The following is a 45,421-nucleotide window of genomic DNA, read 5'->3' as shown; positions in this document are numbered from 1 at the left end:
ATGCGCCCTCCGCGCCGTCACGATCTTGTGGGCCCGCGCCACACTGCCACCGCCCCCCACCACTCCCTTGGCCCAGCCATTTCACACCGGCAGCAGCCGCACTCGGCTCAGCGCTCCGGCATCCCGGGAACTGGCAGCCCGGCAGGACGGCATCCGCAGCTCAACAACCGCAGAAGCCGTCTTGCGGAGAGGCATCAGGCAAGGCCGGCGTATATCACCGTCCGCCCCGGTTGCAGTGAACGGGCGACCCGATGAGCCAACTCCTCGCCCCTGCTTTCCAACTCGATGCGCTGAGCGGCATGACCTTCTTCGTCGCGCTCCGCCACGTACCAATTCAACTCGGCATCGAAGTCGATGGCCCAGGCATACAGGTCGTCCACCAGATCGTCGGGCAGACCGAGGGCAGCCGCGGGGTCGTCCGGCATGAAGTCACCGAACCCCTCCGCGCGGAAAGGCCCCCAGTGGAACTCGGCCATCATGGTTATGTGAAGGGGATGCGGTGGCGTGCCGTGCGACTCCAGGGTCCAGTGCAGGCGTGAGCACCCCCAGCACACGAACTTCGCCGTGCCGTGCCGCGCGTCCCAGTAGCGCACGACCCACTTCGGCCCCAGGTGCCGCGCCACGGACTGGGCAAGTCCGAGGCCGGTCTTGACGTGTTTGCGCAGTGCGGCTTTGGCGGTGGAACCTTCCGGCAGACGGACGGCATTCCAAGAGGCGAGGTCGCGTGCCAGGCCCTCCGAGAAGCCCAGGGCCGGATCACCCATCGGCACACCGATCGTGAAGTCATCCGGAGCATCCGCGTAGAAGTCCGCGGTCGAAGTGAACAGGGGTGAGTCATCTCCCCGTGCCTGCACCAGAAGATGACGAGGTTCCTCTTGCTCACTCATGCCGGATTCGCCCCAATTATGAAACCGTTGTCGCCCACCGAGATGGCGACTCGATGGACCCTGCCATTGAATACGGTCTCATAGATCGGCCGGCCTCCACCCTGCGTACCGACAACCTTTCCTTAGCTCAGCGCTTTCGCGAGCAGCTTCGGAATGCCTTCCGATGCCACCCCCTTCCCGATGAATTTACCTGGGCGCCGGAAAATCATGTGAATGAGTTCGTCGCGGCGCCCCTGGTTACGGTTCCGGCTACCAGACCTACCGCGCGCTGTTCTCCTGACGGCCGGACTGATGGGGCGCTTTGCTATGAATTTCGTCGGTGCAGGAGCGCGACTCTTCGGCATAACCGCCCCTGCTCGACGTCCGGACCGGCGAAGAACCGGTCCGCTCCGACCCCACCCACTCCGAGCCGCCCACGGGCATCATGATGGCCAGATTCATCCGCCACTCCGCCGGCGAACGGGAAATCACCGCCACGGCCGAACTCGTCGACTCCCGCACCGTCCGCGGCACGGTCAAACCGGGCGGCGCGGCACTCTGACAACCTGACCTCCACCTGGGGTGACCCCGCGCAGGCGGGTACCGCCCCCGGCCCGTCTCCTCCGCCTCTCGTCGCACCCCCCGCACAGCCCGACATCGGCCCCGCCGCCACTGGCCGTATGCACGGTGCCGATGACAGTCACGTTCCGTACGGAACCGCAGTCCGCGCACCCGATCACAAGGCGCCCTCCACCGCGATGACAGCCGCCCGCAGGGTCACCGGGCTCGTGACCAACGCCCCAGCGTCCGGCCGTACCCGCCACCACAACCGCTCATTACGCATCTCCAACCCCGGCACATACAGGGCAGTGCCCACCCCCGCATCCCCCCACAACGGCAACCACACCCCACCAGCCGTCCCGGCGGGCACCAACCAGCACATCCCGACCGTGCACCGGTGGTCCTCGATGACCGCCCCGGACCTTCCACCCAGTCGCCTCAACACCTGCTCCCCCACCGGCCGCCCCAGCCACACCACGTCCACCCCGAGCGCGGCCACATCACGCACCACACGCAGTCCCGCTCCACGGGGAATCCAGTCGGGGAGGGAAGCAGAGGCACTGCTCTTCGTGGGAATCGTCATGCTGCCAAGAACACCGCAGCCACCGCTCCAGTACGAGGCAACGCAGGAGGCAATGCCTGAGGACATTTGCCAGGACATCCGCGTCCTGGCGGCCCCTCCGCGCCCTTACTCTGAGCCGAGACGCAACACGCGGAGGTACGCCATGCCAGGCCCGCCGGGAAACCCGCTTCTTGTCAGGGCCCGTATCAGGGCGGGCCTGCACACCCAGGACGAGTTCGTCATTGCTTTCCAGGACAAGGCGTTCGAGCTGGGCCTCGATGCGACAGTGACGGTGCGCCAAGTACGGCGGTGGGAGTCCCACACCCCAGGATGGCCCCACCCCACGACACGGACCGTACTCACAGCTCTCTTCGGAAGCCCGCCTGAAGCTCTCGGCTTCCGGCGCCGCGTACGGCCTCTGCCTATGGAGGCGAACGGCATTTTCGCGCCTCCCCAGGACGAAGGGGAGATGCGGCGGCGGACTTTCGTGTCCCGCTCTCTTGCCGTGGTCGGCTCGGCAGCGATCCCCACCGGCCCCGACGATGTGCTTTACGTCCTCGGCTCCGACCCGCTGGACGGCATCCGGGACGTCCTCACCGGCACGGTGAACGCGCAGGAGCCGGGCAACGTCGAGTCGCTGCGCCGGGACATCGCAGAAGCCAAGCGGCTCGTTCAGGCATGTGGCTACGCGCGGCTCACGCGGCAGTTGCCCGCTCTGCTGGCCCGGTTCGAGTGTTCCGGAACCGCGCTGCCCGAGCAGCAGGCCATGGACCTGCTCGCGGTCCATGTTTACCACGTGGCAGCAACCCTGCTCCTCAAGTACGACGACGCGGCATCGGCCTGGATCGCGGCCGAAAAGGCGGCGACAGCCGCCCGGCGGACCGAGGCCCCGGCGGCGATCGCTTCGGCATACCGGATTTTGACCCACGCCGTCGCCGCCGTCGGCCACCGAAGGCAGGCGGTGCGCGTGGCGGTAACAGGTGTCGACCGTCTCAGCGGGCGGGTGTCCAGGTCGGAACCCGACAACGTCGCGGTTTTCGGCGCGCTGCTGCTGCGCGGAGCGTGGGCTGCCGCGCTGGGCGAGGACCGGGATGCGGCAGCGGAGTTGCTCGACGAAGCCGCACGTACCTCCGCGTTGCTGCAAGAGGCGACAAACCGTCAGTGGACCGCGTTCGGAGCGAACAACGTAGCGCTGCACCGGCTGTCCATCGCCCTCGCGCTCGGCGACGCCGGGCACGCCCTGCAAGCGGCACGGACCGTGATCCCCGCACAGCTCGCGGTGGCCGAGAGACGAGCAACGTACTGGTCGGACGTAGCGCGCGCTTTGCACGTCTGCGGCCGTACGGAATCGGCGGCTCGCGCGCTGCTGGCCGCAGAGCATGCCGCGCCGGAGGAGGTACGGTCTCGTTCTGTGACGCGGGAACTGATCGGAGAACTGCTGCAACGTGACCGCGCCGGACGCGCTCCCTGGCTCCGCGCGCTGGCGAACCGGGCGCAGGTACCCGTATGAGCACGCCACGGGTGCTCTACATCATCGTCTGCGCCGCCGGCCCCGCCTCCCAGGTCATCCGGCTGATCGAAGCCGCCGTCACCGAAGGCTGGGACGTGTGCGTCATCGCCACGCCCGCGGCCGAGGCCGGCGCGTTCATCGACGTGCCCGGGGTGGAGGCCGCTTCCGGGCGGGCTGTGCGGAGTGACTGGCGCCGGTCCGGTGAGGAGAAGCGCAATCCACCGGCGGATGCGGTGATCGTGGCGCCCATGACGATGAACTCCGTGAACAAGTGGGCGGCGGGCATCGCCGACACGTACGCGCTCGGTCTGCTCACCGAGGCGGTGGGGCTCGGGCTGCCGGTGGTCGCGCTGCCGTTCTGGTCGACGGCGCTGGACGCGCACCCGGCCACCCGGCGGTCGGTGCGGGTACTGCGCGAGCTGGGGGTGCGGGTGCTGTACGGGCCGGGCGCCTGGGAGCCGCATGCGCCCGGCACCGGTGGTGAGCAGTTGGACGGCTATCCGTGGCGGCTGGCGCTGGAGACGGTGGGCGCGTTGGCCGGCCCGCATCCGTGAGCAGCTTCCCGCCGGTCGGCTCACGCCCCGACGAGGGCCGACAGCTCGGCCAAGCCGTCGATGTGCCAGTCGGCCAGGGCGGCTTCCGGGGTGCCGGCCCACAGGTGTCCGTACGCGCCACGGCGTATGTGTGCCGTCCGCAGGCCCGCGGCGTGTGCGGGCTCGATGTCGTCGGCCGGGTGATCGCCTACGTACAGGATGCGCTCGGGGGCGGTGCCGGCGAGGGCGATGACCTTCCCGAAGAACTCGGGCCGGGGCTTGGCAACCCCCCAGTCGCCCGATGTCGCGACGGCGTCGGCGGGCAGCTCCAGGCCACGCAGCAGCGCACCGGCCCGGACGGTCTGGTTCCCCGCGACGAGGACCCGGACCCCGGCCTCACGCAGTGCGGACAACGCGGGCCGCACATCCGGATACAGGTCGGCCTCGTCGATGCGCTCGCCCCGCCCGGCCGCTTCCCGCGCCCGGTACTCGGCACCGATGCCGATGCCGGGCCGCAGCAGGCGGATGGCGTCCGCGTTGTCTCGGCCCTGGGCGACCACCGCCCCGACGAGGGCGGACAGGGTGTGCCGCGGTACGTCGAGCCAGTCCGCCCAGTCGCGCCAGTACCGCTCGTCGCTGACGAGGGTCTCTCCTATGTCGAACACGACTGCTTCGATCACGGCCATTCCCCAAGAGTTCGCGACTGCCTACGCCGCTCCCCGACCCGATCGGGCCACCCCCACCACCCGAGCCAGCCGCTCATACGACTCCAGCAACCCCGTCCGGTCGTACGTGCTGGTCGTCACCAGGAATTCGTCGGCGGCGGTGGAGGTGAGCAGGGCGTCGAGTTCGGCGGCGACCTCTGTTTCTGTGCCGTGGATGTGGCCGGTGAGGGCGGAATCGTAGTAGGCGCGGGCCTTCGGAGGCATGGACGGTTCGCGGGCGGTGATCGTTTCGGCTGGTTCCAGGGGCGGGAAGACGCCGTGGGTGCGGGAGTAGGCCATCGACCAGGCTTCGGGGAGCAGCAGGTCGCGGGCCGCCTCGCGGGTTTCGGCCACGGCGACCGTGCCGGAGACGATGACGTACGGGTGGGGCCAGAGCGGGGAGGGCTCGAAGGCGGCGCGGTAGCGGTCGATGGCGGCCCGCATCGCTTCGCGGCCGCGCAGGTCGCCGATGACCAGGGCCAGGCCCGCGCGGGCGGCGATGTCCGCGCCCGCGCCGGTGGCCAGGACGAACGCGGGGACGCGCAGGCCTTCCGCCGGGCGGGCGTGCACCTGTGGGTGGGGGCGCGGGCCGTCGGTGAAGTAGGCGGTCAGTTCGGCGAGCTGGGAGGCGAAGGACTCGGCGGCGTCCTTGTCGGTGCCGAGGGCGCGGCGGATGCCGTCGGTGAAGCCGACGGACCGGCCGAGGCCCATGTCGATACGGCCGGGGAAGAGGGATTCCAGCACCCCGAACTGTTCGGCGACGACCAGCGGGCGGTGGTTGGGCAGCATGACGCCGCCCGTGCCGACCCGGATGCGGGAGGTCGCGGCGGCGACCGCGGCGGCGAGCACGGTCGGTGCCGAACCGGCGACGCCCGGCACGCTGTGGTGCTCGGAGACCCAGAAGCGGTGGTAGCCGAGCGCTTCGGCGTGCTGCGCCAGGGCCACCGTGTCGCGGAGCGCCTCGGCTTCCGGGTGGCCCTGGCGGGTGCGGGAGCGGTCGAGGAGGGAGAAGGGGGTGGTCCGGAGGCGGCCGGTCGGGTCGCCGGAGTCGCGGGACGAGCCCCCGGCCCCGGCCGCCCGCTCCTCGGCTGTTTGTGTCGTCGTACTGCGCCGCGTGCTCACACCTGGTGCAACGTGCGCGCTCCGGTGGGGATTCCTGGCGGGGCGCGCCGGCCACGTACGTACCCGGCGAGTACGCCCGGCCGTACCCGCCGAGCACGCCCCGCCCCATACGTCCTACGACCGCGCGGCGGTCACCGCTGCCGCCGCCACGGCCCCCTGATCGCCAGCATGATCCCCGGTTCCTGGATGTTGGCGAACAGGGTGTGGCCGTCGGGCGAGAAGACCGGGCCGGTGAACTCGCTGTACGCGGGGGCGCCGGCGGTGCCGATGTTGAGATCGTTGCGGGCGATGGGGTACGTACGGCCGTCGTCCGTGGCGCCGAAGAGGTGCTGGACGCCCTCCCCGTCCTCGGCGATGATCAGCCCGCCGTACGGGGAGACGGTGATGTTGTCGGGGCCGTCGAAGGCGCCGTCCTCGCCGGGGGCGGGGTTGACGCCGAGCAGCACCTTGAGGGTCAGGGTGCGGCGGCGCGGGTCGTAGAACCAGACCTGGCCGTCGTGGCGGACCGGGCTCTCCTCGCGGGCGAAGGAGGAGACGAGGTAGGCGCCGCCATCGGCCCACCACATGCCTTCGAGCTTGCGGGCGCGGGTGATCTCCCCGTCGGGGAACTGTTTGCGTACGGGGGTGGTGCGGGCGTCGCGGTCGGGGACCTCCGCCCAGTCGACGCCGTAGACCGTGCCGGTCCTCGTCGCGCGGGAGAGGTCGTCGACGAACCGGCCGCCGGAGTCGTAGCAGCGGGGCGCGGCCAGCACGCCCGCGTCGTCGGCGAGGCCGCGCAGCCGTCCGCGGCCGTGCTCGAAGCCGTGCGGCGGGGTCCAGCGGTAGAAGAGGCCGTTGGGGCGGTCGGCGTCCTCGGTGAGGTAGAGGTGGCCGCGCTTGGGGTCGACGACGACGGCTTCGTGGGCGTAGCGGCCCAGCGCCTTGATGGGGCGGGGGGCGCGGGCGGCGCGGGGGCCGTGCGGGTCGTGCGGGGCCTGGGGGTCGACTTCGAAGACGTAGCCGTGGTCCTTGGTCATGCCGTTCTGGCCGGCCTTGTCCTCGGTCTCCTCGCAGGTCAGCCAGGTGCCCCAGGGGGTGCGCCCGCCCGCGCAGTTGGTGGAGGTGCCGGCGATGCCGACGCGTTCGCCGACGGGCGTGCCGTCCCGGGAGACCTCGACGACGGTGCAGCCGCCGGCCGCCGCCGGGTCGTAGACCAGGCCCTCGGCGAGCGGTACGGGGTGCGGCCACTTGGCGCGCGGCCCCTTCAGCTCGTGGTTGTTGACGAGCAGGGTGGTGCCGCGCGGGCCCTCGAAGGCGGCGGTGCCGTCGTGGTTGGAGGGGGTGGATTCGCCGCTCTCCAGCTTGGTGACGCCGGTCCGGGTGATGATCCGGTACGTGAATCCGGCGGGCAGGGCGAGGATGCCCGCCGGGTCCGGGAGGAGCGGCCCGTATCCGGGGGCGCGCCGTCGTGTGCCGGCGGCCGGGGCGGCCACGTCCGTTTCCGGGACCTCCTGTCCGATGGCGCCGGGCGCGGTGGCCAGGACGCCTACGCTGCCGGTCAGTGCGACGCCTGCACCGGCGGCGGAGCGCTTGGCGAAGTCTCTGCGGGTGAGCGGCATGTCATCTCCTGGACGGCGGGTTCGGTGTGCCCTGTCCCAGAGCGGGTCCGCGAAGTCCCGCCTGCCCTGCGGGCGGACGACGGGACTTCGTGGACACGCCCCTGCGCCGCACACCTTCGCGCGCCGCGGCGAACACCGGTTGAACCCCGCACAACGCCGCGATGTCGGGAAGCGTTTCCCTACGGCCCGGAAAACCATGGCAAACAAGGTCATCTGTGGCATTTGCTCAGTAAGCGCAAGATTTATCGCGTACCTCCTTGACCGCCGACCGGCACGGCAATAGACAGTCCCTACCTGCATCACCCGTAGGGAGAGCGGAGCGCCCGCAGCCGCACGGAGCCGCCCGGGGAGCGGTCCGTGCCGGGTTCCCGCCCTCCCCTGAGAGCCCGCCGCCGTGCCGGCCCGGGCTCGTGAAGCGAACGCGGTCCCGCCCAGGGCCGTGTCCGCCCGTGCGCAGGAGCACTCCCGCTCGTACGGCACGGGCGCTCGGCCGAGAGCCGCGCGGGACGCCCACCGGGGAAGAGGTGGTCTGGTGTGAACCAGCCCGAGATGATGCGCGGACCCACCGGCGGTCAGGTCAGCGACACCTCCCGCCAACAGGCACTTTCCGACTTCATGCACCCGCAGAACCCGACCGCGAACGTCGTCGGCTTCGGTCACGGTGTGAAGTGGGTCAACGGCGAGCCCACGGGCGAGGAAGCCGTCCTGGTCTTCGTCACGCAGAAGGTCCCGGAGTCGATGCTCCCCGAACGGGACGTGATTCCGCGGGAGATGGACGACGGTACCCCGACCGACGTCCTGGCCGTGGGCCACATCTCCGCGCAGGCCCAGCAGCGCGTACCGGGCGGTCAGGGCCGGTCCATGGCGCAGGAACAGGGCCTGGGGACCAACGGCGGCCGGATGAGCGCGCTCGCCCAGCCGCTGCTCGAAGAGCTGAGCCAGCTCGGCAGCGCCCTGGAGCCGCAGCTCCTCAAGCGCCGGATGCGCCCCTGCCCGGCCGGCTTCTCGGTCGGCAACGTGCAGGTCACCGCCGGCACGCTGGGCAGCGTGGTGTACGACTTCCTGCCCGGCGCCCAGACCAACCCGCCGGCGCCCGGCCTCGGCGTACCGGGCAAGTTCTACATCCTGAGCAACAACCACGTCCTGGCGGACTCCAACCGGGCGCCGCTGGGCAGCTCCGTCCTGCAGCCGGGCAAGTTCGACGGCGGTACGGACCCCGCGGACCGGATCGGCACGCTGGACCGTTTCATCTCGATCCAGTTCGCCCCGCAGATCCCCCTGACGCAGCACAACAACGTGGTGGACGCGGCGCTGGCGAAGGTCGAGTTCGAGGACGCCACCCGGCAGCAGTACTTCAGCGGCGCGCCGCGCGCGTGGCGCCGCAAGTCGTCGGTCGCGGTGGGCGACCTGGTCAAGAAGACCGGCCGGACCACCAACATCAGCTTCGGGCGGATCGTCTCCACCGACGCCACGGTCGACGTCAACTACGGCTCGGCCGGCACGGCGCGCTTCAAGGACCAGATCATGACCACGAACATCTCGGCGGGCGGCGACTCCGGTTCGCTGGTGACCTCGCTGGACAACGTCGCGGTCGGTCTGCTCTTCGCGGGCTCTTCGACGGTGACCATCGTCAACCACATCGAGACCGTCCGCGCGCTGCTGCGCGTCGAGGTCGCCGAGCAGCTGGCCTGACCCACCGAGCCCTAGGGAGAGCCATGACAAGCGCAGCGCAGAAGAAGAAGGGGCCGGGCCACGAGCACCAGTTCGTCAACGCCCAGGGTTCCGAGGTCAAGACCCGGGACGAGGCGTTCGCCGTACAGCGCGACGTCTCCGCCGAGGCCCTCCAGGTCACCCAGAAGATGGCGCTCCACAACCAGGCGCTCACCTTCGACATGGAGGTCAACTACAACCCGAACACCAACGTCATCACGGGCGGCCGGATCACCACCGGCATCTGCGGCGCGCCGTGGGACATCACCGGCGGCTCGATCGGCACCTCGCTGCGGATCGACGCCAAGCGTCCGGGCAGCGGCGGCAACTGCGCCGCGACGGTCACGATCATCGGCCAGTTCCAGGTCCCGCTGTCCTACCGCGGCACCTACGGCTTCAACGGCCAGTCCACCTCGTTCAACCACACGACACAGCTGGTGTGCTGACCCGGCCGGTGTGCTGACGGCGCACCGCCGCGGAAGACGCCGGCGGGCGGCGGGAGCACCGTGCTGCTCCGGCCGCCCGCCGGTCGTGAGGGTCCCGGTTTCCCGGAGGCGCGTGCGCTCCCGGGGGACCGGGGCAGGCACGCACCTCAGGTCAACAGGGGCGCGTGCGCTCCTCGGGAAGCCGGGGAGCCTGCGCGTGCGCGGGCGCGTCCGCCGCTCAGTCGCCCTGCCGGGACCGTGCCTTGAAGGCGGCCTTACGGGCCTCCTTGGCGGCCTTCTTGTCCGGGTGGAGGCGGCCCATGGCCTCCAGTACGTCGGCGGTCGCCGGGTGGTCCACCCGCCAGGCGGCGTCGAAGAAGCCGTTGTGCTGGCCGACCACGCCCTCGACGAGGCCGCGCAGCTCGGCCGCGCTCTCCTCGTCGGCCTCGGCCGCGCCGAGCTGCGCCGCGATGGTGTCCACGGTCAGCCAGAAGATCATGTCCTGGGTCGGCTCGGGGATGTCGGTGGCGCCGTGCTCGGCCAGCCACACCCGGGCCAGGCCGCCCAGCTGCCCGTCGTCGAGCACCTCGCGCAGCGCGGGCTCGGCCTCCGGTCCGGCCAGCGACAGCGTCTGCTGGCAGGCCAGCCGGCGCAGCGGGCCGTCCTCGTCGTTGCCGCGGGCGGCGGCGAGCAGGTCGCGGGCGGCGTCGACGGGCGTACGGGCCGCGAGCCACTGCTCGGACTCGGCCTGCGCCAGGGGCTCCGGGTAGCCGGGCAGGGCGTCCAGGAGGACGTCGGCGCCCTTGTCGGTGAGGTCGCCGACGGCCGGGGCGTCGACGCCCGCGTCCAGCATCCGGGCGCGTACGGCGTAGACGCCGAGCGGGGTGAGGCGGACCATGCCGTAGCGGGAGACGTCCTCGTCCTCCAGAGGCTCGGCGGTGGGGGTCCCCCCTGGACCGGAGCCTGTCGAAGGCCCTTGGGGGAGGACCGTGGCGCCGTCCTCGTCCAGCTCCTCGATGAGCGCCTCGTCCACCGGCTGGTAGGCGACCAGCCCGATCGGCTCCAGCACCCGGAACTGGTCGTCGAGCCGCATCATCGCCTCGGACACCTCTTCGAGGATGTCGTCGGTCGGCTCGTCCATGTCGTCCGGCACGATCATGGAGGCGGCGAGGGCGGGCAGCGGCACGGCCTGCCCGGGGTCCTCGTTCAGGGCGGTGAGCAGGTAGAGGTTGCCGAGGATGCCGTCCAGCAGCTCGGCCTCCTCCTCCGGGTTCCAGTCGATCGCGTCGAGGTCCAGCTCGCCGCCCTCGGCGATCTGGTCGGCGATGTCGGAGAGGTCGGGGGCCACGGCGTCGGCCAGTACGGTCTCCATGCCGCCGAGCCAGATGTCCAGGATGTCCTGCGGGCTGCCGGAGGTCAGCAGCGCCAGTTCCTCGCCGGGGGTGGCGGTGCCGGCCGCGGCGCCGCCGGGCAGCTCGTCGCCGTCCCCGGAGGTCTCGGCGTCCTCCTCCGCGCTCTCCTCGATCTCCACCAGGCCGGTGTCCACCGCGAGCTGCCAGGCCTCGGCGGTGTATCCGGCGCCGTCCTCGTCGGCGGCCAGGCCGAGGTGCTCGACGGCGGTGGCCAGCTGCTCCTGGAGGAGCTCGCCGCCGACTCCGACGGGAACGCCGGGCTCGGCCCAGCGGGCCAGCTGCGCGGCCCGGGCGAACAGCGGTGCGCTCAGCGCGTCCCGCGCCAGCTCCGCGTCGGAGTGCAGCCGCACCGGCGGCAGGGTGGGGCGGTCTGCGGACATCTCGGGCTCAGCTCCTCGTGCGGACTACGGCTCGTGCGAGGCCCCAGCGTAGACGGAATTCCGTGCATCTCGGGCGGTTCACCTGGGTTTCCGTACCCGTACACCTGGCGAGCCTTGACAACTGCCGTGGCCACACAAGAGATTGACGCGCGTAGAGGCTGCCGGACCGTTTCCGCTCCGCTGCGTTTGTGCCTACTCCGCCGCTTTCCCGTCCTCTCCGCTGGTTCCCGCTCCCTTCTCGTCCCCCCTCGCCCGCCTTCCGGAGGCCCTCCGTGTCCGCGCAGATACCGCCGCACACACCGCCGCACGTCCCGATCCGCACGCCCCGCCGCCGCGCGCCGCGCAGGTCCGCCGCGCTGACCGCGGTGGCCGCCGCCGCGCTGGCCGGCGGGCTGCTCGCCGTGCCGCAGACCGCCTCGGCCGCGGTCACCCGTATCCACGACATCCAGGGCACGACCCGCGTCTCGCCGTTCGCGGGCAAGCAGGTCGCCGACGTCCCCGGCACGGTCACGGCGGTACGCGCCTTCGGCTCGGCCCGCGGCTTCTGGGTGCAGGACCCGCGGCCGGACCGCGACCCGGCCACCAGCGAGGCCGTCTTCGTCTTCACCGGCAAGCAGACGCCGAAGGCCGCCGTCGGCGACTCGGTGCGGGTCTCCGGGACGGTCACCGAGTACTACCCGGGCGGCGAGCGGGCCGGGCTGCAGTCCGTCACCGAGATCACCGACGCCTCCTGGACGGTGGTGTCCTCCGGCAACCCGCTCCCGGCCGCCTTCGAGCTCGACGCCGCGAGCGTGCCGGACCGCTACGCGCCGTCCGCGGGCGGCAAGAGCATCGAGGCGCTGCCGCTGCGCCCGCGCTCGTACGCCCTGGACCGCTTCGAGTCCCTGGAGGGGATGCGGGTCTCGCTCAGCGACGCGTCCGTCGTCGGGCCCACGAACACGCACAACGAGCTGTGGGCGACCGCCGAGCCCCGCCACAACCGCACCGTGCGCGGCGGCGCGCTCTACGGCTCGTACCAGGACCCGAACCCGGGCCGCGTCAAGATCACTTCGCTGCTCCCGTTCGCGCAGCGGCCCTTCCCGGCGGCCGACACCGGCGACCGGCTGACCGGCACCACCGCGGGCCCGCTGGACTACGACAACTTCGGCGGGTACGGGATCGCCGCCACCGAGCTGGGCACGCTCGACGACCGCGGTCCGGCCCGCGAGACCACCCGCAAGCAGTCCGCGGACGAGCTGGCCGTGGCCACGTACAACGTCGAGAACCTCTCCCCCAGGACGCCGCCCGCCAAGTTCGCGCGGCTGGCCGAGGCGCTGGTGAAGAACCTGGCCTCGCCGGACATCGTGGCGCTGGAGGAGGTACAGGACGACAACGGCCCCACGGACGACGGAACCGTCTCCGCGGGCGCGACGCTCAAGCAGCTCACCGAGGCCGTCAAGGCGGCCGGCGGCCCGTCCTACGAGTGGCGGCAGATCGACCCGGCGAACAACCAGGACGGCGGCCAGCCCGGCGGCAACATCCGGACCGCGTTCCTCTACAACCCGGCCCGGGTGACCTTCACGGACGTCTCCGGCGGTGACGCCACCACCCCGGTCAAGGTCACCGGCTCCCAGGGCAGGCCCCGCCTCTCCGCCTCGCCCGGCCGCATCGACCCCGGCAACGCGGCCTGGTCGAACAGCCGCAAGCCGCTGGCCGGCCAGTTCGGCTTCCGGGGCCGCCCGGTCTTCGTCGTCGCCAACCACTTCAACTCCAAGGGCGGCGACCAGGGCCTCGACAGCCGCTTCCAGCCCCCGGCCCGTACGTCGGAGACCCAGCGCGTCCAGCAGGCGAAGGCCGTGCACACCTTCGTCGAGGACGTCCTGGCCGTGGACCCGAAGGCCGACGTGGTGGTGGCGGGCGACCTCAACGACTACCAGTTCTCGCCCGCGCTCAAGACCCTCACCGCCGGCGGCGTCCTCACGGACCTGGTCGACCGGCTGCCGCGCGGCGAGCGCTACGGCTACGTCTACCAGGGCAACTCGCAGGTACTGGACCACATGCTCACCAGCCGCCACCTGCGCCGCGTGGACTACGACATCGTCCACATCAACGCCGAGTACGCGGACCAGTCCAGCGACCACGACCCGCAGGTCCTGCGCCTGAAGCCGTAGCCCTGCCGGCCCGGCACCTTGCCGGCCCGACGCCCTGCTCGGCCCGGCTTGCCAACCGTAGCAATGCTTAAAGGTCGCACCAGCACATCTAAGTAGACCTGAAGACTGCGGCGGGGACAGACTCCGCTCCATGACCTCGACGAGCACCGTCCCGTCCCCGCCGCCCTTCGGCCGCACCGCCGCCGCCATGATCACGCCGTTCCGCGCCGACGGCAGCCCGGACCCCGACGGCGCTCAGCGCCTCGCCGCCCACCTCGTCGACGAGGGCTGTGACGGCCTCGTCCTGAGCGGCACCACCGGCGAGTCCCCGACGACCACCGACGCCGAGAAGGAGGCCCTGATCCGAGCCGTCGTCGAGGCGGTCGGCGACCGGGCGCGGATCACCGCCGGGGTCGGCACCAGCGACACCCGGCACAGCGTCGCACTGGCCCGCGCCGCCGAACGCGCCGGCGCCCACGGCCTGCTCGTCGCCGCCCCCGCCTACTCCTGCCCCGGCCAGGAGGCCGTCGCCCACCACCTGCGTACGGTCGCCGACGCCACCGGCCTGCCGGTCCTGCTCTACGACATCCCCGGCCGCACCGGAACCGGCACCGCGCTGGCCGCCGACACCCTCCTTCGCCTCGCGGAACACCCTCGCGTCCAGGGCGTCAAGGACTGCGCGTACGACCTCATGAAGACCGCGAAGGCGCTGGCCACGACCGGCCTCGCCTACTACGCGGGGTGCGACGAGCAGACCCTCCCCCTGCGCGCCATGGGCGCCGTCGGCTGCGTCAGCACGGTCGCCAACGCCGCGCCCCGGGAGGTACGGGCCGTCCTCGACGCGTACGACGCGGGCGACCCGGCCGGGGCCCGGCGCCGCTACCTCCGCCTCGTCCCGCTCATCGCGGCGATGATGGGAACGGAACACCCCGGCGCGGTCACCGCCAAGGCGCTCCTCAACACGCTCGGGCTGCCCGCCGGGCCGGTCCGCGCGCCGCTGCTGGCAGCGGGCCCCGAGGTCACCAGCGAGCTGGCGACGGCCCTGAAGGCTGCCCAGCGGTAGCTCCGTCCTCCTCCGCCGCTTCCTCGTCCTCCTCTGTGAGATCACGGACGAGCAGCGTCGCGCCGGCCACCGCGCCCGGCATCAGGAACACCGCCACGAACGGCACCAGGAACAGCAGCACCAGCGGGGTGCCGAAGCCGACGGCGAGCCCCTTGCGGCCGCGCAGCATCCGCAGCCGCTCCCGCACGGGGATGCCGCGCCGCTGCATCGCCACCGAGGTCAGCTCCACCGTGAGGAAGAAGCCCGAGACGCAGAAGCCGATCGCGGGCACCACGGTCTGCCCGACCACCGGGAGGAACCCCAGCGCGAAGAAGAGCAGCCCGAAACCGGCGGCACGCACCAGTACATGCACACTGTCCCTGAGCGAGATCCACAGCTCCCGCCACAGCGACAGGCCGAGGTCCGGCGGGCAGCCGCCTTCGCTCTCCTCGACCCGCTCCGACAGCGACTCGTAGAACGGGTCGCCGATCAGCAGCGTGACGGCGGTGAAGGTCAGTACGGACAGCAGCAGCCCGCCCGCGAACAGCAGCGCGACGAACAGCCCGCGCAGCACCCCCTGCCAGGGCGAACCCCAGCCGTCGGCGAAGGGCGTCGCCCAGGCGGCGAGGTCGCCCGCGTAGAAAGCCAGCGCGACCAGCGCCCCCGCGTACAGCACGAGGGCGATGAGCGCGGGAATCATCCCGAACCCCCACCACCGGCCGTGCCCGGCAACCCAGCGCTGCCCCTTCCCCAAGTACCCCGTTCCCGCCACAAGATCGCGCATGGTGGTCACCCTAGCCGCCGCATGGCCGGCGTCCGTCTCCGTGGCGTACGGATACGGTTACGGAGCCTGGCCCCCGCCCGTGAACCGGGCCAGCTGGCGCTGGAGCCAGTCGAGGCGGGCCTGCATCAGCGACGCCTCGGCGGCCAGCTCGGGAACGGTACGGGCCCCGGACGCCGCCCGCTCCGCGACGTCGTCCTCCCCGGCCTCCGGCTCGCCGCCCGCCACGATCCGCAGCGGCCCGCCCCCGCACCGTACGAACTCCGCGAAGCTCACCGCCGTCCAGGGCGCGAACGCCGTACGCCCGCGCCGGGCCGCGCACCCCGCGCAGATGGCCGTCAGCACCCGCCAGCCCGTACGGCCCCACCCCGCGTCCGCGAACGCGCTCGGCATCCGGCCGCACACACACGCGCCGACCCGCGCCACCCGTACCCGCTGCCGCGCGTACCGCATCCCGCGCTCGAAGCGGATGTACGCCCCGAGGACGGTGACCTCCAGCAGCACGGCCCTGCGGTACTGACTGGCACACGCCAGGGCCAGAGCCTGGTCGAAGGTGTGCACGCAGTAGAAACCGCAGTCGCAGCGCAGGGCCGGGCTGCGGTGCCGCCTCCCGTACACACAGCGCGCCTCGTCCACGAACCCGTACGGGAGCGCGCCCCCGAGCGAGACTCCGGCGAACCCGGTCCGGGTGCCGTCGTGGGAGATCACGGGATGCGCGAGCTTGAAGCCCTCGGGCGGCGTCGCGGGCCGCTCCTCGGGCAGCCGCAGCCTCATCGCCCGGCGGGCACCGGGACCTGCTCCGGCTCCGGCACGCCGTCGACCGCCGCCTCCTCCTCGGGAAGCGCGGTCCGCACGGCCGTCTCCGGCACGGCCGCCCTCTCCGGACGCTCCACATCCTCCGCGACACCGACAGCGAGCGCTTTACCCAGCCTCATGACGCCTCCCGGTACGGATCGGTCCGCCGGACTCCTCGGACTCCTCGGGTTTTGTTGAACACCGTCCCGCCATGGTGGCCCAGAAACGCCCCGGTTGGCACCGTCCGATACCGGCCACAGCGCCCGCCGCGCACGACGGCGGCCCGGCGGAAAGGTTCCCGCCGGGCCGCCGTGCGTACCGGGTGCGCCGCTGGTGCCGGGTGCGGCGCCACGGCTCAGTTGTGACTGTGCAGGACCTCGTTCAGGCCGCCCCAGTTGGCCTTGTTGGGGCGGGCCTCGACGGTGCCGGTGGTGGAGTTGCGGCGGAAGAGGATGTTGTCGGCGCCGGACAGCTCGGCGGCCTTGACGATCTGGCCGTCGGGCATGGTGACGCGGGTGCCCGCGGTCACGTACAGGCCCGCCTCGACCACGCACTCGTCGCCCAGCGCGATGCCGATGCCGGACTCCGCGCCGAGCAGGCAGCGCTCGCCGATCGAGATGATCTGCTTGCCGCCGCCGGACAGGGTGCCCATGGTGGAGGCGCCGCCGCCGATGTCCGAACCGTCGCCGATGACGACGCCCGCGGAGATCCGGCCCTCGACCATCGAGGTGCCGAGGGTGCCCGCGTTGAAGTTGACGAAGCCCTCGTGCATGACGGTGGTGCCGGCGGCGAGGTGCGCGCCGAGCCGCACCCGGTCCGCGTCGGCGATCCGTACGCCCGCCGGGGTGACGTAGTCGGTCATCCGCGGGAACTTGTCGACGCTGGTGACCGCCAGGTGCAGGCCCTCGGCGCGGGCGTTCAGGCGCGCGGTCTCCACCTGGTCGACGGGCACCGGGCCCAGCGAGGTCCAGGCGACGTTCGCCAGCAGCCCGAACATGCCCTCCAGGCTCTGCCCGTGCGGCTTGACCAGCCGGTGGCTGAGCAGGTGCAGGCGCAGGTACACGTCGTGCGCGTCCAGCGGCTTGTCGTCCAGCGAGGAGACGACCGTACGGACGGCCACGACCTCGACGCCACGGCGCGGGTCGGGGCCGGTCGCCTTCGGCGCGGCCTCCCCGATCAGCTCGACGGCCCGCTCGTCGGTCAGCCGCTCGGTCCCGGCCGGGCCGGGGTCGGCCACCAGCTCGGGCGCGGGGAACCAGGTGTCGAGGACGGTGCCGTCGGTGGTGACGGTGGCGAGACCGGCGGCAACGGCGCCGGTAGTACGTGAGGTGGCAGCTTCGGTCATGCCGAAAACCTAACCGGAGGGGGGCCGCCGAGGCGAACCGGTCCCGGGGGCCGGGACGGGGAATCAGGCCAGGCCCCCGAGCCCGCCCCCGGACCGGCAGTCGACCGGAAGCGCCGCGGGCCGTCGGCCGCGAAGTCCACCACCCGGCGGACCACCGTACGGGTCACCGGAAGCCACCGGCCCGCCTCAGCCGATCACCCTCGCCACCGCGTCCCGCACCTCCACCCGGTCGAACTCCCGCCCCGTCAGCAGATGTTGCAGCATCAGCCCGTCGATCAGCCCGACCAGCGCCCGCGCGGTCCCCTCGTCACCGGTCCGCCGCGCCAACAGCCCGACCATCGCGTCGAGGCACTCGGCGGCGAGCGGCCGCACCACCTCGTGACGCAGCGCGGCGAGATACAGCTCGTACTCCAGCTCCACCCGCGCCCGGCCCCGCTCTCCGCCCAGCCACTCCTCGACCAGCCGCGTCACCTCGTCCGCGAGCGGGACCGCCGGGTCCACGCCCCGCGCCCACACCTCGATCCCGGCCAGCCACTCCCCGTTGACCTGCCGCAACGCCGCCATCAACAGGTCGTCCAGGGAGGCGAAGTGATACGTGGTGGACCCCAGCGGCACGTCCGCCTCGGCCGCCACCGCCCGGTGGCTGAGCCCGGCGATGCCCCGTTCGCCCACCACGGTGATCGCCGCGTCGATGATCCGCTGCGGCCGGTCCGGGTCGTAACGCCGCGGCATCAGTGCGTCCCGCCCAGATTCAGTACGACGACCCCCGCGATCACCAGCACCACCCCGATGATCCGTACGGCGGTCGCCGCCTCCCCGAGAAAGACCATCCCGATCGCCGCCACCACGGCCGTCCCGGCCCCGGACCAGATCGCGTACGCCGTCCCGACGTCCATCGTCTTCAGCGTCTTCGCGAGCAGCACGAACGCCACGACATACCCCAGCACCGTGCCCAGCGAGGGCCACAGCCTGCTGAAGCCGTCACTGAACTTCATCGAGGTCGTCGCGAGAATCTCGGAGATGATCGCCGCGGCAAGCGTCACGTACACCATACGTACGAGCGTACACAACGTTACGTACGACCGTACGCAACGGCTCCTCGCGCCCGGTCGTACAGGTCGCGGGCGGCCGCGTTCTTCAGATAGGGGCGCAGCAGCGGCAGCACCCGCTTCATTCGCTCGTCGGCGCGTCCGGACTTCACCATGGGATATTCGTCCAGTGCCAGACTCCATGTCCGGCAGGCCGCCTCCAGATGGCCGACATGCAATTGGCGTTCGGCGAGCAAACCACGGCGGTGGACTCGGTCACGCCGGTAAACGCTGAGGCGCTCCCGGTCCGACTGCTTCAGCGCTTCCACCGCTCCGCGGTCGTCGCCCAGCTCGAAGCGGACTTGGCTGACGTGGTAGTGGAGTGACGCGGGGTCGTACGAGCCGAACGCCTTGCCTCGTGATTCGGCGCGGTCCATCGCCACTTCCGCTTCGCTCATGAAGCGAAGAGCGTTTGTCCGATCTCCCGTCTGTGCGGCGGCGTGGGCCTGCTGCCCGGCGAGAAACGCACGCATCCGTGGGCCCGCTTGGGGCGAGGCGGCGGCAGCCGCATCCGCGAGCCTCATTGCCTCGTTTCCATGACCCAAGTCGACCGCCTGCACACTCATACCCCGGAGCGTCGTGCAGTAGGTGAGATGGTCCTTCGCCGCGCCCGCCAGCTCAAGGGCTTTGATGTAGTAACGCTGCGCCAGGCCGTGCGATCCCTCGTCCACGGCCATGTACCCCGTCAGGTAGCAGAGATCGGACGCTGCCGATCGCATGGCATTTCTCACCGCCTCTGTGCCGTCCGCGTCGAGCGCCGGCACGACGATGCTCGTGAGGAACGATGCCGCCATAGGGCGTGCGTACCGGCCGCCGAATTCGTCATCGAGTTCGGACAGACGGTCAGTCATAGCAGTGACCATCTGCACGTCGTTCATACCGACATGTGCGGTCTTCCCGGACCGTACGTCTTCGGCCCTGGCGACAACCTCAGGCCAGCCGGGGATGGTCAGAGCGACAGAGAACAGACCGGCCCCGAGCACGCCACGCCGCGTCGGGTCGGTGTCCATCCTCCCCAGCTCGATCAGGCCTTCCACCGTACCCACCGGCTCGGACGCATGAGCGATGGGAGTGGGAAAACCCGCCTCGCCATGGGTGATCGGGCGGTTCAGATGACGGGAGAACGCCTCGATGATCAGCCGAGGCACCGGCTCGCGCGGCATGGTCCCGCCCAGCCAGTGATGAACGGCGCTGCCGTTGTAACGCAAGGGCGTGCCGTGCTCGGTGCCGACCCGGTTCACGGCGCGCGCACACTGGTCCAAAGTCCAACGGCTCTCCTTGACCAAACGCCGCAACGCGCTGTTCGGTGTTCGCTCAGCCATGCCAACTCCCGGGTTTAAAGGCTTTAAACGCGCACCTGCTTGCCAACGGTACCGCCGTCGGCCGCAGGGGAGTTGACTGGTTGAGCAATCACTGCGGAGAGGAATGAACCTTGCCCCGGAAGCGCGTTCGCCCCGCCCCGATGACAGGTGACACCCCGCGCGGGAGCGGGAAACGGTGACAGCCACCGGTTGCCGCCCGCCAGGCCGGCTCCGCTCACGACGCCGCGCGTGACCTGCCCTTTCTCACCGTCTACCTACTGGCGAGCGCACTCGCGCGACTCCAGTCCGCAAGCAGTTCCCCCACGGAGGTACAGCGCATGACCCATCGCTTCGAGAACCTCTCCCCCGCCGAAACCGCCCGCGAAATCATGTGCGACCTCGGCGAGGCCGCGCGGGCCGTCGGTGTCCAGTTCCCCAGCATGCGGCTGGACCCGCATCCGGTTGCCGGGCTCGGGGCGCCTACGCACCTCATCGAGACCGGCCGTATCAACCTCACCACCGCCATGCAGATGACCGAGGTGTTCCGCGCGGCGCGCACATAGCCACCCGGACATGGAAATGGCTGTGCCCGCCGGAATTTCCCGGCGGGCACAGCCATACCCGTAAAGCGATCCCTGCGGAATCAGACGTTGAACCCCAGTGCCCGGAGCTGCTCACGTCCGTCGTCGGTGATCTTGTCGGGGCCCCACGGCGGCATCCAGACCCAATTGATCTTCAGTTCGTTGACGATGCCGTCCGTGGCGGACTTCGCCTGGTCCTCGATGACGTCGGTCAGCGGGCAGGCCGCCGAGGTGAGCGTCATGTCGATGGTGGCGATGTTGGCGTCGTCCACGTGGATGCCGTAGATCAGGCCCAGGTTGACGACGTCGATGCCCAGCTCGGGGTCGACGACGTCGTACAGGGCCTCGCGGACCTCTTCCTCCGAGGCCGGCTTCGTGGTCACTGCGTCGGTCATGCGGTCTTCGCCTCCTCGGACAAAGCCTTGGCCGTGGCGTCCTTCCAGGCCATCCAGCTCAGCAACGCGCACTTCACGCGTGCCGGGTACTTCGAGACGCCGGCGAACGCGACCGCGTCCTCCAGCACCTCCTCCATCGCGTCGTCCGGCTCCAGCTGGCCGCGCGACTGCATCAGCTCCAGGAAGGTCTCCTGGATCTTCTGCGCCTCGCCCAGCTCCTTGCCGACCAGCAGGTCGTTGAGCACGGACGCGCTGGCCTGGCTGATGGAGCAGCCCTGGCCCTCGTACGACACATCTTCCACGGTCGCACCGTTGAGCCGCACGCGCAGGGTGATCTCGTCACCGCAGGTCGGGTTGACGTGGTGCACCTCGGCGTCGCCGTCCCGAAGACCGCGCCCGTGCGGGTGCTTGTAGTGGTCCAGGATGACGTCCTGGTACATGGAATCCAGCTTCACGGCTCAGTCAGTCCTCGTCCTCATCCGAAGAAGTTGCGGACGTGCTCCAGCCCCTCGACGAGGGCGTCGACCTCGGCCGGAGTGGAGTACAGGTAGAAAGACGCTCGCGTGGTCGCGGGAATTCCGTACCGCAGGCAGACCGGCCGCGCGCAGTGGTGGCCGACCCGGACGGCGATGCCCTGCTCGTCGAGCACCTGGCCCACGTCGTGCGGGTGGATGTCGCCGAGCGTGAAGGAGATCGTCGCGCCGCGGTCCTCGGCCGTGGAGGGGCCGATGATGCGCAGGTCCGGGACCTCCAGCAGCCGCCGTACGGCGTACTCGGTGATCGCGTGCTCGTGCGCGGCGATGTTCTCCATGCCGATCGAGGTCAGATAGTCCACGGCCGCGCCGAGGCCGACGGCCTGGGCGATCGGGGGCGTACCGGCCTCGAACTTGTGGGGGGCGGGGGCGTAGGTCGAGGAGTGCATGGACACCGTCTCGATCATTTCGCCGCCGCCGAGGAACGGCGGGAGGTCCTCCAGCAGCTCCTGGCGGCCCCACAGGACGCCGATGCCGGTCGGGCCGCACATCTTGTGGCCGGTGAAGGCCACGAAGTCGGCCTGCAGCGCCTGCACGTCCAGCACCATGTGCGGGGCGGCCTGCGAGGCGTCGATGCAGACCAGCGCGCCGACCTCCTGGGCGCGGCGGATGATCGCCTCGACCGGGTTGACGGTGCCCATCAGGTTGGAGACCAGCGTGAAGGAGACGATCTTCGTACGGTCGGTGATGACCTCGTCGATCGTGTCCAGGTCGAGGCGGCCGTCGTCGGTCAGCCCGAACCACTTCAGCTTCGCGCCGGTGCGCTGCGAGAGCAGCTGCCACGGCACGATGTTGGAGTGGTGCTCCATCTCCGTGATGACGATCTCGGTGTCGTGGTCGACGCGGTACGGCTCGTCCGCCCAGCCGAGCATGTTCGCCACGAGGTTGAGCGACTCGGAGGCGTTCTTGGTGAAGATCACCTCGTCGCGGCTCGGCGCGTTGACGAAGGCGGCGACCTTGTCGCGCGCGCCCTCGTACAGCGCCGTGGCCTCCTCGGCGAGCACGTGCACGCCGCGGTGGACGTTGGCGTTGTAGCGCTCGTAGTACCCGTTCAGCGCGTCGAGCACCTGGCGGGGCTTCTGGGAGGTGGCCGCGTTGTCCAGGTACACGACCTTCTTCCCGTCATGGATCTGTCGGTCCAGGATGGGGAAGTCCTTGCGGATCGCCTCTGTGTCGAGGAGGCCCGGCAGCTTTGTCACGCGGTTGCGCCACCCTTCACGTACTCCTCGTAGCCCTCGGCCTCCAGCTTGTCCGCCAGCTCCGGGCCGCCGGACTCGGCGATCCGGCCGTTGGCGAAGACATGCACGTGGTCGGGCTTGATGTACCGCAGGATGCGGGTGTAGTGGGTGATCAGCAGGGTGCCCACGTCACCGGACTCGCGGACGCGGTTGACGCCCTCGGAGACGACGCGCAGCGCGTCGACGTCCAGGCCGGAGTCGGTCTCGTCGAGGATCGCGATCTTCGGCTTGAGCAGCTCCAGCTGGAGGATCTCGTGGCGCTTCTTCTCACCGCCGGAGAAGCCCTCGTTGACGTTGCGCTCGGCGAAGGCCGGGTCCATGGACAGGCGCTCCATGGCCTCCTTGACCTCCTTGACCCACGTACGCAGCTTGGGGGCCTCGCCGCGGATGGCGGTGGCCGAGGTACGCAGGAAGTTGGAGACCGAGACGCCGGGAACCTCGACCGGGTACTGCATGGCGAGGAAGACGCCGGCGCGGGCGCGCTCGTCGACGGACATCTCCAGGACGTCCTCGCCGTCGAGGGTGACGGTGCCGCCGGTGATCGTGTACTTGGGGTGACCCGCCAGCGAGTAGGCGAGGGTGGACTTGCCGGAGCCGTTGGGGCCCATGATGGCGTGCGTCTCGCCCTGCTTCACGGTCAGGTCGACGCCCTTCAGGATCTCGCGCGAGCCGTTCTCGGCTTCGACGGAGACGTGCAGGTCGTGGATCTCAAGCGTTGCCATGGGGACTCAGGACTCCTGGGTGACGGAGACGAGCACGGAAGCGTCCGGGCCCTCTCCTTCGATCTTTACGGGGTATACGGGGACGGGCTGCACGGCCGGGGGGCCGGACGGCTTGCCGGTGCGCAGGTCGAAGCTGGAGCCGTGCAGCCAGCACTCGATCGCGCAGCCGTCCACCTCGCCCTCGGACAGGGAGACGTTCGCGTGCGAGCAGATGTCGTTGATCGCGAACACCTCCCCTTCGGCACGGACGAGGGAGATCGGCACACCGTCGATCTCGACGCGTTTGGGGGTGTCCGCCTCCAGCTCGCTCAGCCCGCAGACGCGTACGTAGGCCGGGCTCATGCCACGGACGCTTCCAGCTCGGCCTCGATCTTGGCGATCAGGCGCTCCTCCACGTCCGGCAGACCGATCTGCTGGACGAGTTCGGTGAAGAAACCGCGGACGACCAGGCGGCGGGCCTCGTCGGCCGGGATGCCGCGGGCCATCAGGTAGAACAGCTGCTCGTCGTCGAAGCGGCCGGTGGCGCTCGCGTGCCCGGCGCCGACGATCTCGCCGGTCTCGATCTCCAGGTTGGGCACCGAGTCGACCCGCGCGCCGTCGGTCAGCACCAGGTTGCGGTTGAGCTCGTAGGTGTCCGTGCCGGTGGCGGCGGCGCGGATGAGCACGTCGCCGATCCAGACGGCGTGCGCGTCCTGGCCCTGGAGGGCGCCCTTGTAGACGACGTTGGAGCGGCAGTTGGCCGCCTCGTGGTCGACGAAGAGGCGGTGCTCCTGGTGCTGGCCGTTGTCGGTGAAGTACAGGCCGTAGAACTCGGCCTCGCCGCCGGGGGCCGCGTACGTCACGCGCGGGTGCAGCCGGACCAGGTCGCCGCCGAAGGTGACGACCACGGACTTGAAGCCGGCGTCCCGGCCGACCAGCGCGTTGTGCTGGGCGACGTGGACGGCGTCGTCGTCCCAGTCCTGCACCGAGACGACGGTCAGCTTGGCGCCGTCGCCGATCAGGTAGTCGACGTTGGCGGCGAGCGTGGCGTCGCCGGTGTGGTCGATCACGACGACGGCCTCGGCGAACGCGCCCAGCTCGATGACCTGGTGGCCGAAGGCGGTGCCGCCCTCGCCGCGCACGGTGATGCGGATCGGCTCGTCGAGCACCGTCTCCTTGGGCACCGTCACGACGGACGCCTTCTCGAAGGAGCTGTACGCCTGGGCGGCGATCCGGTCGACGGGCTTGCCGGCCTTGCCGACACGGGGGTCGGCGCGGTCGACGAGCTCGTGGGTGACGCCCTCGGGCGCCGTGATGTCGATCTTCAGGTCCGCGCCGGACGCGACGGCGGTGCCGTCGTGCAGGCCCTTGAGGCGCGCGAGGGGCGTGAAGCGCCACTCCTCCTCGCGGCCGTGCGGCACCGGGAAGTCCGCCACGTCGTAGGACGGCGGCGCGCTCATCCGGGTGGCGACGGTGGACTCGGCGGCCACCGCGATCGAGCCGGTGGTTGTCGAACCCGCCGGGATTGTCTGAGCCTCAGCCATGGCTGTCGTCGTGCTCTCTTCCTCGTGAGAATTCAGTCGCTGCGTGCGGTGGCGTCAGCCGACCGCGCCTTCCATCTGCAGCTCGATCAGCCGGTTCAGCTCCAGCGCGTACTCCATGGGCAGCTCGCGGGCGATCGGCTCGACGAAGCCGCGCACGATCATCGCCATCGCCTCGTCCTCGGACAGGCCGCGCGCCATCAGGTAGAAGAGCTGATCGTCGCTGACCTTGGAGACGGTCGCCTCGTGGCCCATGGTGACGTCGTCCTCGCGGACGTCCACGTACGGGTAGGTGTCCGAGCGGGAGATCGTGTCGACGAGCAGGGCGTCACAGAGCACGTTGGACTTGGAGCCCTCGGCGCCCTCGCCGATCTCGATCAGACCGCGGTAGGACGTACGGCCACCGGCCCGCGCCACCGACTTGGAGACGATGTTGGAGGACGTACGGGGGGCCATGTGGACCATCTTGGCGCCCGCGTCCTGGTGCTGGCCCTCGCCCGCGAAGGCGATGGACAGGGTCTCGCCCTTGGCGTGCTCGCCCATCAGGTAGACGGCCGGGTACTTCATCGTCACCTTGGAGCCGATGTTGCCGTCGACCCACTCCATGGTCGCGCCCTCGTAGGCGACGGCGCGCTTGGTGACCAGGTTGTAGACGTTGTTCGACCAGTTCTGGATCGTCGTGTAGCGGCAGCGGCCGCCCTTCTTCACGATGATCTCGACGACCGCGGAGTGCAGCGAGTCGGACTTGTAGATCGGCGCCGTGCAGCCCTCGACGTAGTGGACGTAGGCGTCCTCGTCGACGATGATCAGCGTCCGCTCGAACTGGCCCATGTTCTCGGTGTTGATCCGGAAGTAGGCCTGCAGCGGGATGTCGACGTGCACGCCCGGGGGCACGTAGATGAACGAGCCGCCCGACCAGACCGCGGTGTTCAGCGAGGCGAACTTGTTGTCGCCCGCGGGGATCACCGTGCCGAAGTACTCCTTGAAGAGCTCCGGGTGCTCCTTGAGCGCGGTGTCGGTGTCCAGGAACAGGACGCCCTGCTGCTCCAGGTCCTCGCGGATCTGGTGGTAGACGACCTCGGACTCGTACTGCGCGGCGACGCCCGCGACCAGCCGCTGCTTCTCCGCCTCGGGGATGCCCAGCTTGTCGTAGGTGTTCTTGATGTCCTCGGGCAGGTCCTCCCAGGAGGCGGCCTGCTGCTCCGTGGAACGCACGAAGTACTTGATGTTGTCGAAGTCGATGCCCGACAGGTCCGAGCCCCAGTTCGGCATGGGCTTCTTGCCGAAGAGCTTCAGGCCCTTGAGGCGGAGCTTGAGCATCCACTCGGGCTCGTTCTTCTTGCCGGAGATGTCGCGGACGACCTCTTCGGACAGGCCGCGCTTGGCGGAAGCGCCGGCCACGTCGGAGTCGGCCCAGCCGTATTCGTACGTGCCCAGGCCCTCAAGCTCAGGGTGAGCAGTCTCCGTGGGGAGAGTCATGCGGGGTTCCTCCCGGCCGTGCTTGCAGAAGCGTTGGTGGTCTTGGTGGTGCTGTGGGTGGTCTTGCCGGCGGCCTCGCGGCCCTTCGGGACGAAGGTCGTGCAGACACCGTCGCCGTGGGCGATGGTGGCAAGACGTTGCACGTGGGTCCCCAGCAGGCGGGAGAAGACCTCGGTCTCCGCCTCGCACAGCTGCGGGAACTGCTCGGCGACGTGGGCGACCGGGCAGTGGTGCTGGCAGAGCTGCTCACCTTGCTGATGACTGGGCGCGCTGCGTGCCGTAGCAGCGTACCCGTCCGCGGTCAACGCCTCGGCAAGCGCCTGTGTACGGTCCTCGGGCGACGCGGCCTCGACCGCTTCCCGATAGCCCTCGGCCAGCGCCGCGAACCGGGCGCGGGCGAACGCCGCGACCGCGGCTCCGCCCAGCTCGCCGCCGCCGGCGCTCTCCGCGATCCAGCGCAGCGCGTCGGCCGCGAGCTGGTCGTAGGACTGGTCGAAGGCGTCCCGGCCGCAGTCGGTGAGGGCGAAGACCTTGGCCGGGCGGCCGCGGGTGCGCGCGCCGTAGACGCGCTTCTCGCGGGGCTCGACCACGTTCTCCGCGACGAGGGTGTCGAGGTGGCGGCGGACGGCCGCCTGGGTCAGCTCCAGCCTGAGGGCCAGCTCGGCCGCGGTGGACGGACCGTGGTCGAGGATGGAGCGCGCGACGCGGTTGCGCGTGCCCTGCTGCTCGTCGTGGGACGGCGCGGCACCGGATGCGGACCGCGGCGCCCGTGCGGGCGTGGGGCGGTCCGGCCCGCCGGCCGGGCGGGCCGCGGTGCCTTCCTGGTCCTCGCTCGCGTATTTCACAACGCCATTGTTGCGTAATTCCTCAAGCCGAGACAACCCTCGACCGGATCACCGACAGGTGGCCTCGATCACTTAGGGTCACCTAATCGCCCTGCCCGGAGCGCCTCCGTGCGGAGCTGTCGACACCGGCTCTGACCTGCGCATTCCTGCCCGGCGGAAGGCTCCGCCAGAACCGCCGCTCCACGTACCGACGATCTACGCGCAGCATCCGCCCGCCGACTCCCCCAAAAGAGAGGTCCACACCTTTTCGCCCCCGCTCCTGCGCACACCCCCACACTTCGTAGACTGCCGGACATGCGCAGCGCCTCCTCCGGGGACACCCCCCGGACCTCCGGCCGTCCGCCTGCCGTCGAGATCACCGGCCTGGTCAAGCGGTACGGGTCCAAGACCGCGGTGGACGGCCTCGGCCTCCGGGTCGAGGCGGGTTCGGTGACCGCCGTCCTCGGGCCGAACGGCGCCGGGAAGACCACCACCGTCGAGATCTGCGAGGGCTACCGCCGCCCCGACGCGGGCACCGTCCGCGTCCTGGGCCTGGACCCGGTCGCCGACGCCGCGGCGCTCCGCCCCCGTATCGGCGTGATGCTCCAGTCCGGCGGCGTCTACGCGGGCGCCCGCGCGGAGGAGATGCTGCGGCACACCGCGAGCCTGCACGCCCACCCCGTCGACGTGGACCTGCTCATCGACCGGCTGGGGCTGGGCAGCTGCGGCCGTACGAACTACCGGCGGCTGTCCGGCGGGCAGCAGCAGCGGCTCGCGCTGGCCATGGCCGTCGTGGGCCGCCCCGAGCTGGTCTTCCTCGACGAGCCGACGGCCGGGCTGGACCCGCAGGCCCGGCACGCCACCTGGGACCTCGTACGGGAACTGCGCGCCGACGGCGTCAGCACCGTACTGACCACCCATTTCATGGACGAGGCCGAGCAGCTCGCCGACGACGTGGCGATCATCGACGGCGGCCGGGTCGTCGCCCAGGGCAGCCCCGAGGAACTGTGCAGGGGCGGCGCCGAGAACACCCTGCGCTTCACCGGCCGGCCCGGCCTCGACCTGGGAGCGCTGCTCAAGGCGCTGCCCACGGACAGCGCCGCCGCCGAGCTGACGCCCGGCACGTACCGGGTGACCGGGAAGATCGACCCGCAGCTGCTGGCGACCGTCGCCTCCTGGTGCGCGCAGCACGGTGTGCTGCCGGACGCCATAGCCGTCGAACGGCACACCCTGGAGGACGTCTTCCTCGAACTGACCGGCAAGGAGCTGCGTTCATGACCGCCACCGGCACGACGGACCGGGGCGCGGCGGGCGCCACCGGCATCTTCGCCCCCCGGCCCGGCGCGGCGCCGCTGCCGCGGATGATCCGCGCCCAGGCCCTCCTCGAAACGAAGATGCTGCTGCGCAACGGCGAGCAGCTGCTGCTGACCGTCGTCATCCCGACGCTGCTGCTGGTGCTGTTCTCCGCCGTGGACATCGTCGACACGGGCGCGGGCAGGGCGGTCGACTTCCTCGCGCCGGGCATCCTGGCCCTGGCCGTGCTGTCCACCGCCTTTACCGGGCAGGCCATCGCCACCGGCTTCGAGCGCCGGTACGGGGTCCTCAAGCGGCTGGCCGCCTCGCCCCTGCCCCGCTGGGCGCTGATGACGGCCAAGACGTGCGCCGTGCTGGTGACCGAGATCCTGCAGGTCGTGCTGCTGACGGTGATCGCCTTCGCGCTGGGCTGGTCCCCGCACGGCAACCCGCTGGCGGTGGTGCTGCTGCTCGTCCTCGGTACGGCGGCGTTCTCGGGCCTCGGCCTGCTGATGGCGGGCACCCTCAAGGCAGAGGCGACCCTCGCGGCGGCCAACCTCGTCTTCCTGCTGCTGCTGGTGGGCGGCGGCGTGATCGTGCCGCTGGACAAGTTCCCGGACGCGGCGCAGTCGGTGCTCGGACTGCTGCCGATCTCCGCGCTCTCGGACGGCCTGCGGGACGTCCTCCAGCACGGCGCGGGCGTCCCCTGGGGCGATCTCGGCATCCTCGCCGTGTGGGCGGTGCTCGGGCTGGGCGCGGCGGCGAAGTTCTTCCGCTGGGAGTAGGCCGCAGCCCGCGGGAGTAGGCGCGGCCTGCTCCGGGAGCGGCCGCGACCTGCGGGTACGCCCGCGTCGGCAGCAGCCACCGGCCTGCGGATACGCAACCGCCCCGCGCGTTGCGCACCCCCCTCGTGAAACTTTGCACAAGCCGCGGCCTACGATGGCTGCGTGCCGAACACGTGGAACCCCTTTGAGCTGATCGCGCGCCGCTGGCAGCCGAGCGCCGCCTTCGTACGGCGGGCCGCGCTGGCCACCGTCGTGATGTCCGTCGTCATCGTCGTGACGGGCGGCGCCGTCCGGCTCACCCAGTCCGGCCTGGGCTGCTCGACCTGGCCCAAGTGCACCCCGGACAGCCTGACGCCGACCGCCGCGATGGGCATCAACGGCCTCATCGAATTCGGCAACCGCCTGCTGACGTACGTGCTGTGCGCGTTCATCGGCGTGTTCATCATCGCGGCCCGCGCCCGCGCGCCCCGCCGCCGTTCGCTCACCCGCCTCGGCTGGGCGATGTTCTGGATCGTCATGGGCAACGCGGTCTGGGGCGGCATCGTCGTCCTGACCGGCCTGAACCCGTACCTGGTCGCCGCGCACTTCCTCCTGACCACCGCCCTGCTCACGGTCTCCGTGCTGGCCTGGCGGCGGGCCGCGGAGGGCGACGAGGCGCCGCGGGACCTGGTCGCCCGGCCGGTGCGCCAGCTCGCCGGACTGCTGGTCCTGGCGACCGGCGCGCTCACCGTCATCGGCACGCTCGTCACCGGCGCCGGACCGCACGCGGGCGACGCCAAGGAGGTCCACCGCATCCCGGTGGACTGGCGCGAGATCACGCAGCTGCACGTCGACTTCGTCTACATCGTCGTCGGCCTGTCCGTGGCCCTGTGGTTCACGCTGCGCGCCGTCAAGGCACCGGCCGCGCCGCGCCGTATCGTGCTGGAGCTGTTCGGCTGCATCGCCCTGCAGGGCGTCGTCGGGTACATCCAGTACTTCGCGGGCCTGCCCGAGTTCGTCGTCGGGCTGCACATGCTGGTCTCGACGCTGGTGTGGATCTGCGTGCTGCGCGTCTACCTGGCGCTGCGCGACCGCGGCCCCGTACCGACCGACGAGGGCGAGTCCCCCGCCGCCTCCGCCTCCTCCGCTGCCGACGGCGGGTCCGCACCGGCCGCGGGCCGCGAGGTACCCGCCCCCGCCGCCGAGACGGGTGCCGCCGCACCTCAGCCGGCCGCCGGCACCTCCGCCTCCAGCCGGTAGACGCGGCGCGCGGTCCCGGACGCGATCATGGCGGTGATCCGCCGCGCGTCCGCCCGCGCGCACATGCCCTCCTCCGTCCACTCCCGTACGACCCGCTCCACGGCCCGCACGAAGAAGCGCGCACCCGTCACGTACAGCTCGGGCAGCGCCCGCGCCCCCGTGGAGAACATCAGCTTGCCGAACGGGGCCTGAGCGAGCGTCTCCTCGGGGCGCGGCCCGGCGTCCGCGTAGACGTGCGGGTGGACCGCGGCCAGCTGCGCCGCCCGCCGGTGGTGCGGCGGCCGGGGCAGCAGCACCAGGTCCGTGCCGATACCGGCGGTGGCCCGCAGGAAGCCCGCCAGCGGGCGCGGGTCGGGGCAGTGCAGCTGTACGGGTACGCCGGTGGCGACCGCGCTCCACAGCAGATACCGCAGGAGCGCGGGATCGGTCGGCCGCTCCCCCGCTCTGCGGTCGCGCAGCCACCGGTCGGCCGCGCGCCGCACCTCGCCCGCCTCGGGGGCGCGGCCCTCGCAGCAGGCGGCGCCGGAGGCGAAGGCGGTGGCGTCCTGGGCTGCCGCGTAGACCGCTTCCGCCGTGTAGCCGATGAAGGAGTCGGCGCTGCCGGAGGTGTCGGCGATCTGTCCGGCGAGCGGTTCGAGCCGTATGACCTCGTGGGCGCGGGCCTGGGCGGCGGCGGCCAGCTCTCCGGCCGAGGTCAGCTCGCTGGGCGCGCCGGCCTCCAGCAGGAACGTGCCGATACCGGCGCCGCGCAGCAGCAGGCGGCTCGCGCGAAAGGCGCCCAGCTCCCGTCTGCGGGCGAGGTAGCGGGCGGGCGGGCAGTGCGCCTCCAGACCCAGCAGCGGCGGGCACCAGCGGCGTACGCCGAGGCCGGTCCAGCTGTCGAAGAAGCTGGTGCCGGCGGGCGCCGGGCCGTGTCCGCCGACGGCCGCGGCCAGGTGCGTCTCGAAGGCGCCGAGCCCCAGGTCCCCGTGGAGCGCGCCGTGGCTGTACTGGTCCACGAGCGGTGGCAGTCGGTCCATCCGCCCCTCCTCGCCGAAGCCGAAGGCGCCCGCCGACGCCGAGAGCCCACCCGGCGCGGCACGGACGCCGCCCTGGTGGGCTCAACGGGCGACGCGGCCGTCAGGTAGCGGGCCCGGCCGGGCCGCGGCGCCGTTCGACGCGGTCCGCACAAGCGGAACCGGCGGCTCGGCGCCCGGCGTCCGCGGGCTCTGGTGCCGCCCGGGCTCAGCTGTTCGCCGGGCCGCCCACCTGGATACCCGCCATCCGCGACCACTCGTACGGCCCGGTGCGCACCTTGGCCGCCAGTTCGCCGTCGAAGTCCTCGTGCACCTCGGCGCCCGCCCGCTCGGCCGCGGCCCGTGCGATGTCCTGGGAGTCGGCGACCAGGTTGCCCCACTGGCCGTCGGCGCCGACCAGCGCGATCCGGACGCGGCCGCGGCCGATGTGGGCGAGCTGGGCCTCGGCGCTGCCGCCGTGCGAGGCGGCGAAGGCGCGGACGGCCTTGGCCAGGGCTGCCGTGCGCCGCTCGTCGCGCTTGCCGGGCCGGGCCTGCGCCGCCTGGTCGTCGAGCTGCTCGTCCGGCGTGTCCGCCTGCTTGGTGTCTGCCATGGACAGGATGCTACCCGCCGGTAATCAGCGGGGGAAGAGCCGCCCGGCGCGCCCCGCGGCGGCCGGGGACCGGCGCTTCGGAGGCCGCCCGTACAACGCCGGGGGCCCGCCACGAACGCATCGTGGCGGGCCCCCGGGAAGCCTCTGAGGAGCGTCCCCCTACCGCAGGAACGGGTCCACGGCGATGGCGACGAACAGCAGCGACACATAGGTGATCGACCAGTGGAACAGCCGCATCTCCTTGAGCTTGGGCCCGGTGATCCCGGCCTTGGCGCGGGCCTGGAGGGCGTGCGCCTCCTTCAGCCAGAAGCCGCCGCAGAGCACCGCCACCACCGTGTAGAACCAGCCGGTGTAGCCCAGCGGCTGGAGCAGCAGCGACACCAGGACCATCACCCAGCTGTACGCCACGATCTGCCGCGCCACGGCCTTGTTCCCGGCGACCACCGGCAGCATCGGCACGCCGACCCGCTCGTAGTCGTCCTTGGCCTTCATCGACAGCGGCCAGTAGTGCGGCGGCGTCCAGAAGAAGATGACGAGGAAGAGGACGAGCGAGGCCCAGGAGACGGTGTTGGTGACCGCGGACCAGCCGATGAAGACCGGCATGCAGCCCGCGATGCCGCCCCAGACGATGTTCTGCGCGGTACGCCGCTTGAGGATCATCGTGTAGACGACGACGTAGAACAGCAGGGCACCGAGCGACAGCGCCGCCGACAGCGGATTGACCAGGAACCAGAACCAGGCCGTGGAGACGACCGCCAGCGCGGTCGCGAAGACCAGGCACTCGCGGGGCGAGACCATGCCGGTGACCAGGGGCCGCTGGGAGGTGCGGTCCATCAGGGCGTCGATGTCGCGGTCGATGTACATGTTGTACGCGGCGGCGCCGCCGGCGGAGAGGTAACCGCCGACGCAGGTGGCCAGCACGAGCCCCAGGTCGGGGACGCCGCCGGCCGCCAGGAACATCACCGGAACCGTCGTCATGAGCAGCAGCTCGATCACGCGCGGCTTGGTCAGCGCCACGAAAGCCTTGACACGGGCCCCGAACGGACGGTGACCTGAACCCTGCGGGCCCTGGGCCAGGACACCCGCAGGACGGGATTCGACGGCCGTCACGCACACCCCTGGAAGTAACATCAGCGGCTTGCGCCGCGAAGATAAGGCCAGCAAGCATTTCCGGTTGTGAAGACCCGGTTAAGGCTTGCGCGTACCACGCCACTTTAGACGTTGGCCATACAACGGCCTTCGCGGGGGTGGGGTCGTGTTGAGGCGGGCGCCGGGGCCGCCGGAGCCGCACCGTCCAACGGTTCCCCCGCGCGCCGCCCCGGTTCCGGCGCCGCGTGAAGCGTGTCGCTCCCGCTCCCTCCCCGGTGACGCCCCACGCGGCTTCGCGCGCGCTTCGCCCGCCGTTCACGCCGTTCGAGAGGCGAAGGCGGGCGCCGCCCGGCAGTCTGGAGTGGTGGCCGTCTCGTCCGGGACGGGAATGTCAGCAGTCCGGATTTAGTTGCCCAAGGCGTCGGGTTTCATCATGACGAGCCGTCGACGCTCCGTCGAAAAGATGGCCGTAGCTGCGGGGGTAGGCTCGACAACGCCCGGCGGACATACCGTCCCCGGCATTCGACATGTGGAGAGGAGCCCTGACTCAGGGTGAGCACCAAGCCGACCACCACAGATTTCGAGTGGACCGATCTGGACCAGCGGGCCGTCGATACCGTCCGCGTCCTGGCCATGGATTCCGTGCAGAAGGTCGGTAACGGCCATCCGGGTACCGCCATGAGCCTCGCGCCGGCCGCCTACGTCCTCTTCCAGAAGCTGATGCGGCACGACCCCGCCGACGCGAAGTGGACCGGCCGCGACCGGTTCGTCCTTTCCGCGGGCCACTCCAGCCTGACCCTCTACATCCAGCTCTACCTGGCCGGCTACGGCCTGGAGCTGGACGACCTGAAGTCCTTCCGCACCTGGGGCTCCAAGACCCCGGGCCACCCGGAGTACGGCCACACGGTCGGCGTGGAGACCACCACCGGGCCGCTCGGCCAGGGTGTCGCCAACGCCGTGGGCATGGCCATGGCCGCCCGCTACGAGCGCGGCCTGTTCGACCCCGAGGCCGCCCCCGGCACCTCGCCGTTCGACCACACCGTCTGGGTCATCGCCGGCGACGGCTGCCTCCAGGAGGGCGTCTCGGCCGAGGCCTCCTCGCTCGCGGGCCACCAGAAGCTCGGCAACCTCGTACTGCTGTGGGACGACAACCACATCTCCATCGAGGGCGACACCGAGACCGCGGTCTCCGAGGACACCCTCAAGCGCTACGAGTCCTACGGCTGGCACGTCCAGCGCGTCGAGCAGCTGCCCAGCGGCGACCTCGACCCGGTGGGCCTGGCCGAGGCCCTGAAGGCGGCGCAGGCCGAGACCGAGCGCCCCTCCTTCATCGCGGCCCGCTCGATCATCGCCTGGCCCGCCCCGAACGCCCAGAACACCGAGGCCGCGCACGGCTCCGCGCTGGGCGGCGAAGAGGTCGCGGCCACCAAGAAGGTGCTGGGCTTCGACCCGGAGAAGTCCTTCGAGGTCTCCGACGAGGTCATCGAGCACACCCGCGCCGCCTGGAAGCGCGGCGCCCAGGCCCACGCCGAGTGGGACAAGGCCCTCGACGCCTGGCGCGAGGCCAACCCGGAGCGCGCCGCCCAGTTCGACCGCATCCAGGCCGGCGAGCTGCCGGACGGCTGGGAGAAGGCGCTGCCCGCCTTCGAGACCGGCAAGGGCGTCGCCACCCGCGCGGCCTCCGGCAAGGTCCTCCAGGCGCTGGGCGCGGTCGTGCCCGAGCTGTGGGGCGGCTCCGCCGACCTCGCCGGCTCCAACAACACCACGATCGACAAGAACTCGTCGTTCCTGCCGGAGGGCAACCCGCTCCCGGAGGCGAGCCCCTACGGCCGCACGGTGCACTACGGCATCCGCGAGCACGCCATGGGCTCGACGATGAACGGCATCGCGCTGCACGGCAACACCCGCATCTACGGCGGCACCTTCCTGGTGTTCTCCGACTACATGCGCCCCGCCGTCCGGCTCGCCGCCCTCATGCAGCTGCCGGTGACGTACGTGTGGACGCACGACTCCATCGGCCTCGGCGAGGACGGCCCGACCCACCAGCCGGTCGAGCACCTGTCCGCGCTGCGCGCCATCCCGGGCCTGAACATCGTGCGCCCGGCCGACGCCAACGAGACCGCCACCGCCTGGGCCGAGATCCTGCGCCGCCACCAGAGCAAGCCCGCGCCGCACGGCCTCGCGCTCACCCGTCAGGGCGTACCGACGTACGAGGCGAACCCCGCCGCGGCCAAGGGCGGCTACGTGCTGTTCGAGGCCGAGGGCGGCGAGCCGCAGGTCATCCTCATCGGCACCGGCTCCGAGGTGCAGCTCGCCGTCGAGGCGCGAGAGGCGCTGCAGGCCGAGGGCATCCCGACGCGCGTCGTCTCGATGCCGTCCGTCGAGTGGTTCGAGGAGCAGGACCAGGGGTACCGCGACAGCGTGCTGCTGCCGACGGTCAAGGCCCGGGTCGCGGTCGAGGCCGGCATCGGTCTGACCTGGCACCGCTACGTGGGCCCGCAGGGCCGGATCGTCTCGCTGGAGCACTTCGGTGCCTCGGCGGACGCCAAGGTCCTCTTCCACGAGTTCGGCTTCACCGCCGACGCGGTCGCCACGGCGGCCCGGGAATCCCTCGCAGCGGCCACGCGCTGACGCCCGTACACGAACAAGTAGGAGATGCAAACCCCATGACAGACGCACTCAAGCGCCTCTCCGACGAAGGCGTCGCGATCTGGCTGGACGACCTGTCCCGCAAGCGGATCACGTCCGGCAACCTGGCCGAGCTGATCGACCAGCAGCACGTCGTCGGTGTCACCACCAACCCGTCGATCTTCCAGAAGGCCATCTCGCAGGGCGACGGGTACGACACGCAGCTCACCGACCTCGCGGCCCGCAAGGTCACCGTCGAGGAAGCCATCCGGATGATCACGACGTCGGACGTGCGGGACGCCGCCGACATCCTGCGTCCGGTCTTCGACGCCACCGACGGCCAGGACGGCCGGGTCTCCATCGAGGTCGACCCGCGCCTGGCCCACAACACCCGCGCCACCGTCGCCGAGGCCAAGCAGCTGGCCTGGCTGGTGGACCGCCCCAACGCGCTCATCAAGATCCCGGCCACCAAGGCGGGCCTGCCGGCGATCACCGAGACGATCGCCCGGGGCATCAGCGTCAACGTCACGCTGATCTTCTCGCTGGAGCGCTACCGCGAGGTGATGGCGGCCTACCTGGAGGGTCTGGAGAAGGCCAAGGCCGCCGGCCTGGACCTGTCCAAGATCCAGTCGGTGGCGTCCTTCTTCGTGTCCCGCGTGGACACCGAGACCGACAAGCGCCTGGACGCGATCGGCACCGACGAGGCCAAGGCCCTCAAGAGCAAGGCCGCCGTCGCCAACGCCCGGCTGGCCTACCAGGCGTACGAGGAGGTCTTCTCCTCGGACCGCTGGAACGCGCTGGACAAGGCGCACGCCAACAAGCAGCGTCCGCTGTGGGCCTCGACCGGCGTCAAGGACCCGTCGCTCAAGGACACCATGTACGTCGAGGAACTGGTCGCGCCGAACACGGTCAACACCATGCCCGAGGCCACCCTGGAGGCCACCGCCGACCACGGCGAGATCTCCGGTGACAAGGTGCGCGGCACCTACGAGCAGGCGCGGGCCGACCTCGACGCGCTGGAGAAGCTCGGCATCTCGTACGACGACGTCGTGCAGGTGCTGGAGGACGAGGGCGTCGAGAAGTTCGAGGCGTCCTGGAACGACCTGCTCAAGTCCACTGAGGCGGAGCTCAAGCGCCTCGCTCCTTCGGAGGGCTGACCCACCTTGTCCAGCAGCAATCCGCTGCGTGACGCCGCGGACCGACGGCTCCCGCGTATCGCGGGGCCGTCGGGCCTGGTCATCTTCGGCGTCACGGGCGATTTGTCCCGTAAAAAGCTGATGCCTGCCGTCTACGACCTGGCCAACCGCGGGCTGCTGCCGCCGGGCTTCTCCCTCATCGGCTTCGCCCGCCGCGAGTGGGAGCACCAGGACTTCGCGCAGGAGGTGTACGAGGCCGTCAAACAGCACTCCCGTACGCCGTTCCGCGAAGAGGTCTGGCAGCAGCTCGTCCAGGGCTGCCGCTTCGTGCAGGGCAACTTCGACGACGACGCCGCCTTCGAGACCCTCAAGGACACGATCGAGGAACTCGACAAGGCCCAGGGCACCGGCGGCAACTTCGCCTTCTACCTGTCCGTGCCGCCCAAGTTCTTCCCCACCGTCGTCCAGCAGCTCAAGAAGCACGGCCTGGCCGACCAGAAGAACGACTCCTGGCGCCGCGCGGTCATCGAGAAGCCCTTCGGCCACGACCTGGCCAGCGCCAAGGAGCTCAACCGGATCGTCCACGAGGTCTTCCCGCCCGAGTCGGTCTTCCGGATCGACCACTACCTGGGCAAGGAGACCGTCCAGAACATCCTGGCGCTGCGCTTCGCCAACACCCTCTTCGAGCCGCTGTGGAACCGGTCCTACGTCGACCACATCCAGATCACGATGGCCGAGGACATCGGCATCGGCGGCCGCGCCGGCTACTACGACGGCATCGGCGCCGCCCGTGACGTCATCCAGAACCACCTCCTCCAACTGCTCGCGCTGACCGCCATGGAGGAGCCCGCCTCCTTCGACGCGGACGCGCTGGTCGCCGAGAAGACCAAGGTCCTGGGCGCCGTACGGCTCCCCGCCGACCTGGGCAAGGAGACGGTGCGCGCCCAGTACGCGGCCGGCTGGCAGGGCGGCGAGAAGGTCGTCGGCTACCTGGAGGAAGAGGGCATCGACCCCCACTCCCGCACCGACACCTACGCCGCGATCAAGCTGAAGGTGGACAACCGCCGCTGGGCGGGCGTCCCCTTCTACCTGCGCACCGGCAAGCGCCTGGGCCGCCGCGTCACGGAGATCGCGGTCGTCTTCCAGCGCGCGCCGCACTCCCCCTTCGACCACACCGCCACCGAAGAGCTGGGGCAGAACGCCCTGGTCATCCGCGTCCAGCCGGACGAGGGTGTCACCATGCGGTTCGGCTCGAAGGTGCCCGGCACCTCCATGGAGGTCCGGGACGTCTCGATGGACTTCGCGTACGGCGAGTCCTTCACCGAGTCCAGCCCGGAGGCGTACGAGCGCCTGATCCTGGACGTACTGCTCGGTGACGCCAACCTCTTCCCGCGCGTCGAGGAGGTCGAGCAGTCCTGGCGGATTCTCGACCCGATCGAGGAGTACTGGGACCGGCACGGCAAGCCCGCGCAGTACCCGGCCGGGACGTGGGGGCCGAACGAGGCGGACGAAATGCTCGCACGAGACGGACGGAGCTGGCGTCGGCCATGAAGATCGATCTGACGGAAACCACGGCCAGCAAGGTCAACAAGGCGCTGGTCCAGGGCCGTCGTACCATCGGCACCCCCGCCATCGGCATGGTGCTCACCCTCGTCATCGTCACCGACGAGGAGAACGCCTACGACGCCCTGAAGGCCGCCAACGAGGCGTCCCGCGAGCACCCCTCGCGCACCCTCGTCGTCATCAAGCGCGTCAGCCGGTCGCCCCGCGACCGCGCCAAGGCGCGCCTGGACGCCGAGGTCCGCGTCGGCGCGGACGCCGGCACGGGCGAGACGGTCGTGCTGCGGCTGTACGGCGAGGCCATCAACCACGCCCAGTCCGTCGTGCTGCCGCTGCTCCTGCCGGACGCGCCGGTCGTCGTGTGGTGGCCGGTCAACGCCCCGGTGGACGCGGCGCGCGACCCGCTCGGCGCACTCGCCCAGCGGCGCGTCACCGACATGTACGCCGTGGAGAACCCCATCCGGGAGCTGGCCGAGCGCGCCGAGGCGTACTCGCCCGGCGACACGGACCTGTCCTGGACCCGCATCACGCCCTGGCGCTCGATGCTGGCCGCGGCGCTCGACCAGCTGCCGTGCAAGGTCGCCGAGGTCGAGGTCGAGGGCGAGGAGTTCAACCCCAGCGTCGAACTGCTCGCCATGTGGATCGCCGACCGGCTCGACGTACCGGTCCGGCGGCTGCTGTCGGCCGGGCCCGGCCTGACGGCGGTACGCATGGAGACGGACTGCGGCCCGGTCGCGCTGGACCGCGCGGACGGCTCGCTGGCCACGCTCTCGATGCAGGGCCAGCCGGACCGCAACGTGGCGCTCAAGCGGCGCGACACCGCGGAACTCCTGGCGGAGGAGCTGCGACGGCTCGACCCGGACGACACGTACGAGTCCGCGCTGAAGTACGGCGTGGACCGGCTCGGCGAGCCGGAGCGGGCACAGACGGCGCTGGCGGCGAGGGCGGCCGAGTCGTCCGACGAACCGGCCGACGCGCCTGCCGCCGACGCGGCGCAGGCGGCGGAATCGGCGGACGCCGAGTCCGAGGCGTCCCAGGACTCCGCGCCCAAGGCCAAGGCTCCCGCCAAGAAGTCCGCCTCCAAGAAGGCGGCTTCGAAGGCGGCCTCCGAGTGAGCGCGCCGCAGGTCGTCGTCCACCGCGACAAGGAGCTGATGGCCAAGGCCGCGGCGGCCCGGCTGATCACGAAGATCGTGGACGCCCAGGCCGCCCGCGGCTCCGCGTCCGTCGTCCTGACCGGCGGCCGCAACGGCAACGGGCTGCTCGCGGCCCTCGCGGAGGCGCCCGCCCGGGACGCGGTGGACTGGGGCCGTCTCGACCTGTGGTGGGGCGACGAGCGGTTCCTGCCGGACGGCGACCCGGAGCGCAACTACACGCAGGCCCGCGAGGCCCTGCTGGACAGCGTTCCGGTGGACCCGGCGCGGGTGCATGTCATGGCCCCGTCCAACGGCCCGTACGGCAACGACGCGGACGCCGCGGCGGAGGCGTACGCGGTCGAGCTGGGCGCCGCGGCGGGCCCCGAGGACCACGGTCCCGTCCCGTCCTTCGACGTCCTCCTGCTGGGCGTCGGCCCGGACACCCACGTCGCGTCGCTCTTCCCCGAGCTGCCCGCCGTACGGGAGACGGACCGCCCGGTCGTCGCCGTGCACGGCGCGCCCAAGCCCCCGCCCACCCGCATCTCCCTCACCCTGCCCGCGATCCGCGCGGCACGGGAGGTCTGGCTGCTCGCGGCGGGCGAGGACAAGGCGAAGGCCGCGGCGATGGCGCTCTCCGGCGCCGGGGAGATCCAGGCCCCGGCCGCGGGCGCGTACGGCCGCAGCCGCACCCTGTGGCTCCTCGACGAAGCGGCCGCTTCACAGTTGCCGCGGGGGTTGTATCCGCCGGCTTCGGCCTGACGTCACCGTACGAAGAACGCCGGACGGCCCCGTTCCCGGGTGGGAGCGGGGCCGTTCGGCGTGGTGTCCAACCGGCCAAAGCGGTTTCGGCGCCTGGTGACGGGCTGGCACCGTAGCCGACTCGCTGCCCGTACCGGGCGGCGCCTCCCATACGCGGGTACGGGACCGGACCTCCAGACTCCGTCCTACGGTCCGCCCCCTCCCGCCGTACAGCGACCGACGGCCGGTGGGGGCAGGCGTCCCCCCACCCCGTACGTGTCAGCCTGACACGTACGGGAGGGCTCGGGACCGTAGGACGAAGTCCGTAGGGGCCGGGCCCGCACCACCCGGCCTCAGCTGATCACGACCGTCGTTCCCGCTCCTGCCGGACCATCGCGTTGGCGAGGTGCCCAGGGTCCTGGAGGTCCCCGACGGCGACGCCCTCCACCTGCGTGTCGTGGGTGTCGTACCGGCCCAGTCCGTGTTCCTTGTCGCCCTGTACGGCTTCGAGGTGACGGACCGCCACATCGCGCTGCCCGGCTTCCGGGAGACTCTGGAGCCATGCCCGGTTCTCCGGCGTGAGGAGGTCCAGGAAGCTCGCCAGGGCCTCCTCTTCCGCCCCCATCAACGGCCCCGCATCTCGCGGTACGTCCCGACCAGGGACCGCGTCGAGGCGTCCAGGCCCTCGACCTCCGCGCCCTCGGTCAGCGCGGGCTCGACCCGCTTCGCCAGGACCTTGCCGAGTTCGACGCCCCACTGGTCGAAGGAGTCGATGTTCCAGATGGCGCCCTGGACGAACACCTTGTGCTCGTACAGCGCGATCAGCTGGCCCAGGACGGACGGGGTCAGTTCCTTGGCGAGGATGGTGGTCGTGGGGCGGTTGCCCTTGAAGGTCTTGTGCGGGACCAGGTCCTCGGACACGCCCTCGGCGCGGACCTCGTCGGGGGTCTTGCCGAAGGCCAGCGCCTGGCCCTGCGCGAAGAGGTTGGCCATCAGCAGGTCGTGCTGGGCCACCAGGCCGGAGTGGAGGTCCTCGACCGGGTTGGCGAAGCCGATGAGGTCCGCCGGGATGAGCTTCGTGCCCTGGTGGAGGAGCTGGTAGTAGGCGTGCTGGCCGTTCGTGCCGGGCGTGCCCCACACGACGGGGCCGGTCTGCCAGTGCACGGGGTTGCCCTCGCGGTCCACGGACTTGCCGTTGGACTCCATGTCCAGCTGCTGGAGGTACGCGGTGAACTTGGAGAGGTAGTGGCTGTACGGCAGCACCGCGTGCGACTGGGCGTCCCAGAAGTTGCCGTACCAGACGCCGAGCAGACCCAGCAGGAGCGGGACGTTCTCCTCGGCGGGGGCGCAGCGGAAGTGCTCGTCGACGAGGTGGAAACCGGCCAGCATCTCGCGGAACCGCTCCGGCCCGATCGCGATCATGAGCGAGAGGCCGATCGCGGAGTCGTAGGAGTAACGGCCGCCGACCCAGTCCCAGAACTCGAACATGTTGTCGGTGTCGATGCCGAAGTCCGCGACCTTCTCGGCGTTGGTCGACAGCGCGACGAAGTGCTTGGCCACCGCGTCCTCGCCGGCCCGCAGGCCGGTGAGCAGCCAGTTGCGGGCGGAGGTGGCGTTGGTGATCGTCTCGATGGTGGTGAAGGTCTTCGAGGCGACGATGAAGAGCGTCTCCGCGGGGTCGAGGTCGCGGACGGCCTCGTGCAGGTCGGCGCCGTCCACGTTGGAGACGAAGCGGAACTGCATATCGCGGTGGGAGTAGGCGCGCAGCGCCTCGTACGCCATGGCCGGGCCCAGGTCGGAGCCGCCGATGCCGATGTTGACGACCGTCTTGATGCGCTTGCCGGTGTGGCCCTTCCACTCGCCCGAGCGCACCCGGTCGGTGAAGACCTGCATCTTGCGCAGTACGGAGTGCACGGCGGGGACGACGTTCTCGCCGTCGACCTCGACGGTGGCGGACTCGGGAGCGCGCAGCGCGGTGTGCAGCACGGCGCGGTTCTCGGTGACGTTGATCTTCTCGCCGCGGAACATCGCGTCCCGCAGCTCCGCCACGCCCCGGGCCGCGGCCAGCTCGCGCAGCAGGCGCAGCGTCTCGTCGGTGACCAGGTGCTTGGAGTAGTCCAGGTGCAGGTCGCCGACCTGGAGGGTGTAGCGTCCGGCGCGGTCCGGGTCCTGGTCGAACAGCTCGCGCAGGTGCACCTCCCCCAGCTGCTCCCGGTGCTTGTTCAGCGCGGTCCACTCAGGCGCCTGATCGAGCCTGCTGCGGCCTTCTGCGTTCATCTCGGACATCAGCCTTCTTCTTCTCGTACCGGCCCCGCCGCTCTCCAACCTAATTGATCAGACGGCGGGATGAGGTGTCCCCCCGCTGCCGACTGCCCCGGGAAACGCATTCGGCACCTCGCGCCGGTCCCCGGCCGCGGACCGGACACACCGGCCCCCGGTCGCGGGCGCGGATACGCGAAGGGCCCGGCCGGAAGGGCGTCCACCCTCCGGCCGGGCCGGTCGTCATGTGTGCTGTTCCGTCAGATCTCCCCGCGGAGCTTGGCGAGCGCCTCCGCGAGGATCGCCTCGCCGTCGGCGTCGCTGCGGCGCTCCCGGACGTACGCGAGGTGCGTCTTGTACGGTTCGGTGCGCGGCGGGTCCGGCGGGTTGTCCCGGTCCTTGCCTGCCGGAAAGCCGCAGCGCGGGCAGTCCCAGGTGTCCGGAATCTGCGCGTCGCCGGCGAAGCTGGGCTGAGTCTCGTGCCCGTTCGAGCACCAGAAGGAGATGCGGATGCGCGGCGCGGACTCGCCCCGCTCCGCCTCCCCCATCGGCCCCGCCCCGACCCGACTTCCTCGGATCGCGTTGCCACTTGCCACGGTTGTTACTCCCTGCGTAATGGTGCTGCGAAGCATCGAACAGCAGTCGCGCTGCGAGCGCCCCAGTCTACGTAAGGCCCAACGCGCGTCCAGTGACAGGAGTTACACCCCCACCGAGGACGCCGCCCTCATGATAGGCCGCGTCCTCGACGCTGTCTCAGCTGTCGAGCTTCATCAGGACGCCGAGTACGACGATGCAGGCGAACCAGAGCAGGGCGATGACGATGGTGATGCGGTCCAGGTTCCGCTCCGCGACGGAGGAACCGCCGACCGAGGACTGCATACCGCCGCCGAACATGTCGGACAGGCCGCCGCCCTTCCCCTTGTGCATGAGCACCAGCATCATCAGCAGCAGGCTGAAGACGATGAGGGCTACCGAGAACCCGATGACCACGGCTGGACCAACTCTCTAGGACTGACGGACGGGACGTACCGAAGAAGATCGAATGGTACGGGGCCGGGCGGCGCACACGGCACCGTCCCGGCCCCGACAGGGTACGACGGGCCGGGCCCGTCGTCATAGCTGCTACTGGTCGCGGAAGCGGACGATCTTGACGAACTCGTCCACGTCCAGCGCCGCACCGCCGATCAGGGCGCCGTCCACGTCCGGCTGCGCCATGATCGCGGCGACGTTGCCGGACTTGACCGAGCCGCCGTACTGGATGCGGATCTTGTCGGCCACCTCCTGGCCGTACAGCTCGGCGAGACGGCCGCGGATCGCGCCGCAGACCTCCTGCGCGTCCTCGGGCGTGGCGACCTCGCCGGTGCCGATGGCCCACACCGGCTCGTAGGCGATGACGATGGTCTCGGCCTGCTCGGCCGGGATGTCCTTGAGGCCGCCGTCGACCTGGGCGAGGGTGTGCGCGACCTGGTTCCCGGCCTTGCGGACGTCCAGGCCCTCGCCGACGCACAGGATCGGGGTGATGCCGTGCTGGAAGGCGGCCTTGACCTTGGCGTTGCAGATCTCTTCGTTCTCGCCGTGGTACTGGCGGCGCTCGCTGTGGCCGATGGCCACGTAGCTGCACTTGAGCTTGGCCAGCATGGCGCCCGAGATCTCGCCGGTGTACGCGCCGGACTCGTGCGCCGACAGGTCCTGGGCGCCGTACTTGATCTTCAGCTTGTCGCCGTCGACCAGCGTCTGCACCGAGCGCAGGTCGGTGAAGGGCGGCAGGACCGCGACCTCGGTGGCCTCGTAGTCCTTGTCGGCGAGTGCGAAGGCGAGCTTCTGGACGTGCGCGATGGCCTCAAGGTGGTTGAGGTTCATCTTCCAGTTGCCCGCCATCAGCGGGGTACGGTCAGTCACGGTTCTTCAGTCCTCCAGAGCGGCGAGACCGGGCAGCGTCTTGCCTTCGAGGTATTCGAGGCTGGCGCCGCCGCCGGTCGAGATGTGGCCGAAAGCATTCTCGTCGAAGCCGAGCGAGCGCACCGCGGCGGCCGAGTCGCCGCCGCCGACGACGGTGAAGCCGTCGCAGTTCAGCAGGGCCCGCGCGATGGCGGTGGTGCCACCGGCGTAGTCCGGGTGCTCGGCGACGCCGACGGGGCCGTTCCAGAAGACGGTCTCGGCGTCGGCGATCTTCGAGGCGAACAGCTCACGGGTCTTCGGGCCGATGTCCAGGCCCTCCTTGTCGGAGGGGATCTTGTCGGCGTCGACCGTGACGAAATCGGCCGGGGCCTTCGTCTTCAGGTCGGGGAAGTCGGCCGAGGCCAGGATGTCGACCGGCAGGACCAGCTCGACGCCGTTCTTCTCGGCCCGCTCCATGTACTCGGTGACGGTCGGGATCTGGTCCTCCTGCAGGAGGGAGATGCCGACCTCGTAGCCCTTGGCCTTGAGGAAGGTGTACGCCATGCCGCCGCCGATCAGCAGCCGGTCGGCCTTGCCGAGCAGCTCGTCGATGACGGCCAGCTTGTCGGAGACCTTGGCGCCGCCGAGCACGACCACGTACGGGCGCTTGACGTCCTCGGTGAGCTTCTTCAGGACGGTGACCTCGGCGGCGATCAGGTCGCCGGCGGCGTGCGGGAGGCGGGCCGGGAGGTCGTAGACGGAGGCGTGCTTGCGGTGCACGGCGCCGAAGCCGTCGCCCACGTACACGTCCGCCAGCTCCGCGAGCTGGTCCGCGAAGGCGCCGCGCTCGGCGTCGTCCTTGCTGGTCTCGCCCGCGTTGAAGCGCAGGTTCTCCAGGACGGCGACCTCGCCCTCGC

The 45,421-nt window shown here is 71.0% G+C and carries 44 protein-coding genes; 15 read left to right on the top strand and 29 right to left on the bottom strand.

Annotated elements, in window-relative coordinates; translation table 11 throughout:
• Positions 1 to 194: 194 nt before the first annotated feature.
• Positions 195 to 887: a hypothetical protein gene (locus ACFV57_RS32115; protein WP_385239413.1), complete on the bottom strand. Its 693-nt coding sequence runs from the start codon at positions 885 to 887 to the stop codon at positions 195 to 197.
• Between the two features lie 1,526 nt (positions 888 to 2,413).
• Here ACFV57_RS32115 and ACFV57_RS32110 point away from each other — a divergent pair.
• Together ACFV57_RS32110 and ACFV57_RS32105 are read left to right on the top strand one after the other, a co-directional pair.
• The gene (locus ACFV57_RS32110) at positions 2,414 to 3,499 is read left to right on the top strand and encodes a hypothetical protein (protein WP_385239411.1); all 1,086 of its coding nucleotides are present in this window, start codon (positions 2,414 to 2,416) and stop codon (positions 3,497 to 3,499) included.
• The gene (locus ACFV57_RS32105; RefSeq protein ID WP_385239409.1) at positions 3,496 to 4,053 is read left to right on the top strand and encodes a flavoprotein; all 558 of its coding nucleotides are present in this window, start codon (positions 3,496 to 3,498) and stop codon (positions 4,051 to 4,053) included. The genes ACFV57_RS32110 and ACFV57_RS32105 overlap by 4 nt, the downstream gene beginning before the upstream one ends.
• Positions 4,054 to 4,073: 20 nt before the next feature.
• Here ACFV57_RS32105 and ACFV57_RS32100 read toward each other — a convergent pair whose 3' ends face one another.
• The 3 genes from ACFV57_RS32100 to ACFV57_RS32090 all read right to left on the bottom strand — a co-directional run bounded on the left by ACFV57_RS32100 (position 4,074) and on the right by ACFV57_RS32090 (position 7,456).
• Positions 4,074 to 4,712, bottom strand: coding sequence for an HAD family hydrolase (locus tag ACFV57_RS32100; RefSeq protein WP_385239407.1), 639 nt, complete (start codon positions 4,710 to 4,712; stop codon positions 4,074 to 4,076).
• Between the two features lie 27 nt (positions 4,713 to 4,739).
• Positions 4,740 to 5,858: an LLM class flavin-dependent oxidoreductase gene (locus tag ACFV57_RS32095; RefSeq protein WP_385239406.1), complete on the bottom strand. Its 1,119-nt coding sequence runs from the start codon at positions 5,856 to 5,858 to the stop codon at positions 4,740 to 4,742.
• Positions 5,859 to 5,989: 131 nt separating this feature from the next.
• Positions 5,990 to 7,456, bottom strand: coding sequence for an alkaline phosphatase PhoX (locus ACFV57_RS32090; RefSeq protein ID WP_385239404.1), 1,467 nt, complete (start codon positions 7,454 to 7,456; stop codon positions 5,990 to 5,992).
• 534 nt (positions 7,457 to 7,990) lie between these two features.
• On the opposite strand from ACFV57_RS32090, the gene ACFV57_RS32085 reads away from it, so the two are divergent.
• On the top strand, positions 7,991 to 9,148 hold the full coding sequence (locus ACFV57_RS32085) for a hypothetical protein (protein WP_385239402.1): 1,158 nt from the start codon (positions 7,991 to 7,993) through the stop codon (positions 9,146 to 9,148).
• Positions 9,149 to 9,171: 23 nt separating this feature from the next.
• Entirely contained in the window at positions 9,172 to 9,612 is a 441-nt protein-coding gene (locus tag ACFV57_RS32080) for a hypothetical protein (RefSeq protein ID WP_385239400.1), read from the top strand.
• A gap of 217 nt (positions 9,613 to 9,829) precedes the next feature.
• On the opposite strand, the gene ACFV57_RS32075 is transcribed toward ACFV57_RS32080, so the two are convergent.
• Complete coding sequence (locus tag ACFV57_RS32075; protein ID WP_385239398.1) at positions 9,830 to 11,383, bottom strand: hypothetical protein; 1,554 nt, start codon at positions 11,381 to 11,383, stop codon at positions 9,830 to 9,832.
• Between the two features lie 272 nt (positions 11,384 to 11,655).
• On the opposite strand from ACFV57_RS32075, the gene ACFV57_RS32070 reads away from it, so the two are divergent.
• Together ACFV57_RS32070 and dapA are read left to right on the top strand one after the other, a co-directional pair.
• Complete coding sequence (locus ACFV57_RS32070; protein ID WP_385239396.1) at positions 11,656 to 13,533, top strand: endonuclease/exonuclease/phosphatase family protein; 1,878 nt, start codon at positions 11,656 to 11,658, stop codon at positions 13,531 to 13,533.
• A gap of 130 nt (positions 13,534 to 13,663) precedes the next feature.
• Positions 13,664 to 14,575: a 4-hydroxy-tetrahydrodipicolinate synthase gene (gene dapA, locus ACFV57_RS32065; RefSeq protein ID WP_385239394.1), complete on the top strand. Its 912-nt coding sequence runs from the start codon at positions 13,664 to 13,666 to the stop codon at positions 14,573 to 14,575.
• On the opposite strand, the gene ACFV57_RS32060 is transcribed toward dapA, so the two are convergent.
• From ACFV57_RS32060 to ACFV57_RS32030, 7 genes are all read right to left on the bottom strand, one after another.
• Positions 14,532 to 15,338: an EI24 domain-containing protein gene (locus ACFV57_RS32060; protein ID WP_385239392.1), complete on the bottom strand. Its 807-nt coding sequence runs from the start codon at positions 15,336 to 15,338 to the stop codon at positions 14,532 to 14,534. The two genes, dapA and ACFV57_RS32060, sit on opposite strands and share 44 nt — an antisense overlap.
• A gap of 57 nt (positions 15,339 to 15,395) precedes the next feature.
• Entirely contained in the window at positions 15,396 to 16,109 is a 714-nt protein-coding gene (locus ACFV57_RS32055) for a hypothetical protein (RefSeq protein ID WP_385239390.1), read from the bottom strand.
• Positions 16,106 to 16,270, bottom strand: coding sequence for a hypothetical protein (locus ACFV57_RS32050; protein ID WP_385239388.1), 165 nt, complete (start codon positions 16,268 to 16,270; stop codon positions 16,106 to 16,108). Before ACFV57_RS32050 ends, ACFV57_RS32055 begins: the two co-directional genes overlap by 4 nt.
• A 215-nt stretch (positions 16,271 to 16,485) precedes the next feature.
• Positions 16,486 to 17,475 carry a 2,3,4,5-tetrahydropyridine-2,6-dicarboxylate N-succinyltransferase gene (gene dapD / locus ACFV57_RS32045; protein WP_385239386.1) on the bottom strand — a complete coding sequence of 330 codons (990 nt, stop codon included), beginning with the start codon at positions 17,473 to 17,475 and terminating at the stop codon, positions 16,486 to 16,488.
• A gap of 186 nt (positions 17,476 to 17,661) precedes the next feature.
• On the bottom strand, positions 17,662 to 18,207 hold the full coding sequence (locus tag ACFV57_RS32040) for a TetR/AcrR family transcriptional regulator (protein WP_385239384.1): 546 nt from the start codon (positions 18,205 to 18,207) through the stop codon (positions 17,662 to 17,664).
• The gene (locus tag ACFV57_RS32035; RefSeq protein ID WP_385239382.1) at positions 18,207 to 18,527 is read right to left on the bottom strand and encodes a DMT family transporter; all 321 of its coding nucleotides are present in this window, start codon (positions 18,525 to 18,527) and stop codon (positions 18,207 to 18,209) included. Before ACFV57_RS32035 ends, ACFV57_RS32040 begins: the two co-directional genes overlap by 1 nt.
• 20 nt (positions 18,528 to 18,547) lie before the next feature.
• On the bottom strand, positions 18,548 to 19,885 hold the full coding sequence (locus ACFV57_RS32030; protein ID WP_385239380.1) for a tetratricopeptide repeat protein: 1,338 nt from the start codon (positions 19,883 to 19,885) through the stop codon (positions 18,548 to 18,550).
• A gap of 317 nt (positions 19,886 to 20,202) precedes the next feature.
• Here ACFV57_RS32030 and ACFV57_RS32025 point away from each other — a divergent pair, with 317 nt between their 5' ends.
• Positions 20,203 to 20,427: a hypothetical protein gene (locus ACFV57_RS32025; protein ID WP_385239378.1), complete on the top strand. Its 225-nt coding sequence runs from the start codon at positions 20,203 to 20,205 to the stop codon at positions 20,425 to 20,427.
• An 80-nt stretch (positions 20,428 to 20,507) separates the two neighbouring features.
• On the opposite strand, the gene ACFV57_RS32020 is transcribed toward ACFV57_RS32025, so the two are convergent.
• Genes ACFV57_RS32020 through ACFV57_RS31985 form a run of 8 tightly spaced genes read right to left on the bottom strand, consistent with a single transcriptional unit; the run spans position 20,508 to position 27,177 of the window.
• Positions 20,508 to 20,840, bottom strand: coding sequence for a metal-sulfur cluster assembly factor (locus ACFV57_RS32020; protein WP_073760145.1), 333 nt, complete (start codon positions 20,838 to 20,840; stop codon positions 20,508 to 20,510).
• Positions 20,837 to 21,295: a Fe-S cluster assembly sulfur transfer protein SufU gene (gene sufU, locus ACFV57_RS32015; RefSeq protein WP_003983960.1), complete on the bottom strand. Its 459-nt coding sequence runs from the start codon at positions 21,293 to 21,295 to the stop codon at positions 20,837 to 20,839. Before sufU ends, ACFV57_RS32020 begins: the two co-directional genes overlap by 4 nt.
• 20 nt (positions 21,296 to 21,315) lie before the next feature.
• The gene (locus tag ACFV57_RS32010) at positions 21,316 to 22,572 is read right to left on the bottom strand and encodes a cysteine desulfurase (protein ID WP_385239376.1); all 1,257 of its coding nucleotides are present in this window, start codon (positions 22,570 to 22,572) and stop codon (positions 21,316 to 21,318) included.
• Complete coding sequence (gene sufC / locus ACFV57_RS32005) at positions 22,569 to 23,333, bottom strand: Fe-S cluster assembly ATPase SufC (protein WP_030021262.1); 765 nt, start codon at positions 23,331 to 23,333, stop codon at positions 22,569 to 22,571. Before sufC ends, ACFV57_RS32010 begins: the two co-directional genes overlap by 4 nt.
• Positions 23,334 to 23,339: 6 nt before the next feature.
• Positions 23,340 to 23,675 (bottom strand): non-heme iron oxygenase ferredoxin subunit, encoded by a 336-nt coding sequence (locus ACFV57_RS32000; RefSeq protein ID WP_385239374.1) that lies wholly within the window; start codon positions 23,673 to 23,675, stop codon positions 23,340 to 23,342.
• A complete protein-coding gene (gene sufD, locus ACFV57_RS31995; RefSeq protein WP_385239372.1) occupies positions 23,672 to 24,856 on the bottom strand; it encodes a Fe-S cluster assembly protein SufD in 1,185 nt (394 codons plus the stop codon). The genes ACFV57_RS32000 and sufD overlap by 4 nt, the downstream gene beginning before the upstream one ends.
• A 54-nt stretch (positions 24,857 to 24,910) precedes the next feature.
• Positions 24,911 to 26,332, bottom strand: coding sequence for a Fe-S cluster assembly protein SufB (gene sufB / locus ACFV57_RS31990; RefSeq protein WP_385239371.1), 1,422 nt, complete (start codon positions 26,330 to 26,332; stop codon positions 24,911 to 24,913).
• On the bottom strand, positions 26,329 to 27,177 hold the full coding sequence (locus tag ACFV57_RS31985; RefSeq protein WP_385239369.1) for a helix-turn-helix transcriptional regulator: 849 nt from the start codon (positions 27,175 to 27,177) through the stop codon (positions 26,329 to 26,331). Before ACFV57_RS31985 ends, sufB begins: the two co-directional genes overlap by 4 nt.
• Positions 27,178 to 27,471: 294 nt before the next feature.
• Here ACFV57_RS31985 and ACFV57_RS31980 point away from each other — a divergent pair, with 294 nt between their 5' ends.
• From ACFV57_RS31980 to ACFV57_RS31970, 3 genes are all read left to right on the top strand, one after another.
• Positions 27,472 to 28,434, top strand: a complete 963-nt coding sequence (locus ACFV57_RS31980; RefSeq protein ID WP_385239367.1) for an ABC transporter ATP-binding protein — start codon at positions 27,472 to 27,474, stop codon at positions 28,432 to 28,434.
• Positions 28,431 to 29,234, top strand: coding sequence for an ABC transporter permease (locus tag ACFV57_RS31975; RefSeq protein ID WP_385239365.1), 804 nt, complete (start codon positions 28,431 to 28,433; stop codon positions 29,232 to 29,234). The genes ACFV57_RS31980 and ACFV57_RS31975 overlap by 4 nt, the downstream gene beginning before the upstream one ends.
• A gap of 162 nt (positions 29,235 to 29,396) precedes the next feature.
• Entirely contained in the window at positions 29,397 to 30,473 is a 1,077-nt protein-coding gene (locus tag ACFV57_RS31970; RefSeq protein WP_385239363.1) for a heme A synthase, read from the top strand.
• On the opposite strand, the gene ACFV57_RS31965 is transcribed toward ACFV57_RS31970, so the two are convergent.
• The 3 genes from ACFV57_RS31965 to ACFV57_RS31955 form a co-directional block, all read right to left on the bottom strand.
• Positions 30,437 to 31,492: an amidohydrolase gene (locus tag ACFV57_RS31965; RefSeq protein WP_385239362.1), complete on the bottom strand. Its 1,056-nt coding sequence runs from the start codon at positions 31,490 to 31,492 to the stop codon at positions 30,437 to 30,439. The genes ACFV57_RS31970 and ACFV57_RS31965 overlap by 37 nt on opposite strands.
• A 205-nt stretch (positions 31,493 to 31,697) precedes the next feature.
• Positions 31,698 to 32,081 (bottom strand): hypothetical protein, encoded by a 384-nt coding sequence (locus ACFV57_RS31960; RefSeq protein ID WP_385239360.1) that lies wholly within the window; start codon positions 32,079 to 32,081, stop codon positions 31,698 to 31,700.
• Between the two features lie 159 nt (positions 32,082 to 32,240).
• Positions 32,241 to 33,191, bottom strand: coding sequence for a heme o synthase (locus ACFV57_RS31955; protein ID WP_385239358.1), 951 nt, complete (start codon positions 33,189 to 33,191; stop codon positions 32,241 to 32,243).
• Positions 33,192 to 33,722: 531 nt separating this feature from the next.
• On the opposite strand from ACFV57_RS31955, the gene tkt reads away from it, so the two are divergent.
• The 5 genes from tkt to pgl are packed head-to-tail and all read left to right on the top strand — an operon-like array spanning position 33,723 to position 40,388.
• Positions 33,723 to 35,801 (top strand): transketolase, encoded by a 2,079-nt coding sequence (gene tkt / locus ACFV57_RS31950; protein WP_385239356.1) that lies wholly within the window; start codon positions 33,723 to 33,725, stop codon positions 35,799 to 35,801.
• A gap of 35 nt (positions 35,802 to 35,836) precedes the next feature.
• Positions 35,837 to 36,955 carry a transaldolase gene (tal, locus tag ACFV57_RS31945; protein ID WP_385239354.1) on the top strand — a complete coding sequence of 373 codons (1,119 nt, stop codon included), beginning with the start codon at positions 35,837 to 35,839 and terminating at the stop codon, positions 36,953 to 36,955.
• A 6-nt stretch (positions 36,956 to 36,961) separates the two neighbouring features.
• Positions 36,962 to 38,485: a glucose-6-phosphate dehydrogenase gene (zwf, locus tag ACFV57_RS31940; RefSeq protein WP_385239352.1), complete on the top strand. Its 1,524-nt coding sequence runs from the start codon at positions 36,962 to 36,964 to the stop codon at positions 38,483 to 38,485.
• Positions 38,482 to 39,609 (top strand): glucose-6-phosphate dehydrogenase assembly protein OpcA, encoded by a 1,128-nt coding sequence (gene opcA, locus ACFV57_RS31935; RefSeq protein WP_385239350.1) that lies wholly within the window; start codon positions 38,482 to 38,484, stop codon positions 39,607 to 39,609. Before zwf ends, opcA begins: the two co-directional genes overlap by 4 nt.
• Positions 39,606 to 40,388 carry a 6-phosphogluconolactonase gene (gene pgl, locus ACFV57_RS31930; protein WP_385239348.1) on the top strand — a complete coding sequence of 261 codons (783 nt, stop codon included), beginning with the start codon at positions 39,606 to 39,608 and terminating at the stop codon, positions 40,386 to 40,388. Before opcA ends, pgl begins: the two co-directional genes overlap by 4 nt.
• 340 nt (positions 40,389 to 40,728) lie before the next feature.
• Here the strand turns inward: pgl and ACFV57_RS31925 are convergent, their stop codons facing one another.
• The 6 genes from ACFV57_RS31925 to ACFV57_RS31900 form a co-directional block, all read right to left on the bottom strand.
• Positions 40,729 to 40,992, bottom strand: coding sequence for a hypothetical protein (locus tag ACFV57_RS31925; protein WP_385239346.1), 264 nt, complete (start codon positions 40,990 to 40,992; stop codon positions 40,729 to 40,731).
• Entirely contained in the window at positions 40,992 to 42,644 is a 1,653-nt protein-coding gene (gene pgi / locus ACFV57_RS31920) for a glucose-6-phosphate isomerase (RefSeq protein ID WP_385239497.1), read from the bottom strand. The genes ACFV57_RS31925 and pgi overlap by 1 nt, the downstream gene beginning before the upstream one ends.
• A 242-nt stretch (positions 42,645 to 42,886) precedes the next feature.
• Positions 42,887 to 43,222, bottom strand: a complete 336-nt coding sequence (locus tag ACFV57_RS31915) for an RNA polymerase-binding protein RbpA (protein ID WP_003986538.1) — start codon at positions 43,220 to 43,222, stop codon at positions 42,887 to 42,889.
• A 157-nt stretch (positions 43,223 to 43,379) separates the two neighbouring features.
• Positions 43,380 to 43,616 carry a preprotein translocase subunit SecG gene (gene secG / locus ACFV57_RS31910; RefSeq protein WP_003986537.1) on the bottom strand — a complete coding sequence of 79 codons (237 nt, stop codon included), beginning with the start codon at positions 43,614 to 43,616 and terminating at the stop codon, positions 43,380 to 43,382.
• Positions 43,617 to 43,748: 132 nt separating this feature from the next.
• Positions 43,749 to 44,525: a triose-phosphate isomerase gene (gene tpiA / locus ACFV57_RS31905; protein ID WP_385239344.1), complete on the bottom strand. Its 777-nt coding sequence runs from the start codon at positions 44,523 to 44,525 to the stop codon at positions 43,749 to 43,751.
• Positions 44,526 to 44,531: 6 nt separating this feature from the next.
• On the bottom strand, positions 44,532 to 45,421 hold an 890-nt coding region (locus tag ACFV57_RS31900), incomplete at its 5' end, for a phosphoglycerate kinase (protein WP_385239342.1).

This window comes from Streptomyces sp. NPDC059788 (assembly GCF_042732265.1).
Classification (GTDB): Bacteria; Actinomycetota; Actinomycetes; order Streptomycetales; family Streptomycetaceae; genus Streptomyces.
The sequence above is the reverse complement of the archived record's forward strand: the minus strand, read 5'-3'. Positions and strand labels throughout refer to the sequence as shown.

Coding starts and splice junctions, on each gene's coding strand:
- ACFV57_RS32115 (WP_385239413.1), bottom strand. CDS start 887: ATGAGTGAGCAAGAGGAACCTCGTCATCTTCTGGTGCAGGCACGGGGA.
- ACFV57_RS32110 (WP_385239411.1), top strand. CDS start 2,414: ATGGAGGCGAACGGCATTTTCGCGCCTCCCCAGGACGAAGGGGAGATG.
- ACFV57_RS32105 (WP_385239409.1), top strand. CDS start 3,496: ATGAGCACGCCACGGGTGCTCTACATCATCGTCTGCGCCGCCGGCCCC.
- ACFV57_RS32090 (WP_385239404.1), bottom strand. CDS start 7,456: ATGCCGCTCACCCGCAGAGACTTCGCCAAGCGCTCCGCCGCCGGTGCA.
- ACFV57_RS32080 (WP_385239400.1), top strand. CDS start 9,172: ATGACAAGCGCAGCGCAGAAGAAGAAGGGGCCGGGCCACGAGCACCAG.
- ACFV57_RS32075 (WP_385239398.1), bottom strand. CDS start 11,383: ATGTCCGCAGACCGCCCCACCCTGCCGCCGGTGCGGCTGCACTCCGAC.
- dapA (WP_385239394.1), top strand. CDS start 13,664: ATGACCTCGACGAGCACCGTCCCGTCCCCGCCGCCCTTCGGCCGCACC.
- ACFV57_RS32060 (WP_385239392.1), bottom strand. CDS start 15,338: ATGCGCGATCTTGTGGCGGGAACGGGGTACTTGGGGAAGGGGCAGCGC.
- ACFV57_RS32055 (WP_385239390.1), bottom strand. CDS start 16,109: ATGAGGCTGCGGCTGCCCGAGGAGCGGCCCGCGACGCCGCCCGAGGGC.
- ACFV57_RS32050 (WP_385239388.1), bottom strand. CDS start 16,270: ATGAGGCTGGGTAAAGCGCTCGCTGTCGGTGTCGCGGAGGATGTGGAG.
- dapD (WP_385239386.1), bottom strand. CDS start 17,475: ATGACCGAAGCTGCCACCTCACGTACTACCGGCGCCGTTGCCGCCGGT.
- ACFV57_RS32040 (WP_385239384.1), bottom strand. CDS start 18,207: ATGCCGCGGCGTTACGACCCGGACCGGCCGCAGCGGATCATCGACGCG.
- ACFV57_RS32035 (WP_385239382.1), bottom strand. CDS start 18,527: ATGGTGTACGTGACGCTTGCCGCGGCGATCATCTCCGAGATTCTCGCG.
- ACFV57_RS32030 (WP_385239380.1), bottom strand. CDS start 19,885: ATGGCTGAGCGAACACCGAACAGCGCGTTGCGGCGTTTGGTCAAGGAG.
- ACFV57_RS32025 (WP_385239378.1), top strand. CDS start 20,203: ATGACCCATCGCTTCGAGAACCTCTCCCCCGCCGAAACCGCCCGCGAA.
- ACFV57_RS32020 (WP_073760145.1), bottom strand. CDS start 20,840: ATGACCGACGCAGTGACCACGAAGCCGGCCTCGGAGGAAGAGGTCCGC.
- sufC (WP_030021262.1), bottom strand. CDS start 23,333: ATGGCAACGCTTGAGATCCACGACCTGCACGTCTCCGTCGAAGCCGAG.
- ACFV57_RS32000 (WP_385239374.1), bottom strand. CDS start 23,675: ATGAGCCCGGCCTACGTACGCGTCTGCGGGCTGAGCGAGCTGGAGGCG.
- sufD (WP_385239372.1), bottom strand. CDS start 24,856: ATGGCTGAGGCTCAGACAATCCCGGCGGGTTCGACAACCACCGGCTCG.
- sufB (WP_385239371.1), bottom strand. CDS start 26,332: ATGACTCTCCCCACGGAGACTGCTCACCCTGAGCTTGAGGGCCTGGGC.
- ACFV57_RS31980 (WP_385239367.1), top strand. CDS start 27,472: ATGCGCAGCGCCTCCTCCGGGGACACCCCCCGGACCTCCGGCCGTCCG.
- ACFV57_RS31975 (WP_385239365.1), top strand. CDS start 28,431: ATGACCGCCACCGGCACGACGGACCGGGGCGCGGCGGGCGCCACCGGC.
- ACFV57_RS31965 (WP_385239362.1), bottom strand. CDS start 31,492: ATGGACCGACTGCCACCGCTCGTGGACCAGTACAGCCACGGCGCGCTC.
- ACFV57_RS31960 (WP_385239360.1), bottom strand. CDS start 32,081: ATGGCAGACACCAAGCAGGCGGACACGCCGGACGAGCAGCTCGACGAC.
- tal (WP_385239354.1), top strand. CDS start 35,837: ATGACAGACGCACTCAAGCGCCTCTCCGACGAAGGCGTCGCGATCTGG.
- opcA (WP_385239350.1), top strand. CDS start 38,482: ATGAAGATCGATCTGACGGAAACCACGGCCAGCAAGGTCAACAAGGCG.
- ACFV57_RS31925 (WP_385239346.1), bottom strand. CDS start 40,992: ATGGGGGCGGAAGAGGAGGCCCTGGCGAGCTTCCTGGACCTCCTCACG.
- pgi (WP_385239497.1), bottom strand. CDS start 42,644: ATGAACGCAGAAGGCCGCAGCAGGCTCGATCAGGCGCCTGAGTGGACC.